57 protein-coding genes (1 of these 57 cut by a window edge) are annotated in these 56605 nt (G+C 56.5%); 16 read left to right on the top strand and 41 right to left on the bottom strand.

The features are described 5' to 3' along the window. Positions 1-420, top strand: partial view of a MurR/RpiR family transcriptional regulator gene (locus tag IM314_RS15085; protein WP_028014071.1) — the 3' portion only. Its footprint begins 351 nt before the window's first position; the window shows 420 of its 771 coding nt (coding positions 352-771); its start codon lies off the left edge, out of view; the stop codon is at positions 418-420. Between the two features lie 17 nt (positions 421-437). Here IM314_RS15085 and sseB read toward each other — a convergent pair whose 3' ends face one another. The 11 genes from sseB to trmJ all read right to left on the bottom strand — a co-directional run bounded on the left by sseB (position 438) and on the right by trmJ (position 9160). Next, positions 438-1214: an enhanced serine sensitivity protein SseB gene (gene sseB, locus IM314_RS15080; protein WP_032648693.1), complete on the bottom strand. Its 777-nt coding sequence runs from the start codon at positions 1212-1214 to the stop codon at positions 438-440. A gap of 96 nt (positions 1215-1310) precedes the next feature. Then, positions 1311-2597 carry an aminopeptidase PepB gene (pepB, locus tag IM314_RS15075; RefSeq protein WP_060572542.1) on the bottom strand — a complete coding sequence of 429 codons (1287 nt, stop codon included), beginning with the start codon at positions 2595-2597 and terminating at the stop codon, positions 1311-1313. 53 nt (positions 2598-2650) lie between these two features. Continuing rightward, complete coding sequence (iscX, locus tag IM314_RS15070; RefSeq protein ID WP_003860650.1) at positions 2651-2851, bottom strand: Fe-S cluster assembly protein IscX; 201 nt, start codon at positions 2849-2851, stop codon at positions 2651-2653. 1 nt (position 2852) lies between these two features. Beyond that, the gene (gene fdx, locus IM314_RS15065; protein ID WP_003860652.1) at positions 2853-3188 is read right to left on the bottom strand and encodes an ISC system 2Fe-2S type ferredoxin; all 336 of its coding nucleotides are present in this window, start codon (positions 3186-3188) and stop codon (positions 2853-2855) included. Position 3189: 1 nt separating this feature from the next. Next, positions 3190-5040 carry a Fe-S protein assembly chaperone HscA gene (hscA, locus tag IM314_RS15060; RefSeq protein WP_047364172.1) on the bottom strand — a complete coding sequence of 617 codons (1851 nt, stop codon included), beginning with the start codon at positions 5038-5040 and terminating at the stop codon, positions 3190-3192. Positions 5041-5054: 14 nt separating this feature from the next. After that, a complete protein-coding gene (hscB, locus tag IM314_RS15055; protein WP_045260178.1) occupies positions 5055-5570 on the bottom strand; it encodes a co-chaperone HscB in 516 nt (171 codons plus the stop codon). A gap of 76 nt (positions 5571-5646) precedes the next feature. After that, entirely contained in the window at positions 5647-5970 is a 324-nt protein-coding gene (iscA, locus tag IM314_RS15050; RefSeq protein ID WP_003860659.1) for an iron-sulfur cluster assembly protein IscA, read from the bottom strand. Positions 5971-5983: 13 nt separating this feature from the next. After that, positions 5984-6370 carry a Fe-S cluster assembly scaffold IscU gene (gene iscU / locus IM314_RS15045; protein ID WP_003860661.1) on the bottom strand — a complete coding sequence of 129 codons (387 nt, stop codon included), beginning with the start codon at positions 6368-6370 and terminating at the stop codon, positions 5984-5986. Between the two features lie 24 nt (positions 6371-6394). Then, positions 6395-7609 (bottom strand): cysteine desulfurase, encoded by a 1215-nt coding sequence (iscS, locus tag IM314_RS15040; protein ID WP_003860663.1) that lies wholly within the window; start codon positions 7607-7609, stop codon positions 6395-6397. 117 nt (positions 7610-7726) lie between these two features. Continuing rightward, positions 7727-8218, bottom strand: coding sequence for a Fe-S cluster assembly transcriptional regulator IscR (iscR, locus tag IM314_RS15035; protein WP_008502158.1), 492 nt, complete (start codon positions 8216-8218; stop codon positions 7727-7729). Positions 8219-8434: 216 nt separating this feature from the next. After that, positions 8435-9160 (bottom strand): tRNA (cytosine(32)/uridine(32)-2'-O)-methyltransferase TrmJ, encoded by a 726-nt coding sequence (trmJ, locus tag IM314_RS15030; protein ID WP_028014076.1) that lies wholly within the window; start codon positions 9158-9160, stop codon positions 8435-8437. 132 nt (positions 9161-9292) lie between these two features. On the opposite strand from trmJ, the gene suhB reads away from it, so the two are divergent. Further along, a complete protein-coding gene (gene suhB / locus IM314_RS15025) occupies positions 9293-10096 on the top strand; it encodes an inositol-1-monophosphatase (protein WP_028014077.1) in 804 nt (267 codons plus the stop codon). 5 nt (positions 10097-10101) lie between these two features. Here suhB and IM314_RS15020 read toward each other — a convergent pair whose 3' ends face one another. Together IM314_RS15020 and IM314_RS15015 are read right to left on the bottom strand one after the other, a co-directional pair. Beyond that, the gene (locus tag IM314_RS15020) at positions 10102-11094 is read right to left on the bottom strand and encodes a nickel/cobalt transporter (RefSeq protein WP_028014078.1); all 993 of its coding nucleotides are present in this window, start codon (positions 11092-11094) and stop codon (positions 10102-10104) included. Beyond that, entirely contained in the window at positions 11085-11723 is a 639-nt protein-coding gene (locus tag IM314_RS15015) for a DUF1007 family protein (RefSeq protein WP_028014079.1), read from the bottom strand. The genes IM314_RS15020 and IM314_RS15015 overlap by 10 nt, the downstream gene beginning before the upstream one ends. Positions 11724-11848: 125 nt before the next feature. Here IM314_RS15015 and csiE point away from each other — a divergent pair, with 125 nt between their 5' ends. Beyond that, positions 11849-13126 (top strand): stationary phase inducible protein CsiE, encoded by a 1278-nt coding sequence (gene csiE / locus IM314_RS15010; protein WP_193359150.1) that lies wholly within the window; start codon positions 11849-11851, stop codon positions 13124-13126. Here the strand turns inward: csiE and IM314_RS15005 are convergent, their stop codons facing one another. Beyond that, a complete protein-coding gene (locus IM314_RS15005; RefSeq protein WP_028014081.1) occupies positions 13127-14266 on the bottom strand; it encodes a 3-phenylpropionate MFS transporter in 1140 nt (379 codons plus the stop codon). A gap of 172 nt (positions 14267-14438) precedes the next feature. Between IM314_RS15005 and IM314_RS15000 the strand changes: the two genes are divergently transcribed. Beyond that, positions 14439-14861, top strand: a complete 423-nt coding sequence (locus IM314_RS15000; protein WP_028014082.1) for a DoxX family protein — start codon at positions 14439-14441, stop codon at positions 14859-14861. Between the two features lie 54 nt (positions 14862-14915). Here IM314_RS15000 and glyA read toward each other — a convergent pair whose 3' ends face one another. Then, positions 14916-16169, bottom strand: coding sequence for a serine hydroxymethyltransferase (gene glyA / locus IM314_RS14995; RefSeq protein ID WP_025757663.1), 1254 nt, complete (start codon positions 16167-16169; stop codon positions 14916-14918). Positions 16170-16472: 303 nt separating this feature from the next. Here glyA and hmpA point away from each other — a divergent pair, with 303 nt between their 5' ends. Continuing rightward, positions 16473-17663 (top strand): NO-inducible flavohemoprotein, encoded by a 1191-nt coding sequence (hmpA, locus tag IM314_RS14990; protein ID WP_047364177.1) that lies wholly within the window; start codon positions 16473-16475, stop codon positions 17661-17663. 51 nt (positions 17664-17714) lie between these two features. Here the strand turns inward: hmpA and glnB are convergent, their stop codons facing one another. The 5 genes from glnB to purL all read right to left on the bottom strand — a co-directional run bounded on the left by glnB (position 17715) and on the right by purL (position 26030). After that, a complete protein-coding gene (glnB, locus tag IM314_RS14985; protein ID WP_003860685.1) occupies positions 17715-18053 on the bottom strand; it encodes a nitrogen regulatory protein P-II in 339 nt (112 codons plus the stop codon). A 65-nt stretch (positions 18054-18118) separates the two neighbouring features. Then, positions 18119-19456 carry a two-component system response regulator GlrR gene (glrR, locus tag IM314_RS14980; RefSeq protein WP_028014084.1) on the bottom strand — a complete coding sequence of 446 codons (1338 nt, stop codon included), beginning with the start codon at positions 19454-19456 and terminating at the stop codon, positions 18119-18121. Further along, on the bottom strand, positions 19443-20180 hold the full coding sequence (gene qseG / locus IM314_RS14975; RefSeq protein ID WP_028014085.1) for a two-component system QseEF-associated lipoprotein QseG: 738 nt from the start codon (positions 20178-20180) through the stop codon (positions 19443-19445). The genes glrR and qseG overlap by 14 nt, the downstream gene beginning before the upstream one ends. Positions 20181-20184: 4 nt before the next feature. Beyond that, a complete protein-coding gene (qseE, locus tag IM314_RS14970; protein WP_120266918.1) occupies positions 20185-21609 on the bottom strand; it encodes a two component system sensor histidine kinase QseE/GlrK in 1425 nt (474 codons plus the stop codon). A gap of 533 nt (positions 21610-22142) precedes the next feature. Then, the gene (purL, locus tag IM314_RS14965; RefSeq protein ID WP_193359151.1) at positions 22143-26030 is read right to left on the bottom strand and encodes a phosphoribosylformylglycinamidine synthase; all 3888 of its coding nucleotides are present in this window, start codon (positions 26028-26030) and stop codon (positions 22143-22145) included. Positions 26031-26297: 267 nt separating this feature from the next. Here purL and mltF point away from each other — a divergent pair, with 267 nt between their 5' ends. Next, a complete protein-coding gene (mltF, locus tag IM314_RS14960; protein ID WP_028014088.1) occupies positions 26298-27848 on the top strand; it encodes a membrane-bound lytic murein transglycosylase MltF in 1551 nt (516 codons plus the stop codon). Here mltF and tadA read toward each other — a convergent pair. Genes tadA through murQ form a run of 4 tightly spaced genes read right to left on the bottom strand, consistent with a single transcriptional unit; the run spans position 27736 to position 31205 of the window. Beyond that, positions 27736-28275 (bottom strand): tRNA adenosine(34) deaminase TadA, encoded by a 540-nt coding sequence (tadA, locus tag IM314_RS14955; protein WP_193359152.1) that lies wholly within the window; start codon positions 28273-28275, stop codon positions 27736-27738. The genes mltF and tadA overlap by 113 nt on opposite strands. 24 nt (positions 28276-28299) lie before the next feature. Beyond that, entirely contained in the window at positions 28300-28935 is a 636-nt protein-coding gene (gene yfhb / locus IM314_RS14950) for a phosphatidylglycerophosphatase C (protein WP_028014089.1), read from the bottom strand. A gap of 3 nt (positions 28936-28938) precedes the next feature. Further along, positions 28939-30300 carry a PTS transporter subunit EIIC gene (locus IM314_RS14945; protein ID WP_193359153.1) on the bottom strand — a complete coding sequence of 454 codons (1362 nt, stop codon included), beginning with the start codon at positions 30298-30300 and terminating at the stop codon, positions 28939-28941. An 11-nt stretch (positions 30301-30311) separates the two neighbouring features. Further along, complete coding sequence (murQ, locus tag IM314_RS14940) at positions 30312-31205, bottom strand: N-acetylmuramic acid 6-phosphate etherase (protein ID WP_047364180.1); 894 nt, start codon at positions 31203-31205, stop codon at positions 30312-30314. A 118-nt stretch (positions 31206-31323) separates the two neighbouring features. Between murQ and IM314_RS14935 the strand changes: the two genes are divergently transcribed. Together IM314_RS14935 and IM314_RS14930 are read left to right on the top strand one after the other, a co-directional pair. Further along, entirely contained in the window at positions 31324-32172 is an 849-nt protein-coding gene (locus IM314_RS14935) for a MurR/RpiR family transcriptional regulator (RefSeq protein WP_028014092.1), read from the top strand. 46 nt (positions 32173-32218) lie between these two features. Beyond that, complete coding sequence (locus IM314_RS14930; RefSeq protein WP_028014093.1) at positions 32219-32479, top strand: YfhL family 4Fe-4S dicluster ferredoxin; 261 nt, start codon at positions 32219-32221, stop codon at positions 32477-32479. Here the strand turns inward: IM314_RS14930 and acpS are convergent. The 12 genes from acpS to rseD form a co-directional block, all read right to left on the bottom strand. Beyond that, positions 32476-32856, bottom strand: a complete 381-nt coding sequence (gene acpS / locus IM314_RS14925) for a holo-ACP synthase (RefSeq protein WP_028014094.1) — start codon at positions 32854-32856, stop codon at positions 32476-32478. The genes IM314_RS14930 and acpS overlap by 4 nt on opposite strands. Then, positions 32856-33587, bottom strand: coding sequence for a pyridoxine 5'-phosphate synthase (gene pdxJ / locus IM314_RS14920; protein WP_041908673.1), 732 nt, complete (start codon positions 33585-33587; stop codon positions 32856-32858). Before pdxJ ends, acpS begins: the two co-directional genes overlap by 1 nt. A 33-nt stretch (positions 33588-33620) precedes the next feature. Beyond that, the gene (recO, locus tag IM314_RS14915; RefSeq protein WP_028014096.1) at positions 33621-34328 is read right to left on the bottom strand and encodes a DNA repair protein RecO; all 708 of its coding nucleotides are present in this window, start codon (positions 34326-34328) and stop codon (positions 33621-33623) included. 18 nt (positions 34329-34346) lie between these two features. Further along, a complete protein-coding gene (era, locus tag IM314_RS14910) occupies positions 34347-35252 on the bottom strand; it encodes a GTPase Era (protein WP_028014097.1) in 906 nt (301 codons plus the stop codon). Beyond that, positions 35249-35929: a ribonuclease III gene (rnc, locus tag IM314_RS14905; protein ID WP_003860711.1), complete on the bottom strand. Its 681-nt coding sequence runs from the start codon at positions 35927-35929 to the stop codon at positions 35249-35251. The genes era and rnc overlap by 4 nt, the downstream gene beginning before the upstream one ends. Positions 35930-36151: 222 nt before the next feature. After that, positions 36152-37126, bottom strand: a complete 975-nt coding sequence (gene lepB, locus IM314_RS14900) for a signal peptidase I (RefSeq protein WP_047364182.1) — start codon at positions 37124-37126, stop codon at positions 36152-36154. A gap of 16 nt (positions 37127-37142) precedes the next feature. Continuing rightward, a complete protein-coding gene (lepA, locus tag IM314_RS14895; RefSeq protein WP_028014099.1) occupies positions 37143-38942 on the bottom strand; it encodes a translation elongation factor 4 in 1800 nt (599 codons plus the stop codon). A gap of 185 nt (positions 38943-39127) precedes the next feature. Then, entirely contained in the window at positions 39128-39604 is a 477-nt protein-coding gene (gene rseC, locus IM314_RS14890; RefSeq protein WP_045260167.1) for a SoxR-reducing system protein RseC, read from the bottom strand. Further along, the gene (rseB, locus tag IM314_RS14885; RefSeq protein ID WP_041908666.1) at positions 39601-40554 is read right to left on the bottom strand and encodes a sigma-E factor regulatory protein RseB; all 954 of its coding nucleotides are present in this window, start codon (positions 40552-40554) and stop codon (positions 39601-39603) included. Before rseB ends, rseC begins: the two co-directional genes overlap by 4 nt. Next, entirely contained in the window at positions 40554-41204 is a 651-nt protein-coding gene (gene rseA, locus IM314_RS14880; RefSeq protein ID WP_014832926.1) for an anti-sigma-E factor RseA, read from the bottom strand. Before rseA ends, rseB begins: the two co-directional genes overlap by 1 nt. 31 nt (positions 41205-41235) lie before the next feature. Beyond that, on the bottom strand, positions 41236-41811 hold the full coding sequence (gene rpoE, locus IM314_RS14875; RefSeq protein WP_028014102.1) for an RNA polymerase sigma factor RpoE: 576 nt from the start codon (positions 41809-41811) through the stop codon (positions 41236-41238). Next, a complete protein-coding gene (gene rseD / locus IM314_RS22140; protein WP_231940818.1) occupies positions 41808-41891 on the bottom strand; it encodes a rpoE leader peptide RseD in 84 nt (27 codons plus the stop codon). The genes rpoE and rseD overlap by 4 nt, the downstream gene beginning before the upstream one ends. A gap of 343 nt (positions 41892-42234) precedes the next feature. Here rseD and nadB point away from each other — a divergent pair, with 343 nt between their 5' ends. Beyond that, a complete protein-coding gene (nadB, locus tag IM314_RS14865) occupies positions 42235-43854 on the top strand; it encodes an L-aspartate oxidase (protein ID WP_045630975.1) in 1620 nt (539 codons plus the stop codon). On the opposite strand, the gene IM314_RS14860 is transcribed toward nadB, so the two are convergent. Beyond that, on the bottom strand, positions 43839-44576 hold the full coding sequence (locus tag IM314_RS14860; protein ID WP_028014104.1) for a tRNA1(Val) (adenine(37)-N6)-methyltransferase: 738 nt from the start codon (positions 44574-44576) through the stop codon (positions 43839-43841). The two genes, nadB and IM314_RS14860, sit on opposite strands and share 16 nt — an antisense overlap. 132 nt (positions 44577-44708) lie before the next feature. On the opposite strand from IM314_RS14860, the gene srmB reads away from it, so the two are divergent. Continuing rightward, positions 44709-46037, top strand: a complete 1329-nt coding sequence (srmB, locus tag IM314_RS14855) for an ATP-dependent RNA helicase SrmB (protein ID WP_041908660.1) — start codon at positions 44709-44711, stop codon at positions 46035-46037. Between the two features lie 52 nt (positions 46038-46089). Here the strand turns inward: srmB and grcA are convergent, their stop codons facing one another. Then, positions 46090-46473: an autonomous glycyl radical cofactor GrcA gene (grcA, locus tag IM314_RS14850; protein ID WP_006176733.1), complete on the bottom strand. Its 384-nt coding sequence runs from the start codon at positions 46471-46473 to the stop codon at positions 46090-46092. Positions 46474-46787: 314 nt separating this feature from the next. Between grcA and ung the strand changes: the two genes are divergently transcribed. Then, the gene (ung, locus tag IM314_RS14845) at positions 46788-47477 is read left to right on the top strand and encodes a uracil-DNA glycosylase (protein WP_193359154.1); all 690 of its coding nucleotides are present in this window, start codon (positions 46788-46790) and stop codon (positions 47475-47477) included. A 39-nt stretch (positions 47478-47516) separates the two neighbouring features. Here ung and IM314_RS14840 read toward each other — a convergent pair whose 3' ends face one another. Continuing rightward, positions 47517-48617, bottom strand: a complete 1101-nt coding sequence (locus IM314_RS14840; protein ID WP_041908658.1) for a tRNA/rRNA methyltransferase — start codon at positions 48615-48617, stop codon at positions 47517-47519. A gap of 204 nt (positions 48618-48821) precedes the next feature. Here IM314_RS14840 and trxC point away from each other — a divergent pair, with 204 nt between their 5' ends. The 5 genes from trxC (at position 48822) to IM314_RS14815 (ending at position 54543) form a co-directional block, all read left to right on the top strand. Beyond that, complete coding sequence (gene trxC / locus IM314_RS14835; protein WP_028014108.1) at positions 48822-49241, top strand: thioredoxin TrxC; 420 nt, start codon at positions 48822-48824, stop codon at positions 49239-49241. 69 nt (positions 49242-49310) lie between these two features. After that, positions 49311-50009, top strand: a complete 699-nt coding sequence (gene tapT / locus IM314_RS14830; protein ID WP_045260163.1) for a tRNA-uridine aminocarboxypropyltransferase — start codon at positions 49311-49313, stop codon at positions 50007-50009. A 35-nt stretch (positions 50010-50044) separates the two neighbouring features. Then, positions 50045-52708 carry a protein lysine acetyltransferase gene (gene pat / locus IM314_RS14825; protein ID WP_047364185.1) on the top strand — a complete coding sequence of 888 codons (2664 nt, stop codon included), beginning with the start codon at positions 50045-50047 and terminating at the stop codon, positions 52706-52708. Between the two features lie 110 nt (positions 52709-52818). Continuing rightward, positions 52819-54174: a CDP-diacylglycerol--serine O-phosphatidyltransferase gene (gene pssA, locus IM314_RS14820; RefSeq protein ID WP_023331103.1), complete on the top strand. Its 1356-nt coding sequence runs from the start codon at positions 52819-52821 to the stop codon at positions 54172-54174. A gap of 45 nt (positions 54175-54219) precedes the next feature. Then, on the top strand, positions 54220-54543 hold the full coding sequence (locus IM314_RS14815; RefSeq protein ID WP_045260160.1) for a YfiM family lipoprotein: 324 nt from the start codon (positions 54220-54222) through the stop codon (positions 54541-54543). On the opposite strand, the gene IM314_RS14810 is transcribed toward IM314_RS14815, so the two are convergent. Beyond that, entirely contained in the window at positions 54540-55847 is a 1308-nt protein-coding gene (locus IM314_RS14810; RefSeq protein ID WP_045630972.1) for an MFS transporter, read from the bottom strand. The genes IM314_RS14815 and IM314_RS14810 overlap by 4 nt on opposite strands. A 151-nt stretch (positions 55848-55998) precedes the next feature. Next, a complete protein-coding gene (locus IM314_RS14805) occupies positions 55999-56451 on the bottom strand; it encodes a DUF4385 domain-containing protein (RefSeq protein WP_193359155.1) in 453 nt (150 codons plus the stop codon). Positions 56452-56605 lie beyond the last annotated feature (154 nt).

The following is a 56605-nucleotide window of genomic DNA, read 5'->3' as shown; positions in this document are numbered from 1 at the left end:
GCCGACCTGCTGCGGCAGAAAGAGAGCTTTTTTCTCTACGGGGCCGGGTTTTCCTATCTCTTTGCCGAATACCTGACCAAGAAGCTGCAGGTGTTGGGCAAAACGGCGTTCATCTCCGGGCCGGGGGACAGCCGAAACATTTTTCTCAGCAACGCTGCGCGTTATCAGGTATTTATTGCCGTCTCCCGCAGCGGCGAAACGGAACAGGTGCTGGATAAGGCGCGGATTGCCAAAAACGTCGGCATGACGGTCGTCGCCTTTACCCGCGCCTCGGCCAATACGCTGGCGGGCATGGCGGACGTGCACTTTGCGCTGTATGACGAGGCGGTGCACTTCGCTGCCGAAGCCGCGGGCGTGACGTCCTTTGAGTCGAATCTGGTGCTGCTGATGGATTTACTGCTGCTGGAGGCAACGGGGTGACATTCACCCCGCCGTAATCAGATGATGCGGTTGGTCTTGAGATCGCGCAGGAAGCCGCCCCAGCGACGCTCATAGAACGGCGTGATGTGCTCGGTAATAAAATGGCTGATGCCCTTCTCACCGTTTTTCACCTGACAGATATCGATCGGCTCATCGCCCGGCAGCGTGTCGGTGGCCACGCTTCCCGCCGCCTGAACGATCTCGTCGAAATCGCCATCGGCTTCAATACCGATCAACAGCACCGGCTTTTCGTCCGCGCGCTCTTTAATGGAGCAGAGAAACGCGCGCCTGACGGGCTTGAGCGTTTTGAACAGCGTTGTCAGGGAATCGATCATCTGCGCAGGCGGCTCGGCCACCTCAGACAGTAGCAGCGTTTCGCCCCCTTCCAGCACTTCCTGCGTGCTGAGCGGATTGCCCTCTTCACCAATCAGGTGGCTGATCTCGCGCGGGGTGAACTCTTTCCCGGTTGGCAGCTTAGCGTTAAGGAACAGCGTCTGGCCCAGCGTCATTTCGAACAGCGTGCGCACCGGCATCACCACGAACGCCTGTTCATCTTCTACCGCTTCCTGCAACGCTTCCAATGAAGTGAAGAACGGGATAACCGACGTGCCGTCATCTTTCTCCCAGTGCAGCAGATCCAGCGCGCTGTCTTCGACAACCTGCTCACCTTCCGCCGCGGTGCCCGGTACCCAGACGGTGGATTCCAGTAGCGTGCGGAAAAATGCTGGACGGTGGGCGGGCTCGGTCGCCGCCTGTTCCAGCAGGGTTTCTAATTCGTTTTTGGTATCTGACATAGTTTGGCTACTTCAATAAACGCCGGGTGGCGCTTTGCTTACCCGGCCTACAAAACCACAGGCCCGTGCAAGCGCAGCGCCGCCGGGCAAAAAAGATCACTCAGCCGTCAGCAGGTTCGCCACGGTACGCACGCCCAGACCGGTCGCACCCGCGGACCACTGCTCAACTGCCGCCTTACGGTAGGTTGCGGAGCAGTCGATGTGCAGCCAGCCTTCGTGATAGTTCTCAACGAAGTGCGACAGGAAGCCTGCTGCGGTACTTGCACCCGCCGGGTACGCCGCGCTCGCGGTGTTATTCAGCTCGGCAAAGTTAGACGGCAGCTGGCTGCGGTGGAACTCGGCCAGCGGCAGACGCCAGAACGGTTCGTTTTCCGCAGCCGCGCTTGCCAGCAGGCGAGCGGCCAGCTTGTCGTCAAAGCTGAACAGCGCGTGGTAGTCGTTGCCCAGAGCGGTTTTCGCCGCGCCGGTCAGGGTCGCCATGTCGATAATCAGCTCTGGCTTCTGGGCAGAGGCGTCGATCAGGCCATCGGCCAGCACCAGACGGCCTTCGGCATCGGTGTTCATCACTTCGACATTTTTACCGTTGCGGTAGCGAATGATGTCGCCCAGCTTGAAGGCGTTGCCGCTCACCATGTTGTCCGCGCAGCACAGGTAGAGCTTCACGCGCTTGTTCAGACCGCGGGTGATGGCGAATGCCAGCGCGCCGGTGATGGTTGCCGCGCCGCCCATGTCGGACTTCATGGAATCCATGAATGCGCTCTGCTTCAGGCTGTAGCCGCCGGTGTCGAAGGTGATACCTTTACCGACCAGGCAGGCAAAGACAGGCGCTTCTTTATCGCCGGTTGGGTTGTAATCCAGCGCCAGCAGGACCGGAGGACGTTCGGAGCCACGGCCCACGGTATGAATGCCCATGTAGTTCTGCTCGCGCAGATCTTCACCTTTGGTGATGCGGTAGGACATGTTATCCCCCGCCACGCCGCACAGCAGGTCAACCGCACGCTGCGCCAGTTGCTCAGGGCCTAACTCCTCCGCCGGGGCGTTAATGGTGTCGCGCACCCAGTCGATAATTTTCAGGCGGCTTTCCAGCTCTTTTTGACCGGCTTCGTTGAGGTTCGCCCACTCAATTTTGCGGGTGCCTTTCGGGCCTTTGTAGCCCGCCCAGAACGCCCAGCTGCGGTCAGTATCCCAACCTTCGCCTTCCAGCGAGACATGCTTAATGCCCAGGCCGTCAATTTTACGCGCGGCGCGCTGGATCAGACCTAAATCATCTTTGCCCGTCAGGTGCAGGGTGATACCGTCGTTGTTGATGCTGTAGCTGGCTTTCTCGCCCCAGCGCGCGTCGGCGGGCTGCGTAGAGAGCGTAATCTTCATCGCTTCGGTCATTTTATTTATCCTTATTAGCAAACGGGCCGCCTGAAGGCAGCCCGTTAAGTGATTTACTCTGCTTCATCTAACCAGACTAACAGAATCGCCTCCAGAATTTTTTCATTGGATGCGTTTGGATCGTCGTCGAAATCCTCTAAATCGCAGATCCACTGGTGCATGTCGGTGAATCGTACGGTTTTGGGATCGAGATCCGGGTTCGCGTCGTAGAGCGCTTCGCCGATTTCACGGCTGTCTGTCCACTTCAGTCCCATATTAATGCTCGCGTGCGTGGTTGATGGTGTAGCGTGGGAATTCCACGACCAGATCTTCATCGGTCACCGCGGCCTGGCAGCTCAGGCGGCTGTCTGGCTCCAGACCCCATGCTTTATCCAGCATGTCGTCTTCGTCTTCGGTGCTCTCGGCGAGAGAGTCGAAACCTTCACGCACGATGCAGTGGCAGGTGGTGCAGGCACAGGATTTTTCACAGGCGTGTTCCACTTCGATACCTGCACGCAGGGCAACATCGAGAATGGTTTCACCGGTCTTCGCTTCCAGAACAGCACCATCCGGACAGAGGTCCGCATGAGGCAAAATAACAATCTTTGGCATATTAAACCTCGTCCACGGACTGGCCTTTCAGCGCGACGCGGACAGATTTGTCCATGCGGCGAGCGGCGAAGTCCTGGGTTTGTTTATCAACGTTTTTAATGGCTTCTTCTATTGCGTCAGCGTCATTGCCTTCGGCGACTGCGCGTAAGCGCGCGGCAGCCTCGTCAATCACCTGACGCTCGGCGGCGCTTAACAGCGCGGCATCGGCAGCGAGCGCCCCGTTCAGACTTTCCAGCACACGTGCGGCTTCAACTTTCTGTTCAGCCAGCATACGCGCCTTCACATCCTGCTCGGCGTAGCTCATTGAATCCTGGATCATGGAGGCGATTTCGCCATCGGTCAGGCCGTAGGACGGCTTCACCTGGATGGACGACTCCACGCCGGTCGATTTTTCCATCGCCGTGACGCTCAGCAGGCCGTCCGCATCTACCTGGAAGGTCACGCGGATATGCGCCCCGCCAGCTGGCAGCGCCGGGATGCCGCGCAGCGCAAAGCGCGCCAGAGAGCGGCAGTCCTGCACCAGTTCGCGCTCGCCCTGCATCACGTGGATGGACATCGCGGTCTGGCCGTCTTTGAAGGTGGTGAACTCCTGCGCACGCGCCACAGGAATGGTGGTGTTACGCGGGATCACTTTCTCCACCAGGCCGCCCATGGTTTCTAAACCGAGAGACAGCGGGATGACGTCCAGCAGCAGCATTTCACTGTCCGGCTTGTTGCCAACCAGAATATCGGCCTGGATAGCGGCGCCGACGGCAACCACTTTGTCCGGGTCGATGGAGGTCAGCGGCGTGCGGCCAAAGAATTCGCCCACGCGCTCGCGCACCAGCGGCACGCGTGTTGAGCCGCCCACCATGACCACTTCCAGCACCTCGTCAGCCTCCACGCCCGCATCCTTCAATGCGCGACGGCAGGCCAGCAGGGTGCGTTTAACCAGAGGCGCAATCAGCTCGCTGAACTGGTCGCGGGTGATTTCACCCTGCCAGCCTGCGACATTAACGCTGACCGACTGCGCATCGCTCAGCGCAATTTTGGCGTCGATGGCCGCATCCAGCAGTTCGCGCTGAACGCGCGCATCGCTGCGATCGCTGATGCCCGCCTGCTCGCGGAAGTAGTCCGCCAGCAGATGGTCGAAATCATCGCCGCCGAGCGCGGAATCCCCGCCGGTCGCCAGCACTTCAAACACGCCGCGGCTCAGGCGCAGGATAGAAATATCAAAGGTACCGCCGCCGAGGTCGTAAACCGCAATCACCCCTTCCTGACCGGAGTCGAGGCCGTAGGCAATCGCCGCCGCCGTCGGTTCGTTCAGCAGGCGCAGCACGTGCAGGCCCGCCAGACGCGCGGCGTCTTTGGTGCCCTGACGCTGTGCGTCGTCAAAATAGGCCGGAACGGTGATCACTACGCCGTCCAGATCGCCGCCGAGCGTCGCCGTCGCGCGCGCCGCCAGCGCTTTGAGGATGTCAGCAGACACGCGAATTGGGTTCAGCAGGCCGGCCGCCGTGGCAATCATCGGCAGACCGTTTTCACTGGCCTGCAGCTGATACGGCAGGTGCGGGTAGCGGGTCTGGATATCGGCCAGCGAGCGGCCCATCATGCGCTTTACGGAGCTGATGGTGTTGGCCGGATCGCGCGCGGCGTTGGCGCGGGCGTCATAGCCGACCGCGTGACCCTGCTGCTGGTAGTGGACCACGGAAGGCAGCAGATGGCGGCCCTGCTCGTCGGCCAGCGTTTCCGCCTGGCCGCTGCGCACGGTCGCCACGAGGGAATTGGTGGTGCCCAGGTCAATACCGACCGCCAGACGACGCTGGTGCGGTGCGGCGCTTAAGCCAGGCTCACTAATTTGTAATAAGGCCATAATTGCTTCCGAAATTAAAAATCGAGCAGCTTTTCTTCGAGTTGTTCAGCGCTGCTTCGCAGTTTATCGAGAAAACGGAGTTTGCGCACAGTGTCTGCCGCCACGTCCCAGGTCTCGTTGTTCAGTTGCTCCACCATCTGCTGATGGCGGGTATCGAACATGCCCTTCACGCGCGTGATAAAACGTTCCAGACGCGCTTCGTCTTTGGCCTGTTCAATCTCATCCAGCTCTTCGCGCAGCTCCAGCTGTTCCATCAGAAACGCGGTGTCGCGCACGGTGTGCTGTTCGCTCGCCAGATCGAAGCCGTGGAGCGAGAGCAGATATTCTGCACGCGCCAGCGGATGGCGCAGCGTCTGCCAGGCCTGGTTGATGGTCGCGGAGTGCGATACCGCAGCCAGCTGCTCTGCCTGCGTCCCGCTGGCGAATTTATCCGGATGATACTGACGCTGCAGATCCTGAAAACGGACCGTCAGCGCCTGAAGATCGATCGGGTATTGAGCGGGTAGTCCGAAGAGAGTGAAGTAATCCATAACAATCTCAGGGGTAGCCTGTTAGAACAAACCCCACGCGCAGCAAAGCCACGGTGGGGTTTCGGATGACGCGCGGTTAAACGTGGAAGCTTTCGCCGCAACCACACTCGTCTTTGACGTTCGGGTTCGTGAATTTGAACCCTTCGTTCAGGCCTTCTTTTACGAAGTCCAGCTGAGTGCCGTTGAGAAATTGCAGGCTTTTGCCATCGACCACCACCTTCACGCCCTTGTCTTCAAACACGGTGTCATCAGACGCCGGCTCGTCAACAAACTCCAGTACGTAAGCCATACCAGAACAGCCGGAGGTACGTACGCCCAGTCGCAGGCCAAAGCCTTTACCACGGTTCGCCAGAAAAGAGCTTACTCGCGCGGCAGCGCTGTCGCTAAGGGTAATCGACATACTCAAACCTCAATTATTTTGCTTCACGTTTGCTTTTGTAATCCGCAATGGCGGCTTTGATCGCGTCTTCTGCCAGAATTGAACAGTGAATTTTCACCGGCGGCAGTTCGAGTTCTTCAGCAATATCCGTGTTCTTAATTGCCTGTGCTTCGTCCAGAGACTTGCCCTTCACCCACTCGGTGACCAGGGAGCTGGACGCAATTGCAGAACCGCAGCCGTAGGTCTTGAAGCGCGCGTCTTCAATGATACCTTCATTGTTGACTTTAATCTGCAACTTCATTACGTCGCCACACGCCGGCGCACCAACCATGCCGCTACCGACAGATTCATCGCTGTTGTCAAAAGAGCCAACGTTGCGCGGGTTCTCGTAATGATCGATAACTTTTTCGCTGTATGCCATGATTGAATTCTCCTTATATACCGATTAGTGATGTGACCATTCAATGCTGTTCAGATCCACGCCCTGCTTGAACATTTCCCACAGTGGAGAAAGGTCGCGCAGACGGCCAATGGAGTTACGAACCAGCTTGATGGTGTAGTCAATCTCTTCTTCGGTAGTGAAACGACCTAAAGAGAAACGGATAGAGCTGTGTGCCAGCTCGTCAGTCATACCCAGCGCGCGCAGCACGTAGGATGGCTCCAGGCTTGCAGACGTACAGGCAGAACCGGAAGAAACGGCCAGGTCTTTCAGCGCCATGATCAGCGATTCGCCTTCAACATAGTTGAAGCTGACGTTGAGGATGTTCGGCGCGCCCTGCTCGAGATCGCCGTTCAGATACACTTCTTCCATATCTTTCACGCCGTCCCACAGACGGTTACGCAGCGTGCGCAGGCGCGCCATCTCGGTTTCCATCTCTTCTTTCGCAATGCGGTACGCTTCGCCCATGCCCACGATCTGGTGAACAGGCAGCGTACCGGAACGCATGCCGCGCTCGTGACCGCCGCCGTGCATCTGTGCTTCGATGCGGATACGTGGCTTACGACGAACGTACAGCGCGCCGATCCCTTTCGGGCCATAGATTTTGTGGCCGGAGAAGGACATCAGGTCTACTTTCAGCTGGCTCAGGTCGATAGGCAGTTTGCCCACGCTCTGGGTCGCGTCCACGTGGTAGATGATACCGCGCGCGCGGCACATTTCGCCGATGGTGGCGATGTCCTGAACGACGCCGATTTCGTTATTAACGTGCATGATGGAGACCAGGATGGTGTCGTCACGCATCGCCGCTTCGAGCTCTTTCAGGTCAATAATACCGTTGCTCTGCGGCGCCAGATAGGTCACTTCGAAACCTTCACGCTCCAGCTGGCGGCAGGTGTCCAGCACGGCTTTGTGTTCGGTTTTGCTGGTGATGATGTGCTTGCCTTTTTTCTGATAAAAGTTGGCTGCACCTTTGATCGCCAGGTTGTCGGATTCGGTCGCACCGGAGGTGAAAACAATCTCACGCGGGTCGGCACCCACCAGGTCAGCAATCTGATTACGGGCGATATCCACCGCCTCTTCAGCATGCCAGCCAAAACGGTGTGAACGGGAAGCTGGGTTACCAAAGTTTCCGTCCAGGGTCAGACACTGCATCATTTTCTCGGCAACACGCGGGTCCACCGGCGTGGTTGCGGAGTAGTCGAGATAAATCGGTAATTTCATTGCTCTATAAACTCCGTACATCGCTTCAATGCAAGGAATCAGGCAACCGGCTGGATGTACGACCGAGTACGCGGGGTGTGACCACCCCGGCCTGATTCTGAAATACTTATCGTTTTATTACGCGCGTAATTTGACGTCGATAGCGTCCTGCGCGCGGGTGCTGCGTTGTGAATCATGGCTGTGCTGACGACCTGATACGTCCAGAACTTCCTGGTTATTGACCAGTTCACCGAGGGTGATGTTGTTCAGGAAGCCGGTCAGACGGTCGCTCAGATCGCGCCACAGCGCGTGGGTCAGGCACTTATCGCCGCCCTGGCAGCCGCCTTTACCCTGGCAACGGGTTGCGTCAACGGATTCATCCACCGCGCTAATCACTTCGCCAACCGCAATACTGCCCGCGTCTTTACCCAGCAGATAACCGCCGCCCGGGCCACGAACGCTGGACACCAGTCCATTTTTACGCAGTCTGGAGAACAGCTGTTCCAGGTAAGAGAGGGAGATCCCTTGTCGTTCAGAAATATCAGCCAACGGAACCGGGCCCGCTTCGGAGTTGAGCGCAACGTCCAGCATCGCGGTCACGGCATAACGCCCTTTAGATGTCAGTCTCATGTCTTACTTAACCTCAAACTCGCCCCTGCCCGGGGTTTTTTATTGTAAAATGGGGGTATTGCATAGCAGGGCCAAGTCTGACATTCCTGACTAAAATGGTCAACTATTTACTTGACTGTTTTAGTCAGGTATTTAACCTTCTGTGCCTTCATAATATAGGTGCGGCCTGACGCCCTCACCCCAACCCTCTCCCACGGGGAGAGGGGGAAATCGGCACTACTCTTTATTCTTCTGCTCAATCGACGCCAGAATTCCGCGCAGGATGTTCAGCTCCTGGCTTTCCGGACGCGCGCGGGTAAACATGCGGCGCAGCTTATTCATCACCTGGCCAGGGTGGCCTTCACGGATGAAGCCGGTAGCGAGCAGCGTCTGCTCCAGGTGACCGTAGAAACGCTCAAGGTCGTCCACCAGCGGGTAGGCCGTCTCTTCTTTCGGTTCTGCCTGCTTCTCCTGCGTCGCCAGCCAGGCCATGCGCACTTCGTAGGCGATTACCTGCACCGCCATTGCCAGGTTCAGCGAGCTGTATTCCGGGTTGGCGGCAATTGCCACGTGGTAGTGGCACTTCTGCAGTTCGTCGTTGGTCAGGCCAACGCGCTCGCGGCCAAACACCAGCGCAACCGGCGCCTGCTCTGCTTCTGAGACGCTTTTCAGGCCGCATTCGCGCGGATCCAGCATCGGCCACGGCAGCGTGCGTGAACGCGCGCTGGTGCCGACAACGAGGCTGCAGCCGGCCAGCGCTTCGTCGAGGGTATCAACGATCTGCGCGTTGCCGATCACGTCGCTGGCCCCGGCCGCCAGGGCGATAGCCTGAGAGTCTGGTTTCACCAGCGGATTAACCAGCCACAGGTTCGTTAAGCCCATGGTTTTCATAGCGCGGGCAACGGAGCCCATGTTGCCGGTGTGCGATGTTTCGACCAGCACGATTCGAATGTTTTGCAGCATAATTTTTAGATGTCTGGGTCCAGTGTCTGAAGAATATTCGGGCATATTATCATAAACGGGAGACATAATCCGATCCCGCTGCTATACTCTGCGCCGATTTTCCTGTTCTTTAACATCCAGTGAGAGAGACCGATGCATCCGATGCTGACCATCGCCGTGCGCGCAGCGCGCAAGGCGGGTAATGTAATTGCCAAACACTACGAAACGCCAGACTCCGTAGAAACCAGCCAGAAAGGCAGCAATGATTTCGTGACTAACGTCGATAAAGCCGCAGAAGCGATTATTATCGAAACGATCCGCAAATCTTACCCGCAGCACACCATCATCACCGAAGAAAGCGGTGAACATGAAGGTACCGATCAGGATGTTCAATGGGTTATCGATCCACTGGATGGCACCACCAACTTCGTTAAACGCCTGCCACACTTCTCTGTGTCAATCGCAGTACGCATTAAAGGCCGTACTGAAGTCGCCGTTGTTTACGATCCAATGCGTAACGAACTGTTCACCGCGACCCGCGGTCAGGGCGCACAGCTGAACGGCTACCGTCTGCGCTGCAGCAACGCACGCGACCTGGACGGCACCATCCTGGCGACCGGCTTCCCGTTCAAGGCGAAGCAGCACGCAACCACCTATATGAATATCCTGGGCAAGCTGTTCACCGAATGCGCGGACTTCCGTCGCACCGGCTCTGCTGCGCTGGATCTGGCCTACGTGGCAACCGGCCGCGTTGACGGTTACTTCGAACTGTCACTGAAGCCGTGGGACTTCGCTGCGGGCGAGCTGATCGCACGTGAAGCAGGCGCGATTGTTTGCGACTTCACCGGCGGCCACAACTACATGACCACCGGCAACATCGTTGCGGGTAACCCACGCGTTGTTAAAGCCATGCTGGCCAATATGCGTGACGAGCTGAGCGATGCGCTGAAGCGTTAATCTCCTCATCTCAGCCCTCTCCCCAAAGGGGAGAGGGTGCTAAACGGCGCCGCGCTCATCCACATCGTTACCGCCGCCACCAGCAGAATCACTCCCCCCGCCAGCGCGAGCGTTGTCCATCCTACCTGTCGCCACAGTACCGGCGTTTTATTGCCGCTGAGTTTTACCGCAAGCTGACGGAAGCTGTGAACCAGCAACGCCAAAGACGAAATGGTGAGAGAGGTTCCTGCCGCCATTGCCAGCGCCGAGAGCATGCCCCAGCCGAACACGCCAATCACTTTACTGAACAGCAGCACCATGATTGCCCCCGAGCACGGGCGCATCCCCATAGAGAGAACTATCATCAGCCGCGCGCGCCAGTCGTCACCGCTCTGTAATTGTTCCTGCGTCGGCAGATGCTGATGCCCGCAGCCGCAGTGTTCATCATGAACGTGGTGCGGCGTAAAGGTTTTGAATTTGGGCTTTTGCAGCAGCGCGCGCAGCTTTTTCAGCGCCCGCCAGCAGAGGATCAGCCCCAGCACGCCGACCAGCGCATAGCTGCCCTTCTCCAGCCAGAAGCTGCTCAGGTGCAGCTGGCGCGCGGGAAGCTGTAATAGCGAAAGCACAACCACCACCAGCGCAATCGCCACGCCCCCCTGAAGCAGCGAAGAGGCCAGCGTCAGGCCAATGCTTGATTTCAGCTTCGACGGATGGGTGGCAAGCCAGGTGGTGATGACGATTTTGCCGTGCCCCGGCCCCAGCGCGTGCAGCACGCCATAGATAAAGCTGAACGCCAGCAGAGAACCGCCCGCTTTGGTCGGGTTCTCCGCCACCGCCTTCAGCAGCCCGCTCATCTGCTGGTTGACCTCACGCTGCCAGATGATGCTTTTCATCATCACCTGCGGCCAGGCCTGCCACAGCCAGAGCGAACCGCAAACGGCGAGCAGTAGAAAAAGCGCCAGCGGCCAGAGGTGCAGCCAGCGGCGCGGCTTTCGTACCGGAGAGGAGATCACTGACATTGTAACGTTACCTTCTGCGCAAACTGTTTACCAAGTTCCATGTCCTCCGGTGGGGCATCCTCTTTATCAAGAGAGACAGCAAAATTCAGCGTCTCTTCGCTGGGCTTCGGGGTGTGAACCGTAATGTTGCAGGTTTTTTGCAACGACGCAGGAAGCTGCACGTCGCTGTCCTCGGCGTAGCTCATATCGACGTAGTACGTTGGATCAAAGGTAGAAAACGTATAGGTTTGTCCTGCCAGCGGCTGCGGATGCGCCAGTGGAAGCACGAACGTCAGCACCGCCTGATGTCCGTCGCGGGACATGCCGTATTCTGTCGGGCGATTGAGGAACTTCACCTTTTGTCCGTTATGCCAGAACTCGGTGAAGTAGTGCTGCCCGAGCACGTTGGCCATCACTTCTGCCGCCAGCTTTTTCCAGATTTCGTCGCCGGGCTTCGCGTTACCCGCATCATAAAGCAGATCCGCCGAGGTGATTTCATCCATCGTCCAGCGCATTTTCAGGCCGCTCAGCTGCGTGCCGTCGGTGACCAGCTCGGTTTTCAGGCTGATAAAACTGTGAGGATGTGCGCTGGCGGTAAAGGTGATAACCGCCAAAAATAACGCCATCGCATTTTGTTTAACTGTCTGCATCAATTCCTCACGTCAAAAATTCTGTGATGTTCCCCAGCAATCCTGAGTGAAAGGCCTGCCGGCGCGCTTTTCAGCGCCCATCCTTTAGCTATTCTTATCAAACATTCACACTGGATACCCGACAGATGATGACGACGCTTGAAATTCCATCTGTGCTTTCCAGTTCGCAGCGCCGCTGCCAGGTGCTTTTGATGCTTTACCTGCCCGATGCTGCCGTCACCGCACAGAGCATAATCGCTGCCAACGGCGTGGACGAGGTCATGGCACGGCAAGATATAGCCGAGACGCGCGATGAAATCCAGCGCTATCACCGGCTGGATATCGTCACGCACCATGACGGTAGCTACCGAATTGAAGGCACTGCTCTGAATCAGCGTTTATGTCTGCTGCACTGGCTGCGCAGGGCGCTCCGCCTTTGTCCGCAGTTTGTCTCGCACCAGTTTACCCCAGCCTTAAAAACCGCGCTTAAACAGCACGGCATCGCGCGGCCGCTCTACGACGATGCTAATCTGCGGGCGCTGATCGGCTTCTGCTCACGCAAGCTGCAGCGTCAGTTTGAATGCCGGGACGTCCAGTTCTTACAGCTCTACTTGCAATACTGCCTCATCCAGCACCACTTAGGGAATACGCCGCAGTTTTCCCACGCGCAGCGCAGCTGGACCCAGTCGCGGGGAGAGTATTTTACGGCGCAGGAGATTGTTCGTCACTGGAAGCGGCGCGTGCCGCAGGGCGCGCACGTGGACGAGCAGCTGTTTCTGGCGCTGCTGTTTATGATGCTCCGCACGCCCGATCCGGTGCTTGATAAACACCAGCAGGATCAGCGCCTCCGCCGCGCCATTGTGCGCATGGTGGCCCGTTTCCGCTCCCAGACCGGGATGAACTTCAGCGATGAGCAGGGGCTGACCGATCAGCTGTATATCCATCTGGCTCAGGCGCTGGACCGCTCGCTGTTTGAGATCGGCATCGACAATAGCCTGCCTGAGGAAATTCACCGTCTCTATCCCCGGCTGTTACGCACCACGAAAGAGGCACTCTTTGAGCTGGAAGCCGAATTTGGGCTGCGGTTCTCCGATGAAGAGATGGCGCTGGTAGCGGTTATTTTCGGCGCCTGGCTGATGCAGGAGACCGATCTGCATGAAAAACAGGTAGTGCTGCTGACCGGGGAGGATAAATCCTGTGAGGAGGTGATTGAACAGCAGCTGCGCGAATTAACCCTGCTGCCGCTCAACATTCGCTATCTGACGCTGCAGGTGTTCCAGAAAGAGGGGGCACCGCGCGAAGCCGCGCTGGTTGTCACCCCCTATCCTACCGTGCTGCCGCTGTTCTCGCCGCCGCTGATCCACGCGGTTGAATCACTTAACGCGCAGCAGCAGGAACATATTCGCGCCATGCTGGAATCGTGATCAGGCGCGCGCGGCCACTTTCGGTCGAACAAACATCGCCGGGAGCGCCACCAGCGCCATGACCCAGAACACGCCGTGTCCCAGATGCTGATACAGAAAGCCCGCAAAGACCGTCATCACCGCAATGCTGCCGCCCATCGCCACCGCAGAGTAGACCGCCTGCAGACGGATCACATCCCCGCCCTCGCGCGCCGCGATATAGCGCATCGCCGCCAGGTGGCACACGGTGAAGGTGCCGCAGTGAAGGATCTGCGCCATAATCAGCCACGGCAGTTCGGTCGTCCAGCCCATAATCCCCCAGCGCGCCACGCCGCAGACCGCGGAAAGCAGCAGCAGATCGCGCGCGCCGAAGCGGCGGAACAGCTTTTTGCTGAGGGCGAAAATAATGACTTCTGCCACCACCCCCAGCGACCACAGGTAACCGACCGCTGAGGCCGAGTAGCCCGCCCCCTGCCAGTAGATGGCGCTGAAGCCATAGTACGCCGCATGCGCCCCCTGAAGCAGACAGACGCACGCCAGAAAACGCCAGCTCTGGGCCACCAGGCTCCGCCAGGCGGGCCAGCCGGCGCTCTCCTGATGGCGACTCTCCCCTTGCGGCATCACCGACGGGCGCAGCAGCATGCCCAGCAGCATCGAGGCAATACCGATACTCAGCAGCGCCAGAATCGCGCGGTAGTCGTAAAGGCTGACCAGTTTCCCCACCAGCGCAGAGCCGATCACGAAGGCAATCGATCCCCAGAGGCGCACACGGCCATAATCCATGGTGATCTGCTTTTGCCAGGTGTTCGCCAGCGCATCCGTCAGCGGCACCAGCGGGGAGAAGAACAGATTAAAGCCAACCATCACCACCATCAGCCAGGCAAACTGGTGGCTGACCCAGAAGCAGGCCGCGAAGACCAGCGTCAGCAGGGCCAGAATGCGCACCGCTTTAATCAATAAGGAGGGATCGCTGACGCGGGGGGCAATCAGCAGGCTTCCGAGGAAACGCGCCACCAGCCCCGCGCCCAGCAGAATGCCGATGGTTTCTGGCGTCAAACCAATTCCCTTGAGCCAGACGCTCCAGAAAGGCAGAAAAATACCGTAGCTAAAGAAGTAGGTGAAGTAGCTGAGCGCCAGCCAGCGCGTGGAATGCAAGACCATGAATCCCTCCCGAAATGGAGGCGATAGTCTGGCGTTTATCCTGCACTTTAGCAAGTCGTTAGCGCGCTATAAATTAACGATAAATTAACGTCATGGACAGCCGGTCGGCGTATGGCGTGAGCGGCAAAATTGTATTACGTTTAAAAGACATCGCCTGAAGAGGTCGTTTGCCATGAACAGCTTACGTTATTTCGATTTCGGCTCCTCACGCTCCTTCCTGCTATTGATTGCCCGAATTGCCATCGTTGTCCTGTTTATTATTTTTGGCTATCCCAAGCTGACGGGTTTTAGCGGCACCGTTCAGTATATGACGTCGCTCGGCGCCCCCATGCCGATGCTGGCGGCCATTATCGCCGTAGTAATGGAGGTTCCCGCCGCTATCCTGATCGTGCTCGGCTTTTTCACCCGCCCCCTCGCGGTGCTCTTTGTCTTCTATACGCTGGGCACGGCGATTATCGGTCACCACTACTGGGATATGACCGGAGATGCGGTTGTGCCGAATATGATTAATTTCTACAAGAACGTCAGTATTGCTGGCGCGTTTATTTTGCTGGCGATTGTGGGACCGGGGGCCATTTCCCTGGACCGACGTTAAGCCATAAAAAAAGGCCGCAAGCGCGGCCTTTTTTATTTCTGCAAAGCAGAGGAATTATGCGTATACCGGGAAGCGTGCGCAGATATCCAGAACTTTACCTTTGACGCGCTCGATAACCGCTTCGTCATTGATGTTGTCCAGAACGTCACACATCCAGCCAGCCAGCTCTTTCACTTCCGCTTCTTTAAAGCCGCGACGCGTCACGGCCGGAGAACCGATACGGATACCGGAGGTCACGAACGGGCTCTTCGGATCGTTTGGCACGCTGTTTTTGTTCACGGTGATGTTGGCGCGGCCCAGGGCAGCGTCAGCTTCTTTACCGGTCAGGTTCTTATCAACCAGGTCCAGCAGGAACAGGTGGTTTTCAGTCCCGCCGGATACCACTTTGTAGCCACGGTTCAGGAACACTTCCACCATCGCTTTGGCGTTCTTAGCAACCTGCTGCTGATACACCTTGAACTCTGGCTCCATCGCTTCTTTCAGCGCGACCGCTTTTGCGGCGATAACGTGCATCAGCGGGCCGCCCTGCGCGCTTGGGAACACGGCAGAGTTCAGTTTTTTGTACAGCTCTTCGTCACCGCCTTTCGCCAGGATCAGGCCACCGCGTGGACCCGCCAGGGTTTTATGAGTAGTGGTGGTCACAACGTGAGCGTGAGGAACCGGGTTCGGGTAAACGCCTGCGGCGATAAGGCCCGCAACGTGCGCCATGTCAACGAACAGGTACGCGCCGATGCTGTCTGCGATTTCACGCATTTTTGCCCAGTCAACGATACCGGAGTAAGCAGAGAAGCCACCGATGATCATCTTCGGCTTGTGCTCTTTGGCCTGCTTAGCCATGTCTTCGTAGTCAATTTTACCGGACTCATCAATACCGTAAGGAATGATGTTGTACAGTTTGCCGGAGAAGTTAACCGGGGAGCCGTGAGTCAGGTGGCCGCCCTGCGCCAGGTTCATACCCAGAACGGTATCGCCCGGCTGCAGCAGCGCGGTGTAAACAGCGAAGTTAGCCTGAGAGCCGGAGTGCGGCTGAACGTTCGCGTAGTCAGCGCCGAAGAGTGCTTTCGCACGGTCGATAGCCAGCTGCTCAACGATATCAACGTACTCGCAACCGCCGTAGTAGCGCTTGCCCGGGTAACCTTCAGCGTATTTGTTGGTCAGCTGAGAGCCCTGCGCCTGCATCACGCGCGGGCTGGTGTAGTTTTCGGAGGCGATCAGTTCGATGTGCTCTTCCTGACGTACTTTTTCCTGCTCCATAGCCTGCCACAGTTCGGCATCATAATCGGCAATGTTCATTTCACGCTTTAACATCCGCATCTCCTGACTCAGCTAACAAGTAAATTTTGGCCTGAAAAGGCAGTCCTGTTGGACGACGGGCAACAGTATAACTGAATAGTTCTGTGATAACAGGTCTTGACAAACGATTTTACGCAAACGTTTTCCTTCACGCCACGCAAGGGTTTGAGGAATAAAGATCTCACTATTTCCAGCGGATTTCTTTTCAGGTTTGTGATGCGTATTTTTCATCTTGCAAAGAACCATTTACAAAGCATGGGTATTTTTTATAAGATGCATTTAAAATACATCATTAGGTAATATCAGAAGGAAGCTGCCATGCTCGACGCTCAAACCATCGCTACCGTTAAAGCCACCATTCCCCTGCTGGTGGAAACCGGTCCTAAACTTACCGCCCATTTCTACGATCGCATGTTCACGCACAATCCGGAGCTCAAAGAGATTTTCAATATGAGCAACCAGCGTAACGGCGATCAGCGTGAAGCGCTTTTCAACGCCATCGCGGCCTACGCCAGCAATATCGAAAACCTGGCGGCGTTGCTGCCTGCGGTGGAAAAAATCGCGCAGAAGCACACCAGCTTCCAGATCCAACCCGAGCAGTACAACATCGTCGGCACTCACCTGCTGGCAACGCTGGACGAAATGTTCAGCCCGGGCCAGGAGGTGCTGGACGCCTGGGGTAAAGCCTACGGCGTGCTGGCAAACGTGTTTATCAACCGTGAAGCGCAGATCTACAGCGAAAACGCCAGCAAGAACGGCGGCTGGGAAGGAACGCGCGCCTTCCGTATCGTCGAGAAAACGCCGCGCAGCGCGCTTATCACCAGTTTTGAATTTGAGCCGGTTGACGGCCAGCCGGTGGCCGATTACCAGCCGGGCCAGTATCTGGGCGTATGGCTGAAGCCTGAAGGCTTCCCGCATCAGGAGATCCGCCAGTACTCTCTGACCCGCAAACCAAACGGCAAAGGCTACCGCATTGCGGTGAAGCGCGAGGACGGCGGTCAGGTATCCAACTGGCTGCATAACGAAGCGAGCGTGGGCGACGTGGTCCATCTGGCCGCGCCGGCGGGCGACTTCTTTATGGCCATTGAAACCAATATCCCGGTCACGCTGATCTCCGCGGGCGTGGGCCAAACGCCAATGCTGGCGATGCTGGATACGCTGGCGAAAGCCAACCACAGCGCGCAGGTTAACTGGTTCCACGCAGCGGAGAACGGCGACGTGCACGCCTTTGCGGATGAAGTGAAAGCGCTGGGAGCGACCCTGCCGCGTTTCATCGCGCATACCTGGTATCGCCTGCCGACGGAGGCAGACCGCACTGCCGCACGCTTTGACAGCGAAGGACTGATGAATTTAAGCCAGATGGAAGGGGCGTTTAGCGCGCCGGAAATGCAGTTCTACGTCTGTGGACCCGTGGCGTTTATGCAGTATGCCGCGAAGCAGCTGGTTGAGCTGGGCGTGAATAAAGACAACATTCATTACGAATGTTTCGGGCCGCATAAGGTGCTGTAACGCAAAAAGCCCCTCGTTTGAGGGGCTTTTTTTTCGCCGGGTGGCGAATGGTTAAATCGCGGCGTCGTCTTCTTCGCCGGTACGGATACGGATCACGCGCGCCACGTCAAAGACGAAGATTTTGCCGTCGCCAATTTTGCCCGTCTGCGCCGTGCGGATAATGGTATCCACGCAGGTATCGACGATATCGTCGCTGACCACGATTTCAATTTTCACTTTCGGCAGAAAGTCGACCATGTACTCTGCGCCACGATAAAGCTCGGTGTGGCCCTTCTGACGACCAAAACCTTTCACTTCCGTCACGGTCATCCCGGTGATGCCTACTTCCGCCAGCGCTTCACGTACATCATCCAGTTTGAAAGGTTTAATAATCGCATCAATCTTTTTCATGGTGGGTCCTTAAACTCTTGCCTGTAAGCTGCCTCGTAATCGATTGCTCACAGTACCATACGGCATTACTCTTTAAAATCGTTTGCTTCCAGCTCGTGGCGTGAGAGCAGCTTATAGAACTCGGTGCGGTTGCGTCCGGCCATCCGCGCCGCGTGGGTCACGTTGCCTTTGGTTATCTGCAGCAGCTTGCGCAGATAGTTCAGCTCGAACTGGTTACGCGCTTCCGCAAACGTCGGCAAGGCCGTGTTCTCCCCTTCCAGCGCCTGTTCAACCAGCGCGTCGCTGATAACGGGCGAGGACGTCAGCGCCACGCACTGCTCAATCACGTTCACCAGCTGGCGCACGTTACCCGGCCAGCTGGCGGCCATCAGCCGTTTCATCGCATCAGTCGAAAAGGCGCGCACGAACGGTTTATGCCGATCTGCCGCCTGGCGCAGGAGGTGATTCGCCAGCAGCGGAATATCTTCCGCACGCTCCGCCAGCGCCGGGATCTTCAGGTTCACCACGTTCAGACGGTAGTAGAGATCTTCACGGAACTCGTTGCGGGCCATCACTTTGGGCAAGTCGCGGTGGGTAGCGGAAATGATTCGCACGTTAATATCAATATCGCGGTTGCTGCCCAACGGGCGCACTTTGCGCTCCTGAAGTACGCGCAACAGTTTGACCTGCAGCGGCGCAGGCATGTCGCCAATTTCGTCGAGGAACAGCGTGCCGCCTTCCGCGGCCTGGAACAGCCCTTCCCGGCTGCTTACCGCGCCGGTAAATGCGCCGCGGGCATGGCCAAAAAGTTCAGACTCAAGAAGCTGCTCTGGCAGGGCACCGCAGTTAATGGCGATAAAAGCATTTTTACTGCGCGGGCTGGCGTTGTGGATCGCCTGCGCCAGGATCTCTTTCCCGGTTCCGCTCTGGCCGTTAATCAACACGCTGACGTCTGACTGTGCGACCATTCGCGCCTGCTCAAGCAGACGCAGCATTATCGGGCTGCGGGTGACGATAGATTCACGCCATGCGTCGTCTCCGGAGGGCGCGGCGTGCTCCAGCGCGCTGTCGATAGCTTTGTAGAGCGCGTCTTTATCTACCGGCTTGGTGAGGAAGCTGAACACGCCCTGCTGGGTTGCGGCGACGGCATCCGGGATTGACCCGTGCGCCGTCAGGATAATGACCGGCATGCCAGGCTGCTGCTTCTGGATTTCGGCGAACAGCTGCATGCCATCCATTTCGTCCATCCGCAGGTCGCTGATCACCAGGTCAATCTTTTCGCGGCTGAGGACTTTAAGCCCCTCCTGCCCGCTTTCCGCGGTCACCACGGTGTAACCTTCACTCACCAGACGCATCCCCAGCAGCTTTAACAGGCCGGGATCGTCATCCACCAGTAAGAGATGGGCTGGTTTACGGCTCGTCATGCTTCACATCCTCTTGTTTCGGCATATCGCTGTCCGGTGCAGCAGATGAACTACCAGGCTGGTATTTACGCGACGAGAGCTGTCTTTCGATATCGGTCAGGTTTTCCAGCTTTCGCGTCGTGGTATCCAGCTGAGTACGTAAATGCTGTTGCTGTTGGCGCAGCGTATCCAGCTCGCTGTCGGTTGACTGCTGTAGCTTGCTGTAGCGGGAGCGCTCTTCAGACAGCTGCAGCTGTAACGTCTGCCCATCCCGCCAGAGCTGGTATACCGGGCGCACCTGTGCGGGAAGATTGATCACAAACGTGTCCAGACGGGTCACGTTGGCCCGACGTTCAACGGGGGTAATTTTCGCATCGGCCAGTAAAATCCCACGCTTGAAAGCGTCCTGCCAGGTGTCTTCATCCAGCATCGCCGCCTTCATGCGGGCGTCTACCGGCGCAAGCCGCTGGGCGCAGTCTATTCCGCGCAGCCAGAACAGCGGGTTATTTTCGACATCATGCCCTGACAGATTCCAGATATCCTCACAGCGGGTAGAGAGGAAATCCGCCAGCTGGTTATCGGGCCATTTGTCTTCCTGTTTACCGCTTATCGCACTTTGCGGCGCATGGGAAACGCACCCCGCCAGAACTAAACAGGGTAGACTCAGGCGACCCGCTTTGCTGGAAAACACCGCGCGTATGGCGCGGAAAAAGACGTGTGACATACTCACCAGATATAGATTCATTTTATTAATTTTTCCGGCTCAGGGGCAGTTCAATACGGAAGCAAACATCTGAACGTTCGTCCGTGGCAATGTTTAGCTCACCCTGCATGCGTCGTATGCAGTCCCGGGCAATGCTTAATCCCAGACCGCTTCCTTTTACCGCGCCTTTCCGCTGATGACTCCCCTGGAAAAAGGGTTCGAAGATCATGGTTTTTTCGTCATCGGGGATCGGGGTGCCGGTGTTTGCGACGTCAATAAACACCCGGGAGCCCTTCGTATAACTTCGGATATAAATGTTACCGGATTCAGTACCATAGTGCACCGCATTGGAGTAAAGATTATCCAGAACGCTCATTAATAGCATGGGTTCAGCCAGGCAGGTCGGCGCCTTCAGCTCCACCCCGGTATGCATCATTTTAGCTCTTGCCGGCAAGCTATGGGCGGAGATCACCATATCCACCAGTGGCTCAATCTCCACCTCTTCCAGTACCACCGTCCCGTCAGCCAGCTTGCGGTTGTAATCCAGAAGCTGCTCGATCAGCTTTTGCAGGTTGCGGCTGCTGGCGTCCAGAATTTCGACAATCTCTTTCTGCTCCGGCGTAAGCGGCCCTGCCACCTCGTCCGCCAGCAGTTCCGTTCCTTCACGCATGCTGGCCAGTGGGGTTTTCAGCTCATGGGAAATATGGCGCAGGAACTGATGACGCTGGGATTCCAGCCACGCCAGGCGCTCGGATAGCCAGATAATGCGCTGACCGACGGATCGCAGCTCGCGCGGGCCTTTAAAGGCAACCGTATCCCCGAGCGATTTCCCCTCCCCCAGGCGGTTGATCATACGCTGAATACCCTTCACCGGGCCGATGATCATGCGGGTAAAGAGCAGCACCAGCCCGAGGCTCACGAGGAACAGCACCAGCGCCTGCCAGCCGAAGAACTGGCCGCGCTCGGCAATCTCCTGCTGCAGCTGCTGGCCGCGAGAGAAAATGACCGTGCGCGTTGACTGCACCATTTCGGTATTGGCGGCGGCGAATGCCTCAAGGCGCGCGGCGGCAGCCGCATCCGGGCCGCTGTTCTGGCACTGCAGCTGCGCGAGATCGTTCAGATCCTGACGTAACGCCTGATACAGCCTGTCGTCCGGCAGCACGCCCGCGTGGGCATCCAGCATTTCGCTGTAGCGCTTGCGCTGGCTCTGGTACACCTTCTCCAGCGTCCGATCGTCGAGCACGCAGTACTGACGATAGCTACGCTCCATCTCCAGCGCAGCGTTGGTCATCGCTTCACTGCGTCTGGCATCGATAAGCGTGGTGCGGTTCGTCAGCGCCGCCTGGGCACTCAGCGCATTGAGGCTCTGCCATGCCTGCCAGGCGAGGATCAGCAGCGGCAGCAGGATCAGCAGAAAGGCCATCATCACGAGCTGTCGCAGGGAGCGGGGAAAAACGGGCCAGCGTTTCAACGCATTACTCTCTTCATGGGGGTTTACGGAGAGCGTAACTGAGTCTGCCCTTCAGATACAACAAAGCCGGGTAAAAACCCGGCTTTGTTATGGAATAAGGCGGTGCCTAACTCGACGTTTCGCCCTGGCCTGATAAAGCATCGCTATGATCAGTAGTTGGACGGCAGGCACCTTTTTGTGCGTCATTCGAAGTTTATGTAGCACGTCCCGAAGGGGCTGACATAAGAAGGTGAATGAGCCACTGGTTAATATTATGCAACACCCATGCCAGAATGCAAAACAAAATATTAACACATTGAAATATATATCTTTTATTGGTTTAATCTATTTGTTGTGCGCTGAATGATTTCCATGCTAAGTGTCGCTATTAAGCAACACCTTAACGGGAACCTGTCCTGCCATATATAAATCAATAAGTTAAATGTCTCCATTTGGAGACACCCATATACCATCTTTGTCGCAATTTTGCGACACGCATAAAAAAACCCGGTGGCGCTACGCTCACCGGGTCTACAAAGTACCTGCTTTACATCTTAACCCAGCTGTTTACGCGCGTTGCGGAAGATACGCATCCACGGGCTGTCCTCGCCCCAGTTTTCCGGGTGCCAGGAGTTGCTCACGGTACGGAACACGCGTTCAGGGTGCGGCATCATGATGGTCGCGCGACCGCTTTCGCTGGTCACCGCCGTAATACCATTGACGGAGCCGTTCGGGTTCGCCGGATAGGTTTCCGTGACCTTGCCGAAGTTATCGACAAAGCGCAGCGCCACCAGGCCTTTGCTCTCGAGCTGCGCCAGATGGGCCGCATCGCGCACTTCTACCTGACCTTCGCCGTGGGAAACGGCGATTGGCATCTGAGAGCCAACCATCCCCTGCAGCAGCAGAGACGGGCTCTGAGTCACTTCAACCAGACTGAAGCGCGCTTCGAAGCGGTCGGACTGGTTGCGCACAAAGCGTGGCCAGGCTTCGCTGCCCGGGATCAGCTCGCGCAGGTTAGACATCATCTGGCAGCCGTTGCACACGCCCAGCGCCAGGGTTTGCGGACGATGGAAGAAGGTCTCGAACTCGTCGCGCACGCGGCTGTTAAACAGAATGGACTTCGCCCAGCCTTCGCCTGCGCCCAGCACGTCACCGTAGGAGAAACCGCCGCACGCCACCAGCGCATGGAAATCTTCCAGACCGGTACGCCCGGCCAGCAGGTCGCTCATGTGGACGTCGATAGCGTCAAAGCCCGCGCGGTGGAAGGCTGCCGCCATCTCAACGTGGGAGTTAACGCCCTGCTCGCGCAGCACGGCCACTTTCGGACGCGCGCCGGTCGCAATGTACGGCGCAGCGATATCTTCGTTGATGTCGAAGGAAAGCTTCACGTTCAGGCCAGGATCCTGGTCATTCGCTTTCGCGTTATGCTCCTGATCGGCGCATTCCGGGTTATCGCGCAGGCGCTGCATCTGCCAGGTGGTTTCTGCCCACCACATGCGAAGCCGTGAGCGGCTTTCGCTGAACACGGCGTGACCGTCTGCTTCAATGACGAAGCGGTCGCCCTGAACGGCTTTCCCCAGATAGTGGACGCAGTCTGCCAGACCGTGCTTCGCCAGAATCGCTTCCACCGCCTCGCGGTCTGTGGCGCGAACCTGAATCACCGCACCCAGCTCTTCGTTAAACAGCGCCGCCAGGCGGTCTTCGCCAAGCGTTGCAATGTTCGCTTCAACGCCGCAGTGGCCGGTGAAGGCCATCTCTGCCAGGGTCACCAGCAGGCCGCCGTCGGAACGGTCGTGGTAGGCCAGCAGCTTGCGCTGTGCCACCAGCGCCTGAATTGCGTCGTAGAAGCCTTTTAGCTGCGCCACGTCGCGCACGTCGGCTGGCTTGTCGCCAAGTTGACGGTAAACCTGCGCCAGTGCGGTGGCGCCCAGCGCGTTGTGGCCCTTACCCAGGTCAATCAACAGCAGGGCGTTATCTTCGGTCGCCAGCTGCGGCGTAACGGTATGGCGCACGTCTTCCACGCGGGCAAACGCGGTGATCACCAGCGACAGCGGAGACGTCATCTCGCGCTGCTCATTACCCTCCTGCCAGCGGGTTTTCATCGACATGGAGTCTTTACCCACCGGAATGGTCAGGCCGAGGGCTGGACACAGCTCCTCACCCACCGCTTTCACGGCTTCATACAGGCCAGCGTCTTCACCAGGGTGACCGGCTGCCGCCATCCAGTTCGCGGAAAGTTTGATACGTTTGATGTCGCCAATCTGCGTCGCCGCGATATTGGTCAGCGCTTCACCGACCGCCAGTCGTGCAGAGGCGGCGAAGTCCAGCAGCGCCACCGGGGTGCGTTCGCCCAGCGCCATCGCTTCGCCGTAGTAGCTGTCGAGGCTCGCGGTGGTCACGGCGCAGTTCGCCACCGGGATCTGCCACGGGCCAACCATCTGATCGCGCGACACCATACCGGTAACGGTACGGTCGCCAATGGTCACCAGGAAGGTTTTCTCTGCCACAGCAGGCAGGTGCAGCACGCGGTTGACCGCTTCCGCCACGGTAATGCCCTGGCGATCCAGCGCTTTGCCCGCCGCTTTACGGGTTGTTACGTCGCGGGTCATCTTCGGCGTTTTACCGAGCAGCACGTCCAGCGGCAGATCGATAGGCTGGTTGTCGAAATGGGTGTCGCTGAGAGTCAGGTGCTGCTCTTCGGTCGCTTCACCGATGACGGCATACGGCGCGCGTTCGCGGCGGCACAGCTCGTCAAACAGCGGCAGCTGGTCGGCCGCAACCGCCAGCACGTAGCGCTCCTGGGATTCGTTACACCAGATTTCGAGCGGGCTCATGCCCGGCTCATCGCTCAGGATATCGCGCAGGTTGAAACGGCCACCGCGACCGCCGTCGCTCACCAGCTCCGGCATAGCGTTGGACAGGCCGCCCGCGCCCACGTCGTGGATGAACAGAATCGGGTTGGCCTCGCCCAGCTGCCAGCAGCGGTCGATCACTTCCTGGCAGCGACGCTCCATCTCAGGGTTGTCACGCTGCACGGACGCGAAGTCGAGATCCGCATCAGACTGGCCGGAGGCCATAGAGGAGGCCGCGCCGCCGCCCAGACCGATGTTCATCGCCGGGCCGCCCAGCACGATCAGCTTCGCGCCGACGACGATCTCGCCTTTCTGCACATGATCGGCACGGATGTTGCCGATCCCGCCTGCCAGCATGATCGGTTTGTGGTAGCCGCGCAGCTCTTCGCCGTTGTGGCTGTCCACCTTCTCTTCGTAGGTACGGAAGTAACCGTTCAGCGCCGGACGACCAAATTCGTTGTTAAACGCCGCGCCGCCCAGCGGGCCTTCGGTCATGATATCCAGCGCGGTCACGATGCGCTCTGGCTTGCCGAAATCTTCTTCCCACGGCTGTTCAAAGCCAGGGATGCGCAGGTTAGAAACGGAAAAGCCGACCAGACCCGCTTTTGGTTTCGCCCCACGACCGGTCGCCCCTTCGTCACGGATTTCGCCGCCGGAGCCGGTCGCCGCACCCGGCCACGGAGAAATGGCCGTCGGGTGGTTGTGGGTTTCCACTTTCATCAGAATATGCGCAGGCTCCTGATGGAAGTCATAGCGCCCTGCTTCGCGATCGGCGAAGAAGCGGCCCACCTCGGAACCTTCCATCACCGCAGCGTTGTCTTTATAGGCAGACAGCACGTGGTCAGGGGTTTGTTCCATGGTGTTTTTGATCATTTTGAACAGCGACTTCGGCTGCTGTTCGCCGTCGATAATCCAGTCGGCATTGAAAATCTTATGGCGGCAGTGCTCAGAGTTGGCCTGCGCGAACATGTAGAGTTCGATGTCGTTCGGGTTGCGGTTGAGCTTAACGAACGCGTCCTGCAGGTAGTCAATTTCGTCTTCTGCCAGCGCCAGGCCGAGACGCAGGTTGGCGTCAATCAGCGCCTGACGGCCCTGCCCCAGCAGGTCCACGCTCTGTACCGGTGCAGGCTGATGATGGGAGAAAAGCTTCTGTGCGTCATCAAGAGAGGCAAACACGCTCTCCATCATGCGGTCGTGCAATTCAGCCGCAACCGCCTGCCACTGCGCGTCGCTCAGGGTAGAGGCTTCGACGTAGTACGCTACGCCGCGCTCCAGACGGTTAATCTGGCTCAGGCCGCAGTTGTGGGCAATGTCGGTGGCTTTGGAAGACCAGGGGGAGATGGTGCCCGGACGCGGCGTCGCAAGGATCAGTTTGCCGGTTGGCGTATGGCTGCTCAGATTTGGGCCATACTTGAGCAGGCGTTCCAGCTGTACGCGCTCCTCTGCATTCAGGGGGGCATTCAGGTCAGCAAAATGGACATACTCAGCGTAAATATTGCTTACCGGAAGGTCGGCCGCCTGAAAACGTGCCAGCAGTTTGGTAATACGGAAGGCAGACAGTGCAGGCGAACCACGCAGAATTTCCATCATAAGTCTCTCGTCTTCGAAGCGCCGGGGCGCTTACAGTGTGCGCAAGGGGGGAAAACGGGCGTCATTATAGAGAATCCTGAGCGCCGACGAAACCGTTTGCGTCGAAATAAAATCGACTTCAGCGTTTAACAATAGATGTGACCTGTCTCTCTAATTGGTTGCCAAGTGGCGCAAGTTTACGCAAAATGCCGCTCATTCAATGACAAACCTTATGATTAACATGGCTACAGCAGACTGAGGCAACCGGCGTCGCAGAGAATTAACTAATTGAAAAAATTAAAGATTAATTATCTGCTCATCGGCATTGTAACGTTGCTGCTGGCAGTGGCCCTCTGGCCTTCCATCCCCTGGTTCGGCAAAGCCGAAAATCGTATCGCCGCCATTCAGGAGCGGGGGGAACTGCGCGTCAGTACCCTCAACTCTCCGCTGATTTACAGCGACATCAACGGCAAAATTATTGGTCTGGATTATGAGCTGGCGCAGCAGTTTGCCGATTATCTGGGCGTGAAGCTTAAAATTACCGTCCGCCAGAACATCAACCAGCTGTTTGACGACCTGGACAACAACAACGCCGATATCCTCGCTGCCGGGCTGGTCTATAACAGCGAGCGCAGCAAGAACTACCAGCCGGGCCCGACCTACTACTCCGTTTCCCAGCAGCTGGTTTATCGCGTCGGGAGCCTGCGCCCGCGTACGCTTGCCTCGATCAACGCGCAACAGCTGACGATTGCTCCCGGCCACGTAGTGATTGACGACCTGCGTGAGTTAAAGGAGAAAAAATACCCGGATCTGAGCTGGACGGTTGACCCTAAACTCGGCACAACGGAGCTGCTGGAGCAGGTCAAAGATCAGAAACTGCCCTACACCATCGCCGATTCGGTGGCGATCAGCCTGTTCCAGCGGGTGCATCCTGAAATCGCCGTGGCGCTGGACGTGACGGACGAACAGCCGGTGACCTGGTTTACCCATCTGGATGATGACCAGACCCTCTCGGCGGCCATGCTGGATTTTTATAACACCATCAATGAAGACGGCACGCTGGCGCGACTTGAGGAGAAGTACCTCGGCCACGGGGATGACTTTGACTACGTTGACACCCGCAGCTTCCTGCGCGCGGTTGACAGCGTCCTGCCTGACCTGCAGCCGCTTTTCGAAAAATATGCTCAGGAGATTGACTGGAAACTGCTGGCGGCTATCTCGTACCAGGAGTCCCACTGGGACACCCAGGCCACGTCGCCAACGGGCGTACGCGGACTGATGATGTTAACCAAAAATACCGCGCTGAGCCTGGGCGTTAACGACCGTACCGATGCGGAACAGAGCATCAGCGGCGGGGCGCGCTACCTGCAGGATATGATGGCTAAAGTCCCGGAAACCGTGCCGGAAGAGGAACGGATCTGGTTTGCGCTGGCGGCCTACAACATGGGCTACGCGCACATGCTTGACGCGCGGGCTCTGACGGCGAAAACGAAGGGAAACCCGGACAGCTGGTCAGACGTAAAACAGCGCCTGCCGCTGCTGAGCCAGAAGCCATGGTACAACAAGCTGACGTATGGCTACGCGCGCGGACATGAAGCCTACGCCTACGTGGAAAATATACGTAAGTATCAGATTAGCCTGGTCGGCTATCTGCTGGAGAAAGAGAAAGAGGCAACAGAGGCAAAACAGCTGGCGGAAAGTTATCCGGTTGTGGCGCCGGACGAGCTTAATCATCCGACAACTTCAATTCTGCCTTTTGTTGCTTTTTCTGCTGACGGCGCATTCGAAAGAAATCGCTTAATAGCCCCGAACACTCTGGTGCAAGTACCCCACCGATAGTCTGCACCTGATGATTCATTCCTGGATGACCCAGCACGTCCATTAGTGAACCGGCCGCACCGGTTTTTTCATCCCGCGCGCCATACACCAGCGTACCGATTCGGCTGTGCACCATCGCCCCGGAGCACATCACGCACGGTTCAAGGGTGACATACAGGGTGGTATCAAGCAGACGATAGTTTTGCAGCACCAGTCCGCCCTGTCGCAGCGCCATAATTTCAGCATGCGCGGTAGGATCGTGGCGGCCAATAGGACGGTTCCACCCTTCCCCAATCACCCGGTTGTTATGAACCAGCACCGCGCCCACGGGCACTTCGCCCTCGTCCCAGGCCCGTTGAGCCAGCGCCAGCGCGTGGCGCATCCAGTATTCATGATTGTGTTCTGAGGTGGACAAGGGCTGATACTCCAGTCGAAAAGCGGGCGGCATTATACACAGCCCTTACAGATAAGACTATTCGAGTTGCTGAAGTTCACCGAGGGGAGTAACGCGCCAGCGGTGCTGGCAAAAATAGAGCAGCGGGTTGTCCTGCTTGCTGTCGCTGTAGCCGCTGTAAAGACGCAGCGGCGTGCCGATGCGTTTTTCCAGCTGGACCACTTTTTCATGCCCCAGACAGCGCATCGTCAGGACCCAGCCGCCGTAGCCGCGGGAAATTTGCGTGGCGATAAGATTTACGCGCGGCAGCCAGGGGGTATCAAAGTAGACCTGCTCCACCAGCGTCTGCGGGGAGCCGGTAATCAGCCAGATATCGGCATCGTTGGCGTCAAGATAGCTGGTCAGGCGCGCCTGCACCACGGGAAACGCGGCAACGTGGCCGCGGAACCAGAGAGCGAACTCCTTTTCGAGCTGTTTGAGCCGCGCTTCGCTGTGGCCAAACGTACATCCCCACAGCAGCAGGCTCATCGGCCAGCGCGCCGCCCGGCCTTTTACCAGCAGCGCGATGCCAATGAGGGGTAAGAGCGGTAAGACGAGCAGCGCGTTCAGAGGCTGACGCCGCAGCAGGTAGCGCATAAACGTACCAAACATATCCTGCTGATGCAGCGTTCCATCCAGATCGAAAAAGACAACGCGACGCTCGTGATTGGCCAAACCTTACTCCTCTGGGTCGTTGAATCCTAACAGCCAGGTAAACAGGAACCCGGCGATCACCGCTACTAAATAGCCTAACAGATAGAGCATGACTTTTCCGGTCACGATGGTTAATGCCAGCGGTAAACCGGAGAGACCAAAGGTGATAACGGTGGCGACTTTCCAGTAGCTGATGAGTGCCCCGCCTACCGCGCCCCCCAGACAGGCCGCAAGGAACGGTTTACCCAGCGGCAGCGTGACGCCGAATATCAGCGGCTCGCCAATGCCGAGCAGCCCGACCGGCAGCGCCCCTTTAATCACTTTTTTCAGGCGCGCGTTGCGGGTTTTCATCAGGACGGCAATCGCTGCCCCCACCTGCCCGACGCCCGCCATCGAGAGAATAGGCAGCAGCGCGTTATAACCGTGCGCCTGCACCAGCTCGACGTGGATCGGCACCAGCCCCTGATGCAGGCCGGTCAGCACCAGCGGCAGGAAGGTACCTGACAGCACCGCCCCCACCAGCAGGCCGCCGCGGTCTATAGCCAGAGACGCGCCGTGGGCGATGGCGTCAGAGATCCACCCGCCGAGTGGCTGAAGGACCACAATCGCGACGCTACCGGTAATTAACGTGGTTAGCAGCGGGTTGAGGATAAGCTCAATCGAGCCAGCCAGAACCGCGCGTAGCTTTTTCTCGATCCAGCACATAAGAATAACCACCAGCAGCACGGCAATCACCCCGCCGCGACCAGGCTGGAGCGCCTCGCCAAACAGCGTGATTTGCGCCAGCTGCGGGCTGGACAAGATCCCTGCCATTACGCCGCCCATGGCCAGCGAGCCGCCAAACACCTTCGCGGTATTGACCCCGACCAGAATGTTCATAATGGCAAACACCGCGCTGCCGAAGATCCCGAGAATGCCCAGCAGGTTCGGATACTGCGTGGCAAAATCCCCGACGATATCCGGGCGCTTGAGGATGTTGATGATCCCGGTGATCAAGCCGGAAGCTATAAACGCCGGGATCAGCGGGATAAAGACGTTTGCCAGCTGTCGCAGCGCATCGCTCATGGGAGCTTTGTATTTGGCCTTCGCCTGCGCTTTGGTGCGTTCAGCGTCGTCAACCGTCACGCTTGCACCGCCGACCATCAGCGCGCGCATGGCATCGACAACCTGCGCCGCCTTGCCCGGCCCGACGATCAGCTGGTGTTGCTGCCCCTGTTTTACGTAGCCGCTGACGCCGGACAGCTTCTTCAGGCCCGGCACGTCAAGCTGGTCGTCGTTATGCACCTCGACGCGCACGCGCGTCATGCAGTTTTCCAGACGCTGAATATTTTTCTCCCCGCCTATCCCCTGCAGGATATCGCTGGCGAGCGCTGCTGTTTTGTCCATAAACGCCTCTGCTAGTTTTCTAATGCCGCCCGTAAGAAGCCGTTATGCGCGTCGAGTTTGGCTCGCGCAGCCGCCGCGTCCAGCCCGCTTAAGATCATCAAAATGGCTGGTTTTACGTCGTGATCGGTCTGCCTGAGCACCGCTTCTGCCTCTTCACGGCCCGCGCCTGTCGCCTCCATCACCATGCGGCAGGCTCTGTCCACCAGCTTGACGTTGGTGGCCTGCATATCGACCATCAGGTTCTGGTAGACCTTGCCGAACTTCACCATCGCACCGGTGGAGATCATATTGAGCACCAGCTTTTGCGCGGTCCCGGATTTCAGGCGCGTGGAGCCGGTGAGCGCTTCCGGCCCAACGACCGGAGAGATGGCGATAGCGGCCACCTGCGCAATCGGCGAGCCGGGGTTGCAGGAGATGGCGACCGTCGTGCAGCCGGTCCGGTTGGCGTATTCCAGGCCGCCAATGACGTACGGCGTGCGCCCGGATGCCGCCAGGCCGACCACCAGATCGTTCGCCGTCAGGTTCAGATCCTTCAGGTCATCCTCACCCAGCTGTTTGTTGTCCTCCGCCCCTTCAACGGCCTTCAGCAGCGCGCCGGGACCACCTGCAATCAGGCCAACCACCAGGCCGTGCGGAACGCCAAAGGTGGGCGGACATTCCGAGGCATCCAGCACCCCGAGACGCCCGCTGGTACCGGCCCCCATATAGATAATGCGACCACCGGCCTTAAGAGCTTCCGCCGCCGCATCGACCGCTTTCGCCACCTCTGGCAATGTCTCTTTCACTGCCTGCGCGACCAGCGTATCCTGTTGATTAAAGCGGTTAACCAGCTCCAGGGTGGAGAGCGCATCCAGATCCATGGTTTGCGGGTTACGCGTTTCAGAAACAAGTGAGCCAAGATTCATTTTTTGTACCTTAAGAATTTTTAATTCATAATAATCACACTATAATGGAATATAAAATTCATTCAGGCGAGCAGAATTCGTTTTTGCGCAGACAATCACATTTCCGCCGGGAGTACTCATGAACTGTTTAATTCGCATTCGCCAGCGCTACGCCGGCTTTGCTCAAAGCGACAAAAAGCTGGCGGATTTTCTGCTTTCTCAGCCCGATCGCGCCCGCCACCTCAGCTCACAGCAGCTGGCAAGCGAAGCTGGAGTGAGCCAGTCAAGCGTGGTGAAATTTGCCCAGAAGATCGGGTTTAAGGGTTTTCCCGCTCTTAAGCTGGCAATCAGCGAAGCGCTGGTGAGTAACCCGAATCCGCAGTCCATGCCGGTGCATAACCAGATCCGCGGCGATGACCCGATGCGTCTGGTTGGGGAAAAGCTGATCAAGGAGAATGTGGCGGCCATGCACGCCACGCTGGACGTGAATACCGAAGAGAAATTACTGGAAAGCGTGGCGATGCTGCGGGCGGCGCGGCGAATTATTTTAACCGGTATTGGCGCGTCCGGTCTGGTGGCGCGTAATTTTGGCTGGAAGCTGACTAAAATCGGTTTTAACGCCATCGTCGAGCAGGATATGCACGCCCTGCTGGCGACCGTGCAGGCGATGGATCCTGACGATCTGCTGCTGGCCATCTCCTACTCCGGCGAGCGCCGCGAGATCAACATGGCGACCGACGAAGCCCTGCGCGTCGGCGGCAAAATTCTGGCGATCACCGGCTTTACGCCTAATGCGCTGCAGCAGCGGGCAACGCGCTGTTTGTATACCATTGCCGAAGAGCAGGCCACGCGCAGCGCGGCAATTTCGTCCACCAGCGCACAAATGATGCTGACGGACCTGCTGTTTATGGCGCTGGTACAGCAGGATCTGGAGCGCGCGCCTGAGCGCATTCGTCACAGCGAAGAACTGGTAAAGAAACTGGTTTGACGCGTATAATGCCCGCCCAGTTTGTGTTGTTTCTGAGAATTTCCTGATGGCGCTGTTAATTACCAAAAAATGCATCAATTGCGATATGTGCGAACCCGAATGCCCGAACCAGGCGATTTCGATGGGCGACAGCATTTACGAGATTAACAGCGACCGCTGCACGGAATGCGTCGGCCACTATGAGACGCCGACCTGCCAGAAGGTGTGCCCGATCCCCAACACTATTCTGAAGGATCCGACACACGTCGAGAGCGAAGAGCAGTTGTGGGATAAATTTGTCCTGATGCACCACGCGGACAAAATTTAGCTTTCGATAATCACCGTCGCGCTGGCATAGTGGCGTTCATCTGCGATCGTCACGTGCATATGATTCACCCCCAGCTTCTCCGCCAGCTTTTGCGCTTCACCCCACAGACGCAGGCGCGGTTTGCCCAGCTCATCATTAAAAACTTCGAACTGGTTAAATGCCAGGCCGTTACGAATGCCGGTCCCGAACGCTTTGGCTGCCGCCTCTTTTACCGCAAAGCGCTTTGCCAGAAAACGCACCGGCTGCTGGTGCGCCTCCCAGATGGCCCATTCGTTATCGCTCAGCACGCGCCTTGCGAGGCGATCGCCGCTCCGGGCGATCACCGCTTCGATGCGGGCTATTTCGACGATATCGGTGCCTAAGCCCAAAATGGCCATTACTGACGCGCTTCCAGCATCAGGCGTTTCATCTCTGATACCGCCTCTTTCAGGCCGCTCATCACCGCGCGGCCAATAATGGCGTGGCCGATGTTCAGCTCGTGCATTTCCGGCAGGGCGGCAATGGCCTTCACGTTGTGGTAGGTCAGGCCGTGACCGGCATTAACCTTCAGTCCCAGGCTCGCGGCGTAGGTGGCCGCTTTGGCGATACGCTCCAGCTCTTTGGCCTGCTCGGCATCGTTTTTAGCATCGGCATAGCAGCCGGTGTGAATTTCGATATACGGCGCGCCCACGTCGGCTGCCGCTTTAATCTGCGCGAAATCGGCGTCGATAAACAGAGAAACCAGGATACCGGCATCCGCCAGGCGCTTGCAGGCATCGCGCATTTTGTCCTGCTGCCCCGCCACGTCCAGCCCGCCTTCGGTGGTCACTTCCTGGCGTTTTTCCGGCACCAGGCAGCAGAAGTGCGGTTTGGTCTCGCAGGCAATGGTCAGCATCTCTTCGGTGACCGCCATCTCCAGATTCATACGGGTGTCCAGCGTCTGACGAAGAATGCGCACGTCGCGGTCGGTAATGTGGCGGCGGTCTTCACGCAGGTGAACGGTAATGCCGTCTGCACCAGCCTGTTCAGCGATAAACGCCGCCTGAACCGGATCGGGATACGCCGTGCCGCGCGCGTTGCGCAGGGTGGCGATGTGGTCGATGTTAACGCCTAACAGTAATTCAGCCATGACAATCCTCGGTTTTCTTTCTGATGCTGTGGTCTAACGTTTGGGCATAAACTGCCTGAATAATTCGCGGCTCTTTAAGGGCTTGCCGCCAAGATACGGCTTGAGGGCAATCCGGGTAAAGCGTTTTGCTGCGCGCAGGGTATCGGCGTCCGGAAACTCGCGTTCATAAAGTGCTCTGAGCTGGCGTCCAGTAAAAGTACTGTTATCAACGACGACGCTGGCAATAAAGCCTTTTTCTTCGCGGTAGCGGTAGGTCATGGTGTCTTCCACCTCATCACCGCTGCCTGCGCAGTGCAGAAAATCCACGCCGTACCCGAGGTGGCCCAGCAGCGCCAGTTCGAAACGACGCAGGGCGGGTTCGGGCGTGCCGGTCGCACCCGCCAGAGCCTGGATACAGTGCAGATAATCGAAGAAAAGTTCCGAGAAGCGAGTCTCATGTTCAAGGACGCGGGAGATGAGCTCGTTGACATACAGACCGCTGTAGAGCGTGATGCCAGAAAGGGGAAGCGCCAGAGAGACGGCTTCAGCGCTGCGCAAGGTTTTGACTTCCCCTCGCCCGCCAAAGCGAACCAGCAGCGGCGTAAAAGGCTGTAGGGCACCCTTCAAATTAGAACGTTTGGAACGTGCGCCTTTCGCAACAAGGCGCACGCGGCCCGACTCTTCCGTGAAGACGTCCAGCATCAGGCTGGTTTCGCTCCAGGGACGACTATGGAGAACGAAGGCGCGCTGCCAACCTTCCATTATACTCGTCGTCTTGAGTTACTGATCTTCGCCGTAACCGAGGCTGCGCAGAGCACGCTCATCATCGGCCCAGCCAGATTTCACCTTCACCCACAGTTCCAGATGAACTGGCGCTTCGAACATCTCCTGCATGTCCTTACGGGCTTCGATACCGATGGTTTTGATCTTGGCGCCTTTGTTGCCGATCACCATCTTCTTCTGCCCTTCACGCTCGACGAGGATCAGGCCGTTAATGTCGTAGCCACCGCGCTCGTTGCTCTGGAAACGCTCGATCTCCACCGTCACAGAGTAAGGCAGCTCGGCGCCCAGGAAACGCATCAGCTTTTCACGGATGATTTCAGACGCCATAAAGCGCTGAGAGCGATCGGTGATGTAATCTTCCGGGAAGTGGTGAATCGCTTCCGGCAGATGCTTGCGTACGATGCCCGCGATGGTATCAACGTTCAGGCCGGTCTCAGCAGACAGCGGAACGATATCCAGGAAGTTCATCTGGCTGCCCAGCCACTGCAGGTGCGGCAGCAGGTCTGCTTTTTCCTGCACGTTGTCAACTTTGTTGACCGCGAGGATCACCGGCGTTTTGCCGTCACGCAGCTTGTTCAGTACCATTTCGTCGTCCGGCGTCCAGCGGGTGCCTTCCACTACGAAAATCACCAGCTCTACGTCGCCGATGGAGCTGCTCGCCGCCTTGTTCATCAGACGGTTAATGGCACGCTTCTCTTCCATGTGCAGGCCAGGAGTATCGACGTAGATTGCCTGATACGCGCCTTCAGTATGGATGCCGACGATGCGGTGACGCGTGGTTTGCGCCTTACGCGAGGTGATAGAAATCTTCTGCCCAAGCAGATTATTCAGCAGGGTGGATTTGCCGACGTTCGGACGTCCGACGATGGCAATAAATCCGCAATAGGTTTTTTCTTCGCTCATTCCAGCTCCAGCATTTTTAACGCCTGTTCGGCGGCAGCCTGTTCAGCCTTACGGCGGCTTGAACCTGTGCCCACCACCGGTTCACTCAGGCCACTGACCTGGCAATGGATGGTAAATTCCTGATCGTGCGCTTCGCCACGAACCTGCACCACCAGATAGGATGGCAGCGGCAGATGACGGCCCTGCAAATATTCCTGCAGGCGCGTTTTCGGATCTTTTTGTTTATCGCCCGGGCTAATTTCGTCCAGACGGGTCTGATACCAGTTAAGGATCAGCTTTTCTACGGTCTGGATATCGCTGTCCAGGAACACGCCACCAATTAATGCTTCGACCGTATCGGCAAGAATAGATTCACGACGGAAGCCGCCGCTTTTCAGTTCACCCGGCCCAAGACGCAGACATTCGCCCAGTTCAAATTCGCGCGCGATTTCAGCGAGGGTGTTGCCGCGCACCAGCGTGGCGCGCATGCGGCTCATATCACCTTCGTCCACGCGCGGGAAACGATGATAAAGCGCATTCGCAATCACGAAACTTAAAATAGAGTCACCCAGAAACTCGAGACGCTCATTATGTTTGCTGCTGGCACTGCGATGGGTTAATGCCTGTTGCAACAACTCCTGATGATGAAAAGTGTAGCCCAGCTTCCGTTGAAGCCGATTAATTACGATGGGGTTCATGCGATACCAATAAATGAATGCGTCAAAAATGCAGCACACGAAACCGACCTGAGAAAACCAACGCGGTTTCGTGTGCCGTGGCACCCTTGCAGGGCCAACCTTAAACTTCGGGGGAATATTCTATACACAACGACAGGGGATGTCGTTAGTTCAAAGAGATTTATCGAGGAAATAATTCACGTAGCCGCGAAATAACGCGGCTACGTGTTCTTTTCCTGAGAATTAATGGATTCCGCCAATACGATTCAGGCGCACGCCGGTCGGCCACTCGCCTTCCTGCTTCTCAAAACTCATCCAGATCGCGGTTGCTTTACCCACCAGATTCGCTTCCGGCACAAAGCCCCAGTAACGGCTGTCCGCGGAGTTATCGCGGTTATCGCCCATCATGAAGTAGTGTCCCGGCGGTACGATCCAGCTGGCCAGCTGCTGACCCGGCTGTTTGTAATACATCCCCACCTGGTCCTGCGCGATTGGCACGGTCAGAATGCGGTGAGTGACATCGCCCAGCGTCTCTTTGCGCTCAACCAGACGAATGCCGTTCTCTTTGGTTTCACCTTTTGGCACCTGGAAGAACCCGCTGGTCGCTTCACCGCCGTTACGACGGGCGAAAGTCTGCACGAAATCACTTGGCTCAACGTTTGAGTAGGTGATTGGCAGCGCGTTTTCACACGCGGTACCGGAGCTGCAGCCCGGCTGAACGGTGACTTCCTTCGCAACCGGATCGTAGGTCACTTTATCACCCGGCAGACCCACCGCGCGCTTAATGTAATCCAGACGCGGATCGTCCGGATATTTAAACACCACGATGTCGCCACGTTTCGGATGCCCCGTTTCGATCAGCGTTTTCTGGTAAATCGGATCTTTAATGCCGTAGGCAAACTTCTCAACCAGAATAAAATCACCGATCAGCAGCGTTGGCATCATTGATCCCGATGGGATCTGGAACGGCTCATAAATAAACGAACGTACCACCAGCACAATCGCCAGCACCGGAAACACCGACGCGCCCGTTTCCAGCCAGCCCGGTTTCGGGCCAACTTTCTTCAGGGTTTTCGCGTCAAGCGCATCGCCAGTCGCTGCCTGCGCGGCAGCCTGACGTTCACGGCGTTTTGGGGCGAAGATAAACTTATCCAGGCACCACAGCAGGCCTGTCACCAGCGTAGCGATGACCAGGATCAGGGCAAACATGTTCGCCATGCCAACTCCTTAAAGGTTATTTGCCGTCTTTACCGACATGAAGAATGGCAAGGAATGCTTCCTGCGGCAGCTCAACGTTACCGACCTGCTTCATACGCTTCTTACCTTCTTTCTGCTTCTGCAGCAGCTTTTTCTTACGGCTGACGTCACCGCCATAGCACTTCGCCAGAACGTTTTTACGTAGCTGCTTCACGGTTGAGCGGGCAATGATGTGGTTACCGATGGCCGCCTGAATCGCAATGTCAAACTGCTGACGTGGGATCAGATCTTTCATCTTCTCAACCAGCTCGCGGCCACGGTACGGCGCATTGTCGTTGTGGGTGATCAGCGCCAGCGCATCCACACGCTCGCCGTTGATCAGCACGTCCACGCGCACCATGTTGGAGGCCTGGAAACGCTTGAAGTTGTAATCCAGTGACGCATAGCCACGGGAGGTAGACTTCAGACGGTCGAAGAAGTCGAGTACCACTTCCGCCATAGGGATTTCATAGGTCAGCGCCACCTGGTTACCGTGGTAAACCATGTTAGTCTGCACGCCACGCTTCTCAATACAGAGCGTAATAACGTTCCCCAGGAACTCCTGCGGCAGCAGCATGTGACATTCTGCAATAGGCTCGCGCAGCTCGTGAATGTTGTTCAGCGGCGGCAGCTTGGACGGGCTGTCGACGTAGATCACTTCTTTCGAGGTGGTTTCCACTTCGTAGACTACCGTTGGTGCGGTGGTGATCAGATCCAGATCGTATTCACGCTCCAGACGTTCCTGAATGATCTCCATGTGCAGCAGGCCGAGGAAGCCGCAGCGGAAGCCGAAGCCCAGCGCCGTTGAACTTTCTGGCTCGTAGAACAGGGAGGCATCGTTCAGGCTCAGCTTGCCGAGCGCATCGCGGAAGTTTTCGTAGTCGTCAGAGCTGACCGGGAACAGACCCGCGTAAACCTGCGGTTTCACCTTTTTGAAGCCAGGCAGCGCTTTGTCTGCCGGGTTACGCGCGCCGGTCAGGGTATCACCTACTGGCGCGCCGAGGATGTCTTTAATCGCGCAGACCAGCCAGCCTACCTCGCCGCATTTCAGCTCGGTACGGTCAACCTGTTTTGGCGTGAAGATACCCAGACGGTCTGCGTTGTAGACCTGTCCGGTACTCATAACCTTGATTTTGTCGCCTTTACGCATGGTGCCGTTTTTGATACGCACCAGAGAGACCACGCCCAGGTAGTTATCGAACCATGAGTCGATGATCAGCGCCTGCAATGGACCATCCGGGTCGCCTTCCGGGGCCGGAATATCACGTACCAGGCGTTCCAGCACGTCGGTCACACCCACACCGGTTTTCGCGGAGCAGCGTACGGCGTCGGTCGCGTCAATGCCGACAATGTCTTCAATCTCTTCCGCCACGCGCTCAGGATCGGCGGCGGGCAGGTCGATTTTGTTCAGAACCGGCACAACCTCGAGATCCATTTCCATCGCGGTGTAGCAGTTCGCCAGGGTCTGGGCTTCTACGCCCTGCCCGGCATCGACCACCAGCAGCGCACCTTCACAGGCCGCCAGCGAGCGTGATACTTCATAGGAGAAGTCAACGTGGCCTGGGGTGTCGATAAAGTTCAGTTGATAGGTTTCGCCATCAGAAGCTTTATAGTCGAGCGTCACGCTCTGCGCTTTGATGGTGATACCGCGTTCGCGTTCCAGGTCCATGGAGTCCAGTACCTGGGCTGCCATTTCACGATCAGACAGGCCACCGCAAATCTGGATAATACGGTCAGACAGCGTCGACTTACCGTGGTCAATGTGAGCAATGATCGAAAAGTTACGTATGTTCTTCATATAGTTAAATAATTATGCCTTACGAATTCCTGGAGGCCGCTGTTCTTAGCCTGACGTTTTTCAGTGCGAAAACGCAGCATTCTACACTACATACCCGCAACCTGGAAATGCACTTAGAGCCAAGCATAGCGCGAAGAAATGGCGTTTTCTTTTTTGAGATGTAAATAATGATAAAGCCCGGTGGATCACCGGGCCTCAGAAGAGAGCGTCTCGACGCGAAGTTGGTCAGGCGCCAGCGCAACGCTCAGAATAACGGGCTGCCACTCATCGCGCGCGGCGAGCTTCGGTGAGATGCCTTTGGCAAGCCAGAATCCCCCTACGCCACCCAAAGCTGCGCCGCACATGGCGGCCACGTCGGTACCAAACAGCATCTGAAAAAGGCCGCCCATGACAAACAGCCCCACCAGCGGGGAGAGATAGACCAGCATAGCGGAACTCAGCAGACTGCCTTCCGTAATGCCCAGTTCCACCTTCTGACCCGCCACCAGCGGCTGTTCGCTCGGCACGGAGATTGTATGCGATGTCTGTGGCCCTAACTTATTTAGCACGCGACTGCCACAACCGGCTCGGGATGCGCAGCTATTGCATGAGGCTTTAACATCACAGCTGACCAGCGCAATACCATTCTGCCACGAGACGACGGTCGCCCACTCTTTAATCATTGTGCGGCCCTGAATTTAATGCTGTCTGAAATGCGCTTCGCCGTCTGCGGAGGTAATTCCCCCACAATCGTGATTTCTGCGTTATCGCGAACCGTGGTGCTGACCGTACGACGCCCGGTACGAAGCATTTGTTCAGCGCTGTTTGCCGTTGCGCGGTTGATATTCACCGAGAAGCTGAACAAGCCATCGGAATAGAGGCGTGATTCAACCGGCGTATCAATGGTGGGCAACTGACGACGGCTGCTGGACACTTCGCTAAAGCCTTGCGGTATCCAGGAAGGAACCCAGTTGAAATTAGCGGAGTCCCCTGCAGGAACAGAAAGCAGCGGCGGCAGGCTGGCCTTCGCCAGATTCTGCATGCTGTTGCCAACCTGATTGTTCACGCTGAAGGAGATGACGCGGAACTGTTCAAGCGTCTCGCCGTCGCGGTCGAGCAGGTCCACGCGCATCGGCAGCTTGGTTTCCGCATCAATCCAGACGATATAGCTGTAGCGTGTGCCATCGCGCGCAACCACGCGGATCACTTCACACAGCCTGTCTGCAATACGGGTACGCCCTACCGAAATAAAATCATAGTAAGGGGCAAGTCGTTTGAAGTCGGTATAGATAAGCGACGGTAGAGAATCAACGATATAGTCGCCATTCAGCGTGAAAGGCTCCAGACCGGGCTCGAAATAGCTGATTTCGTTGCCACGCTGGACAACTTCCCGACGCGGGCCATCCATCTGTAAAAGCTGGGCGAGCGGCTGGTTATCAAGACGGGCATGGCGATAGCGTAACGACTCGACGCCCTGCTTGTTGATGCTGATAAATGCCAACTCGTAATTGAGTGACTGGCTGGCCAGATTCATTTGCTGCAACAACGCCCCGGATGAAACATCAGCCGAGGCGTTAGCAGAGAAGAACAGGCTACCCGCCATCAGAGACATGGCGAACCAAAGTTGCTTCATTACTGCGATTGCGTTCCTAAAGTTTGGTTTCCGGGCACCTGCACAGCAGCTTGCTGAGTTTGGGCCTGCTCAAACTGAAGCTGTTCAGAGTGCAGACGACGCTGCAACTCATAATCCTGCAACATCGCATTAATGCGACGGCGCTGCTCCTGAACCTGCTGTTGCTGACCGCCGCTGGCGGAGGCATCAGCCGGTACGCCCAGACTTACCGGGCTGGCTTTGCCCATCATCGGCAGTGTGTTAAACACTGGCGCTTCTGGCTGCTGATTAGTTTCAGACTGAGTATTATAGTGCTGGACGCCAACGATAACTGCAAGCGATACGCATGCAGCCACCCCCATTTGGGTGAGCTGGCTGGCCCACGGACGCACTTTTTGCCAGAACGGCATTTTCTGCCACTGGTGCGGTGCGGGTTGCGCTTCAGGAATCAGCGGAGTGGTCTGATGAACAGGCTCATTCTCGATGGCCGCCATCACGCGGGCTGAGATATCGAAATGGAGAACCTCTCCGGTATCACCGCGCAGCGTGTCACGGATGAGATGGTAACTCTCCCAGGTCTCTTGCATTTCGGGAGAATGAGACAGCTCGTTGAGCAGCTCACTATCCAGCGTCTCACCATCCATTAAAGCGGAAAGTTTTTCTTTCTGCATGCCTAATACCTTTTCCAGTATCCCGCTATCGTCAACGCCTGATAAGCGGTTGAACTTTATTATCAATAGCTTCTCGCGCACGGAAAATTCGTGAACGAACCGTGCCGACCGGACAATCCATGATAGCGGCTATCTCTTCATAGCTCAGACCATCAAGCTCCCGTAACGTAATTGCCATGCGTAAATCTTCCGGGAGTGACTCGATCGTGCGAAAAACAATTTGTCTCAGTTCTTCTGACAACATTAAGTTCTCAGGGTTCGAAATTTCTTTCAGCGCACCGCCACTTTCGAAGTTTTCGGCGTCGATAGCGTCTACATCACTGGACGGCGGACGACGACCCTGAGCAACCAGGTAATTCTTTGCCGTATTGACAGCAATACGGTACAGCCAGGTATAAAAAGCACTATCTCCCCGGAAAGATTCCAGCGCGCGATAGGCCTTAATAAAAGACTCTTGCACCACATCAGGTACATCACCTGACGGTACATAGCGGGAAACCAGACTCGCCACCTTATGCTGGTAGCGCACCACCAGTAGGTTAAAGGCTTTCTGATCTCCCTTCTGGACCCGTTCAACCAGGACCTGGTCCGTTAACTGCTCGCTCATCCGAGGTAATGTCTCCCCAAACCTAAATTCCACGCGTTATCGAAACGCCACTCTATAACTACCGCACTTTGAGCAAGCACCAGCTTAGAGTGTCTGATCTTCAATAAGTTCCGTAACGCCTTTGTTTTTGTTCATCGCGCCGCAGACCGTTCATTTTCTCTCATTATAAGTCTGTTCACGATACGCACCACTTTCTGACAAGAAACATCTTTTTCCCGCCAGAAGAGTAACGCAACACAGGCTTTATTTCACCACAAAATCTGACGCTAACGATCTGCTTCGCAAAATAATTTCATTTATTTACCCTTCGTTTACCCCTGTCAGTGCGTTTAGTCATTGCAACTTCCATTAAAAAAAACGTGCAATATCTCGCATTCAGGTGCTATTCTGCCCCAACGCTGTTTAGTAAATTAAACAACAATCATGAATACAACACCTGAACTTCATTGTGATGTACTGATCATCGGCAGCGGCGCTGCCGGTCTCTCTTTGGCGCTGCGTCTGGCTGAACATCAGAACGTTATCGTTCTGAGCAAAGGCCCGATAAGTGAAGGCTCCACATTTTATGCTCAGGGCGGCATTGCCGCGGTATTTGACGAGACCGACAGCATTGCGTCACATGTGGAAGATACGCTGATTGCCGGGGCCGGGATCGTGGATGCGCACGCGGCAGAGTTTGTCGCCAGCAATGCCCGCCATTGCGTTCAGTGGCTTATCGATCAGGGTGTTTTATTCGATACTCAGGTTCAGCCCAACGGTGAAGAGAGCTACCACTTAACGCGTGAAGGCGGCCATAGCCACCGCCGCATCCTGCACGCCGCGGATGCTACCGGAAAAGAAGTGGAAACCACGCTGGTCAGCAAAGCGCTGAACCATCCTAACATCCGGGTCCTTGAGCGGAGCAACGCGGTTGATCTGATCATTTCCGACAAGATAGGCCTGCCCGGCACGCGTCGCGTGGTGGGAGCGTGGGTCTGGAACCGTAATAAAGAGAAGGTGGAAACCTGTCAGGCGAAGGCTGTGGTGTTGGCTACAGGTGGCGCCTCTAAGGTGTATCAGTACACCACAAATCCCGATATTGCTTCCGGGGACGGTATCGCTATGGCCTGGCGCGCCGGCTGCCGCGTGGCGAATCTCGAATTTAATCAGTTTCACCCCACCGCCCTGTTCCACCCTCAGGCGCGAAATTTCCTGCTGACGGAAGCCCTGCGCGGCGAAGGGGCTTATCTGAAACGCCCTGACGGTACCCGCTTTATGCCGGACTTTGACGCCCGCGGTGAACTGGCGCCGCGTGATATTGTTGCCCGCGCCATCGACCACGAAATGAAGCGCCTTGGCGTGGACTGCATGTATCTCGATATCAGCCATAAGCCGGCAGAATTCATTCGCCAGCACTTCCCGATGATTTACGAAAAACTGCTCAATCTTGGCATTGATTTAACACGCGATCCGGTGCCCATTGTGCCAGCCGCCCACTATACCTGCGGCGGCGTGATGGTTGACGATCACGGACGCACTGATGTAGACGGTCTGTATGCTATTGGTGAGGTCAGCTATACCGGGCTACACGGCGCAAACCGTATGGCGTCTAACTCGCTGCTTGAATGTCTGGTGTACGGCTGGTCAGCGGCGGAGGACATCACGAAGCGCATGCCTTACGCCCGTGAAACAGAGCGTTTACCGGCCTGGGATGAAAGCCGCGTGGAGAACCCGGACGAGCTTGTGGTGATCCAGCACAACTGGCATGAGCTGCGGCTGTTTATGTGGGACTACGTTGGGATTGTGCGCACCACGAAACGTCTGGAACGCGCGTTGCGCCGCATTACGATGCTGCAGCAGGAAATTGATGAATATTATGCCCATTTCCGCGTCTCCAATAATCTGCTGGAGCTGCGCAATCTGGTGCAGGTTGCCGAGCTGATTGTTCGCTGCGCGATGATGCGTAAAGAGAGCCGCGGTTTGCACTATACACTCGACTACCCGGATCGGCTTGCTGAGTCCGGCCCGTCGATACTCGCCCCGCAGGTTTACATAAACAAATAAAACGCCTGGGTCAGAGCCGTGTAATCTTCGGAGTAACGCTGGTCTGGCCCACGGATCACCATACGGTCATTAAAACACTCACCCTCTTTTGGCGAAAGCGCCAGCAGCACGCGGTGCGGCAATCGGCCTTCTGTATCAGAGATGTCAGTTCGCAAACGTAACGTCCAGCCGATCTCCTGCGCGGTAGCGATAAACGTGTTGCCCGTACTTTCTGGCAGCACCACGCAGAAAAAGCCCTCTTCTGAGATAAGCTCAGCCGCGTTGACGAGCAGCGCTTTGTGATCGAGTGAACCGGTATAGCGCGCCTGTTCACGCTCCGGTGTACCGCACTCCACGCCGGGCTCGTAGTAAGGGGGGTTGCTGACAATCAGATCGTAACGCGCCGTCTGCTCTGGCGCCCAGGCCAGCACGTCCGCACACTTAACGGTTATCCGGTCAGCCCAGGGTGACTCGGCCGCGTTTTCACCCGCCTGCCCTGCGGCCTGCGCATCCAGCTCCACGGCATCAATAGTGACATGCTCTTCAGTACGCTGCGCCAGCATCAAGGCCACCAGCCCGCTGCCGGTACCGATATCAAGAATACGCTTAACACCTGCGACAGGTGCCCATGCTCCCAATAAAATGCCGTCTGTACCGACTTTCATGGCACAGCGATCGTGAGCGACAAAAAATTGTTTAAACGTAAAACCATCGCGGCGCAGCTGCGCTTTGAGTTGAGACATGTCAGGGCAACCTTCTAAGTGAAACTGGAGTAGCATAGGGGAAAGCGAAGTGGCCGCAAAGCGATATCCATACAAACAGATGAAGATTACAGCCGTAACGTCTATAATCAGCGCCCCACACAGAGGTAGAACATGACTGTAACGACTTTTTCCGAACTTGAACTCGATGAAAGCCTGCTCAATGCTCTTGAGAGCAAAGGCTTTACACGCCCGACCGCCATTCAGGCAGCGGCCATTCCGCCTGCGCTTGAGGGCCGCGATGTGCTCGGTTCTGCGCCAACCGGCACGGGGAAGACAGCAGCCTATTTGCTGCCTGTGTTGCAGCACCTGCTCGACTTTCCACGTAAAAAATCTGGCCCGCCGCGTATTTTGATCCTGACGCCTACGCGCGAGCTGGCCATGCAGGTTGCCGATCACGCGCGTGAACTCGCGGCGAATACGCATCTGGATATCGCCACCATCACCGGCGGCGTTGCGTATATGAACCACGCCGAAGTGTTCAGCGAAAACCAGGACATCGTCGTCGCGACGACGGGCCGCCTGCTGCAGTATATTAAAGAAGAAAACTTCGACTGCCGCGCGGTAGAAACGCTGATCCTCGACGAAGCGGACCGCATGCTGGACATGGGCTTTGCGCAGGATATCGAGCATATTGCAGGTGAAACGCGCTGGCGTAACCAGACGATGCTGTTCTCTGCCACCCTTGAAGGGGATGCGATTAAAGACTTCGCAGAGCGTCTGCTGGAAGATCCGGTGGAAGTCTCTGCGACGCCATCCACGCGAGAGCGTAAAAAAATCCATCAGTGGTATTACCGTGCGGACAACCTTGAGCATAAGGTTGAGCTGCTCAAGCACCTGCTGAAGCAGGAAGACGCAACCCGCACTATCGTGTTTGTGCGTAAGCGCGAGCGCGTGCACGAGCTGGCTGAAATGCTGCGCAACGCCGGGATCAACAACTGCTATCTTGAAGGTGAGATGGCGCAGATCAAGCGTACCGAAGGCATTAAGCGCCTGACCGATGGCCGCGTTAACGTGCTGGTCGCAACAGACGTTGCCGCCCGCGGGATCGACATCCCTGACGTGAGCCATGTCATTAACTTCGATATGCCGCGCAGCGGAGATACCTACCTGCACCGCATTGGCCGTACCGGTCGCGCGGGCCGCAAAGGGATTGCAATTTCACTGGTTGAAGCCCATGACTACCTGCTGCTGCAGAAAATTGGCCGCTATGTTGACGAGCCGCTGAAAGCGCGCGTTATTGATGGCTTGCGCCCAACCACACGTGCGCCGAGTGAAAAAATGACGGGTAAACCGTCCAAGAAAGCGCTCGCGAAACGTGCTGAGAGAAAAGAGAAAGAAAAAGAGAAGCCGCGCGTGAAGCAGCGCCACCGCGATACCAAAAACATTGGTAAGCGTCGTAAGCCAAGCGCTGCCGCGCAGGAAACGAAGACTGAAGAGTAAGAAAAAGCCGGGGTAATCCCCGGCTTTTTTGTTCCCCCCCGTGGCTGAGGCCTTACAGGCTTTCAGTAAAGGTACGGGCGATAACGTCGCGCTGCTGTTCTGGAGTCAGTGAGTTAAAGCGAACCGCATAACCAGACACGCGGATAGTCAGCTGTGGGTATTTTTCCGGGTGCTCAACGGCATCCATCAGCGTTTCGCGGCGCAGCACGTTAACGTTCAGGTGCTGACCCCCTTCAACGCGCACTTCCGGCTGCACTTCCATTGGGATTTCACGGTATTCGATTTCGCCCAGTTTATTCACCGGTACGATTTCATCTTCAGCAAAACCCGCTTTCGCAACCACACAGCGCGCTTCATTTTTCTCGCTGTCCAGCAGCCAGAAAGAGTTGAGCAGATCGTCATTTGCCGCTTTGGTAATCTGGATACCTGTAATCATGTGTTGCCTCCCTTAGGCTACATTAACTGATGCTGGCCTTACGCGGCCAATTGGTAAAACCATTGTTTCTTGTGTGTATATATATCATTCACACCACGGCGATTTATTGATTTAAATCAACAAAAACACCAACCACATGAAGAGTGTGGTTTGAATTTATTGCTTTAGATCAATTTCATACCCCCATCAACTCAACTTAACCTGCATCATTTCAAAATAAATTTAACGACTTAGCACGCATTTCAGCGCGTAATTTTGCTCACAAGCGTTAAACAGGTAAGCTAGTGACAGATTGAGATTCGCAGGAGAGCGACATGACGACACCTTTAACCTGGCATGACGTGCTGGCAGAAGAAAAGCAGCAGCCTTATTTTATCAATACGCTCAGTACCGTTGCCGCTGAGCGTCAGTCCGGGCAAACGATTTATCCGCCGCAAAAAGATGTATTCAACGCGTTTCGCTATACCGAGTTGAGCGATGTGAAAGTCGTCATTCTGGGCCAGGATCCCTATCACGGCCCTGGGCAGGCGCACGGGCTGGCATTTTCCGTACGCCCAGGCGTGGCGATCCCCCCTTCTCTGCTCAACATGTATAAAGAGCTTGAGGGAACCGTGTCCGGGTTTACCCGCCCCAACCACGGTTATCTGGAAAGCTGGGCGCGCCAGGGCGTGCTGTTATTGAACACGGTGCTCACCGTACGGGCGGGCCAGGCGCACTCGCACGCCAGCCTTGGGTGGGAAACCTTTACCGATAAAGTTATCAGCCTTATCAACGAGCATCGTGAAGGGGTCGTGTTTTTACTCTGGGGTTCTCACGCGCAGAAGAAAGGGGCAATTATCGATCGTCAGCGTCATCACGTGTTGAAGGCACCGCACCCGTCACCGTTGTCTGCCCATCGCGGTTTCTTTGGCAGTAATCATTTTGTTCTGGCAAATGAATGGCTGGAAAAACGTGGCGAAACGCCAATTGACTGGATGCCTGTGTTACCGGCAGAGAGCGAGTAGGGTTTGAATGTGCCGGGTCAGGCCCGGCACATAAGAGGCTTATGCCTTATTCTGACGCCACCACTCGGCCAGCAGCACGCCGGTCGCAACGGATACGTTCAGACTTTCCACATTGCCCGTCCCGTCGATGGAGACGCTCAGATCCGAACTGGAGAGCGCCGCATCAGACAGACCATCGCGTTCCTGACCCAACACCAGCACCATCTTGCGCGGCAGCGTCGCTTTAAACAGCGGCGTACCGGCATGGCTGGATGTGGTCACGATGGAATAGCCCGCTTTACGGAACTGCTCGAGGGCATCCAGAACGCTGTCGCCGGTGATCGGCTGTACGTGCTCGGCTCCGCCTTCCGCAGTACGGATCGCGGCGCCGGATTCCAGCAGCGCGGCATCCTGCAGCAGCACGCCCTTCACGCCAAAATGCGCGCAGCTGCGCATCATTGCGCCCAGGTTGTGCGGGTTGCCCACGTCTTCCAGCGCCAGCACGCAGTCATCGGCATCTGCCTGGCTGACCCACTGCTGAACTGTCGTGCCGTTACGTTTTTTAATCAGGAAGCAGACGCCGCCGTGGTGCTCGGTACCGGACGCTTTTGTCAGTTCAGCATCATCAACCACGTGGTAAGCTTTGCGGTTCGCGGCCATCCAGCGCAGCGCTTCTTTAAAGCGCGGGGTCACGCTCTGGATAAACCAGGCGCGGACGATACACTCAGGACGGCTCTGGAACAGCGCCTGGCAGGCGTTCTCGCCATATACGCGGGTCTCTTCCGCGCGCTGACGACGCAGCACTTCCGGGTCGATAAAGCTTTTACCGCTGATACCGCCGTGATCGGCTTTTTCCGGCGTCTCATCGCCAGGGGCGCGAGAAACGGTGCGCCACGGAGAGGCGTTATCACGTGAGAAGTCATCACGCGGACGGTCATCGCGCTTGCGATCGTCACGCTTGCGGTCATCACGTTTGCGGTCATCACCGCGGTTATTTCTGTCATCGCGGGCGGGGCGACGGCCACCGTCTGCACGAGAGGACGCTGGACGCCCGCCACCTTTTCCGGTACGCGGATTTTGGGTGCGTTTATCAGAGTCATCATCACTGCGGACATACATCACTTTGACCTTGCCGCTTTTGTTTTTCATTTCGTCGTTCATGCTTTTCTCCACCAGCGCTGCGCGAAGCGCGCAGATTACCCGATGTGCCAGCGCATAGCCATAATTTCGTACAAAAGCCTGTGACTATTGTTCCCATTGAATAAAACGCATTGTCGTTTCATACAGGCTCACTGATAATATGTAACATATCAGAAACATTATCGGCGTTCTGCCGCTGTCCCACGGCTCTATCAGAGGTTAGTTATGAATACCGTATGTGCCAACTGTCAGGCTTTAAACCGCATTCCGGACGATCGGATGGATGACGGTGCGAAATGCGGACGTTGTGGCCATGAATTGTTTGATGGCGATGTCATTAACGCGACGGGTGCTACGCTGGACAAACTCCTCAAGGACGATCTCCCGGTGGTGGTCGATTTCTGGGCGCCATGGTGCGGTCCGTGCCGCAGCTTCGCGCCAATCTTCGAAGATGTGGCCGAAGAGCGCAGCGGAAAAATGCGGTTCGTTAAGGTTAATACCGAGGCCGAACGCGAGCTAAGCGCACGTTTTCGTATTCGCAGTATCCCGACCATCATGATTTTCAAAAATGGTGAAGTGATCGATATGCTCAACGGTGCGGTTCCAAAAGCACCTTTTGATAGCTGGTTAAACGAATCGCTGTAACATTCCCGGGGCACACCTTGTGCCCCGTTCCCGCCTCTGCGAAAATAGGGTTTTTCCTCCATTTCGCCCATGACTGATAACGCTGTCCTTAAATTACGCGCCGAACGCCTTGCGCGCGCTACTCGCCCCTTTCTTGCTCGTGGCAATCGCATACGTCGCTGTCAGCGCTGCCTGCTGCCGCTGAAGGTGTGTCTGTGCGAGACGCTGGCCCCAAGTACTGCGGAGAGCCGCTTTTGTCTGGTCATGTTCGATACCGAGCCGATGAAGCCCAGTAATACGGGGCGTCTTATTGCCGATATTCTGCCGGATACCGCCGCGTTTCAGTGGTCGCGCACTGAGCCACCTCAGGCTCTGCTCGACCTGGTGGCAAGCCCGGACTACCAGCCGATGGTGGTTTTCCCGGCATCTTATGCGGGTGAACAGCGTCAGGTCCTTACCGCGCCGCCATCTGGCAAACCACCGCTGTTTATTATGCTGGACGGTACCTGGACCGAAGCGCGGAAAATGTTTCGCAAAAGCCCTTACCTCGACGCTCTGCCGGTTATTTCTGTCGATCTTTCCCGCGTCTCGGCCTACCGCCTGCGCGAAGCGCATGCTGACGGGCAATACTGCACTGCCGAAGTCGCCATTGCGCTACTGGATTTAGCAGGAGATACCGCTGCAGCTGGCGCCCTGGGCAACCATTTCTCATGCTTCCGGGAGCGCTATCTGGCGGGAAAAACCGTTCATAAGGGCAGCATCACAGCAACGGAGACAGAAAGCGTTTAAAATCATCAGGTCGCTTGCATTCACAGGAGGCCTGCATGAGCCAGAGAGGGTTAGAAGCGCTACTCCGTCCTAAATCCATTGCCGTCATCGGCGCATCAATGAAACCGGATCGTGCAGGCTATCTGATGATGCGCAACCTGCTGGCCGGAGGATTTAACGGTCCCGTTATGCCCGTCACGCCGTCTTATAAGGCCGTTCAGGGCGTGCTTGCCTGGCCGGACGTGGAGAGCCTGCCTTTCGTACCGGATCTCGCCGTTCTGTGTACAAACGCCAAACGCAATCCGGAACTGCTGGAGTCACTCGGCAAGAAAGGATGTAAAACCTGCATTATTCTCTCGTCTCCGCCTGAACAGCAGCCCGAACTGCTGGCCTGTGCCAGCCGCTATCAGATGCGCATTCTCGGGCCGAACAGCCTGGGTCTGCTCGCGCCCTGGCAGGGGCTGAACGCCAGCTTCTCCCCGGTGCCGATCCGTAAAGGCAAGCTGGCGTTTATCTCGCAGTCGGCTGCGGTCTCAAACACCATCCTTGACTGGGCGCAGCAGCGTGAAATGGGATTCTCCTACTTCATTGCTCTGGGCGACAGCCTGGATATTGACGTTGACGAACTGCTGGATTTCCTGGCGCGAGACAGCAAAACCAGCGCAATCCTCCTTTATCTTGAGCACCTGAGCGACGCCCGTCGTTTTGTTTCCGCTTCGCGTAGCGCATCGCGCAATAAACCGATCCTCGTTATCAAAAGCGGTCGCAGCCCTGCGGCACAGCGTCTGCTGCAGTCTCATTCCGGTATGGATCCGGCCTGGGATGCTGCCATTCAGCGCGCGGGGTTGCTGCGGGTGCAGGATACACACGAGCTTTTTTCCGCCGTTGAGACGTTGAGCCACATGCGTCCGCTGCGCGGCGAGAAGTTAATGATTGTCAGCAATGGCGCGGCCCCTGCCGCGCTGGCGCTGGATGAGCTTTGGCTGCGTAACGGCAAGCTGGCCACGCTGGGTGAAGAGACGCTGCAACGCCTCAGAGAGGCGCTTCCGGCAAGCGTGACGCCCGGCAATCCGCTTGATTTGCGCGATGATGCCAGCAGCGATCGCTATATCAGGGCAATCTCCATTTTGCTGGACAGCCAGGATTTCGATGCGCTGATGATTATCCACTCCCCCAGCGCGGCCGCGCCGGGCAGTGAAAGCGCGCGGGCGCTGATTGAGGCGGTACGAAATCATCCGCGCGGCAAATATGTCACCCTGCTGACCAACTGGTGCGGTGAGTTTTCCTCTCAGGAGGCGCGACGCTTGTTCAGTGAAGCCGGACTGCCAACCTACCGCACGCCGGAAGGCACCATCACGGCATTTATGCATATGGTGGAATATCGCCGCAACCAGAAACAGCTGCGTGAGACACCTGCCTTGCCCGGAAACCTGACGGCGAACACCGTCGACGTTCATCGGCTGTTACAGCAGGCCATTGAAGAAGGCGCGACCTCGCTTGATACGCATGAAGTGCAGCCCATACTGGGCAGCTACGGGATGCAAACTCTGCCAACCTGGATCGCCAGCGACAGCGCTGAGGCCGTACATATAGCCGAACAGATTGGCTACCCGGTCGCCCTTAAGCTTCGTTCCCCCGATATCCCGCATAAGTCTGACGTTCAGGGGGTCATGTTGTACCTGCGTACGGCAACGGAGGTGCAGCAGGCAGCCGATGCCATTTTCGATCGCGTCAAAATGGCCTGGCCGCAGGCCCGGATCCACGGACTGCTGGTGCAAAGCATGGCTCACCGCGCGGGCGCCCAGGAACTGCGGGTGGTGGTTGAACACGATCCTGTCTTCGGCCCGCTCATTATGTTGGGGGAAGGCGGCGTTGAGTGGCGTCCAGAGGAACAGGCCGCGGTGGCGCTACCGCCGCTGAACATGAATCTGGCGCGCTATCTGATCATTCAGGCGATTAAAAGCAAAAAGATCCGTGGCCGCAGCGCCCTGCGTCCGCTCGATATTGCCGGGTTGAGTCAATTCCTGGTGCAGGTGTCTAACCTGGTTGTAGATTGTGCGGAGATCCAGCGGCTGGATATCCATCCGCTGCTCGCCTCCGGCACTGAGTTTACGGCGCTGGACGTAACGCTGGATATCGCGCCATTTGAAGGGGACAGAGAGAGCCGCCTGGCGATCCGTCCGTATCCTCTGCAGCTGGAGGAGTGGGTCGAGATGAAGAATGGGGAACGCGCCCTGTTCCGCCCTATTCTGCCGGAAGATGAACCGCAGCTGCGTGCCTTTATTTCTCAGGTTACGAAAGAAGATCTCTATTATCGCTACTTTAGCGAAATCAACGAATTTACCCACGATGATTTAGCCAATATGACCCAGATCGACTACGATCGAGAGATGGCGTTTGTCGCCGTTCGACGTTCCGATCGGGGCGATGAGATCCTCGGCGTGACGCGCGCAATTTCCGATCCGGATAACATTGACGCGGAATTTGCTGTGCTGGTGCGCTCCGATCTTAAAGGCCTGGGTCTGGGCAGACGACTGCTGGAAAAACTCATCAGTTATACGCGAGATCACGGATTGTTACGCCTGAATGGCATTACTATGCCGAACAATCGCGGTATGGTGACCCTGGCGCGAAAACTCGGATTTGACGTTGATATTCAGCTGGACGAAGGTATTGTCGCCTTATCCCTCGGCCTGACACCAGCAGACAAACCCGAGTAAGCTACTGGAAATGTTACCCACTTTGGACGGGACTGGTGGTATCATTGTCCGCTTATGTTGTTTGCATGGTACAGACAACCCTTCAATGAACAGAGAAGAAACGCACTGTGATGTTGTCAAAATTTAAGCGTAATAAACATCAACAACACCTTGCTCAACTACCGAAGATTTCTCAGTCAGTTGATGATGTAGAGTTCTTTTACGCTCCCGCTCATTTTCGGGAGACGCTTCTGGAAAAGATTGCCAGTGCCACGCGACGCATTTGCATTGTGGCCCTGTATCTTGAACAAGATGAAGGCGGGCGTGCGATCCTGAACGCGCTCTATGAAGCCAAGCGTCAGCGTCCGGAGCTGGATGTTCGCGTGCTGGTTGACTGGCATCGCGCCCAGCGTGGCCGTATTGGCGCGGCCGCTTCAAACACCAATGCAGACTGGTATTGCCGCACGGCGCAGGAAAATCCTGGCGTCGATGTACCTGTTTATGGCGTCCCGGTGAATACCCGCGAAGCGCTCGGCGTCCTTCATTTTAAAGGATTCATCATCGATGACAGCGTGCTTTACAGCGGCGCAAGCCTCAATGATGTCTATCTTCATCAGCTCGATAAATATCGCTATGACCGCTACCATCTGATCCGTAATCCTCAGATGGCCGATATCATGTTTAACTGGGTTGATAAAAACCTGGTACATGGCCGTGGCGTTAATCGCCTTGACGATCCCGAGCGCCCTAAGAGCCCGGAAATCAAAAACGATGTTCGCGCCTTCCGCCAGGAGCTCCGCGATGCTGTTTACCATTTTCAGGGCGACGCAAACAACGAAGAGTTATCCGTTACTCCGCTGGTTGGGCTTGGCAAATCAAGCCTGCTGAATAAAACGATCTTCCATCTGATGCCGTGCGCGGAGCAAAAGCTCACCATCTGCACGCCGTACTTTAACCTTCCTGCCGTACTGGTGCGTAATATCATTCAGCTGCTGCGCGATGGTAAAAAAGTAGAAATTATCGTCGGGGATAAAACGGCGAACGACTTCTTCATTCCTGAAGATCAGCCGTTCAAAATCATCGGTGCGCTGCCTTATCTTTATGAAATTAACCTGCGCCGCTTCCTCAGCCGTTTACAGTATTACGTAAACACTGACCAGCTGGTTGTGCGTCTGTGGAAAGATGAAGACAACAGTTACCATCTGAAAGGTATGTGGGTCGACGATGAGTGGATGCTGCTGACCGGTAACAACCTGAACCCGCGCGCGTGGAGACTGGATCTGGAAAACGCGATCCTGATCCATGACCCGCAGCATGAGTTAGCCGCACAGCGTGAGCGTGAACTGGAGTTGATTCGCACGCACACCACGGTGGTTAATCATTACCGCGAGCTGCAGAGCATTGCCGATTATCCTGTGAAAGTTCGCAAGCTGATTCGCCGCTTGCGTCGTATCCGTATTGACCGACTTATCAGCCGAATTCTGTAATGTCCAGGCCCTGTTACCCGCAGGGCTTTTTTATGGAGCCCGTTGATGCGTATTCCTCTGTTACTGAGCGCTTTCTTTCTGACTGGCTGCAGTCATATGGCCAATGATAGCTGGTCCGGTCAGGACAAAGCACAACACTTCCTCGCTTCCGCTATGCTGTCTGCAGCCGGTAATGAGTACGCGCAGCATCAGGGATACAGCCGGGACCGTAGCGCGGCGATAGGGTTGATGTTCTCAGTGGGCCTTGGGGCATCAAAAGAACTATGGGATAGCCGCCCCGCAGGGAGCGGCTGGAGCTGGAAAGATTTCGCCTGGGACGTAGCCGGCGCAACAACCGGCTACGCCGTCTGGCAGATGGCACATTATTAAAGGCGGATACCTTTTCCTTTGCGATGCAGCATCAGCGAGACAATAAACGCCAGCGCTCCCATTACGGTGACATACCAGAAGAAGGTCGTTTCACTGCCCCACGACTTAAGCGATAGCGCGACATACTCTGCCGAACCGCCAAACAGGGCATTCGCTACCGCATAAGAGAGGCCAACACCCAGCGCCCTCACCTGTGCGGGAAACATTTCCGCTTTCAAAATGCCACTTATTGCCGTGTAAAAACTGATAATAATGAGTGCCACCATGATCAGCGCGAAAGCGGCATACGGCGACGTTGTCTGCTGTAGCGCAGTCAAAAGCGGCACGGTACCCAGGGTGAGCATGCCGCCAAAGATCAGCATGGAGGTGCGGCGACCTATTTTGTCCGACAGCGCGCCGACAATCGGCTGGATAAGCATAAAGACGAGTAACGCCACCGTCATGACGACACTCGCAACTTTTGCATGCATGCCCGTGGTGTTAACCAGATATTTTTGCATGTAGGTGGTAAAGGTATAGAAACTTAGCGAGCCCGCGGCGGTAAAACCTAACACCATCAAAAATGCTTTGCGGTTTCGCCAGAGCCCCTTCATCGAGCCCGCCTCTTTCAGCGCCCTGACCTCCTGTTGAGAGGTTTCATCAAGCTGACGGCGTAGCCACAGGGCGACAACCGCCAGGGCAGCGCCCATAGCAAACGGGATGCGCCAGCCCCAGGCGTGCAAATCTTCATCGCTAAGGATTTGTTGCAGGATCACCACAACCAGTAACGCCAGCAGCTGTCCGCCAATGAGGGTCACATACTGGAATGATGCATAGAAACCTTTTCGGCCTTCAACCGCCACTTCGCTCATGTATGTCGCACTGGTGCCGTATTCCCCACCGACCGACAGCCCCTGGAACAGACGTGCCAGCAGCAGCAACGCGGGTGCCCATGTTCCGATAGTGTCATATCCGGGCAGGCAGGCAATCACCAGCGAGCCGACGCACATCATGCATACGGAGATGAGCATGGAGGTCTTGCGCCCTTTTCTGTCTGCGATCCTGCCGAACAGCCATCCACCGATCGGGCGCATCAGGAACCCGGCGGCAAAAACGCCTGCGGTTTGCAGAAGCTGAGTGGTGGTATTCCCGGACGGGAAAAAGATATGCGCAAAGTAGAGTGAACAGAATGAATAGACGTAAAAGTCAAACCACTCTACGAGGTTCCCCGAGGAGGCCCCAACGATTGCCCAAACCCGACGACGGGTATCCTTACCTGCCAAATTGGTGTTATCCGTATCTGCACTGGCTACGGTTTCTGTCATTTTAAAATCCTCTGTCTCACATTGCGGGCCATTGCCCACAAACAGTAAAACCGGATTTAAAATGAATCGTTAGGTAAATAAAATGTTTCCAATATGTTTCATTACGTTTTGTGAACTCGATCAGGTATCGAATTATTAGCGGACGTAGTAATTATCCCCACTTCTGCTGATGCGCCTTTTTTCGCTGCAAATAATCTTCATCTGCACGAATTTTATCCCACCACTTTTTGAAGACCGCGGCGGCTTCGGCTTTTACGGGATCGCAATCCAGCGGTTTTACCTGGCGCTTCTCATCGTACTTTTTACCGTCTTTATGATTGGCGTATCGCCTGGCGCGCGTATAGCCCATCTGAATGAATTTACGCGCCATATCCATACCCACAAAGTCGTTTTGCTGACGATATTCTTCAAACAGGGCGTAAATTTCTTTTGCCGATCGCGCTGCAACTTCAGCATCTTTGTATCGCCAGTGCGGAAGGATCTCGCTTTTGTAAGGCTCCACCATGAGCACACCCTGCTCTCCCCGCCCCACCTGATACAGCTCTGCATGGTCACGGAAATTAATGTTGGCAAAATCTTGTTGGTAATTAAAGGGACGTGTCAAAGCGGCACCATTGTTAAAATCGTTTTAACAATTGTAGGTACGGTCAGTCGGTGCCGCCACTTGGTATTTTCCGGCGCACAAAGCAAAAAACCCCGCACCTTACGGTACGGGGTTCTTCTTGATTGATGCCTGGCAGTTCCCTACTCTCACATGG

It is taken from the genome of Enterobacter cloacae complex sp. P42RS (assembly GCF_014930595.1).
In the GTDB taxonomy this organism is placed as follows: domain Bacteria; phylum Pseudomonadota; class Gammaproteobacteria; order Enterobacterales; family Enterobacteriaceae; genus Enterobacter; species Enterobacter bugandensis.
The sequence above is the reverse complement of the archived record's forward strand: the minus strand, read 5'-3'. Positions and strand labels throughout refer to the sequence as shown.

Excerpts from the sequence above, each read along its gene's own strand:
- sseB (WP_032648693.1), bottom strand. The coding sequence starts at position 1,214 with ATGTCAGATACCAAAAACGAATTAGAAACCCTGCTGGAACAGGCGGCG.
- pepB (WP_060572542.1), bottom strand. The coding sequence starts at position 2,597 with ATGACCGAAGCGATGAAGATTACGCTCTCTACGCAGCCCGCCGACGCG.
- iscX (WP_003860650.1), bottom strand. The coding sequence starts at position 2,851 with ATGGGACTGAAGTGGACAGACAGCCGTGAAATCGGCGAAGCGCTCTAC.
- fdx (WP_003860652.1), bottom strand. The coding sequence starts at position 3,188 with ATGCCAAAGATTGTTATTTTGCCTCATGCGGACCTCTGTCCGGATGGT.
- hscA (WP_047364172.1), bottom strand. The coding sequence starts at position 5,040 with ATGGCCTTATTACAAATTAGTGAGCCTGGCTTAAGCGCCGCACCGCAC.
- hscB (WP_045260178.1), bottom strand. The coding sequence starts at position 5,570 with ATGGATTACTTCACTCTCTTCGGACTACCCGCTCAATACCCGATCGAT.
- iscA (WP_003860659.1), bottom strand. The coding sequence starts at position 5,970 with ATGTCGATTACCCTTAGCGACAGCGCTGCCGCGCGAGTAAGCTCTTTT.
- iscU (WP_003860661.1), bottom strand. The coding sequence starts at position 6,370 with ATGGCATACAGCGAAAAAGTTATCGATCATTACGAGAACCCGCGCAAC.
- iscS (WP_003860663.1), bottom strand. The coding sequence starts at position 7,609 with ATGAAATTACCGATTTATCTCGACTACTCCGCAACCACGCCGGTGGAC.
- iscR (WP_008502158.1), bottom strand. The coding sequence starts at position 8,218 with ATGAGACTGACATCTAAAGGGCGTTATGCCGTGACCGCGATGCTGGAC.
- trmJ (WP_028014076.1), bottom strand. The coding sequence starts at position 9,160 with ATGCTGCAAAACATTCGAATCGTGCTGGTCGAAACATCGCACACCGGC.
- suhB (WP_028014077.1), top strand. The coding sequence starts at position 9,293 with ATGCATCCGATGCTGACCATCGCCGTGCGCGCAGCGCGCAAGGCGGGT.
- IM314_RS15020 (WP_028014078.1), bottom strand. The coding sequence starts at position 11,094 with ATGTCAGTGATCTCCTCTCCGGTACGAAAGCCGCGCCGCTGGCTGCAC.
- IM314_RS15015 (WP_028014079.1), bottom strand. The coding sequence starts at position 11,723 with ATGCAGACAGTTAAACAAAATGCGATGGCGTTATTTTTGGCGGTTATC.
- csiE (WP_193359150.1), top strand. The coding sequence starts at position 11,849 with ATGATGACGACGCTTGAAATTCCATCTGTGCTTTCCAGTTCGCAGCGC.
- IM314_RS15005 (WP_028014081.1), bottom strand. The coding sequence starts at position 14,266 with ATGGTCTTGCATTCCACGCGCTGGCTGGCGCTCAGCTACTTCACCTAC.
- IM314_RS15000 (WP_028014082.1), top strand. The coding sequence starts at position 14,439 with ATGAACAGCTTACGTTATTTCGATTTCGGCTCCTCACGCTCCTTCCTG.
- glyA (WP_025757663.1), bottom strand. The coding sequence starts at position 16,169 with ATGTTAAAGCGTGAAATGAACATTGCCGATTATGATGCCGAACTGTGG.
- hmpA (WP_047364177.1), top strand. The coding sequence starts at position 16,473 with ATGCTCGACGCTCAAACCATCGCTACCGTTAAAGCCACCATTCCCCTG.
- glnB (WP_003860685.1), bottom strand. The coding sequence starts at position 18,053 with ATGAAAAAGATTGATGCGATTATTAAACCTTTCAAACTGGATGATGTA.
- glrR (WP_028014084.1), bottom strand. The coding sequence starts at position 19,456 with ATGACGAGCCGTAAACCAGCCCATCTCTTACTGGTGGATGACGATCCC.
- qseG (WP_028014085.1), bottom strand. The coding sequence starts at position 20,180 with ATGAATCTATATCTGGTGAGTATGTCACACGTCTTTTTCCGCGCCATA.
- purL (WP_193359151.1), bottom strand. The coding sequence starts at position 26,030 with ATGATGGAAATTCTGCGTGGTTCGCCTGCACTGTCTGCCTTCCGTATT.
- tadA (WP_193359152.1), bottom strand. The coding sequence starts at position 28,275 with ATGCCGCCCGCTTTTCGACTGGAGTATCAGCCCTTGTCCACCTCAGAA.
- IM314_RS14945 (WP_193359153.1), bottom strand. The coding sequence starts at position 30,300 with ATGGACAAAACAGCAGCGCTCGCCAGCGATATCCTGCAGGGGATAGGC.
- murQ (WP_047364180.1), bottom strand. The coding sequence starts at position 31,205 with ATGAATCTTGGCTCACTTGTTTCTGAAACGCGTAACCCGCAAACCATG.
- IM314_RS14935 (WP_028014092.1), top strand. The coding sequence starts at position 31,324 with ATGAACTGTTTAATTCGCATTCGCCAGCGCTACGCCGGCTTTGCTCAA.
- IM314_RS14930 (WP_028014093.1), top strand. The coding sequence starts at position 32,219 with ATGGCGCTGTTAATTACCAAAAAATGCATCAATTGCGATATGTGCGAA.
- acpS (WP_028014094.1), bottom strand. The coding sequence starts at position 32,856 with ATGGCCATTTTGGGCTTAGGCACCGATATCGTCGAAATAGCCCGCATC.
- pdxJ (WP_041908673.1), bottom strand. The coding sequence starts at position 33,587 with ATGGCTGAATTACTGTTAGGCGTTAACATCGACCACATCGCCACCCTG.
- recO (WP_028014096.1), bottom strand. The coding sequence starts at position 34,328 with ATGGAAGGTTGGCAGCGCGCCTTCGTTCTCCATAGTCGTCCCTGGAGC.
- era (WP_028014097.1), bottom strand. The coding sequence starts at position 35,252 with ATGAGCGAAGAAAAAACCTATTGCGGATTTATTGCCATCGTCGGACGT.
- rnc (WP_003860711.1), bottom strand. The coding sequence starts at position 35,929 with ATGAACCCCATCGTAATTAATCGGCTTCAACGGAAGCTGGGCTACACT.
- lepB (WP_047364182.1), bottom strand. The coding sequence starts at position 37,126 with ATGGCGAACATGTTTGCCCTGATCCTGGTCATCGCTACGCTGGTGACA.
- lepA (WP_028014099.1), bottom strand. The coding sequence starts at position 38,942 with ATGAAGAACATACGTAACTTTTCGATCATTGCTCACATTGACCACGGT.
- rseC (WP_045260167.1), bottom strand. The coding sequence starts at position 39,604 with ATGATTAAAGAGTGGGCGACCGTCGTCTCGTGGCAGAATGGTATTGCG.
- rseB (WP_041908666.1), bottom strand. The coding sequence starts at position 40,554 with ATGAAGCAACTTTGGTTCGCCATGTCTCTGATGGCGGGTAGCCTGTTC.
- rseA (WP_014832926.1), bottom strand. The coding sequence starts at position 41,204 with ATGCAGAAAGAAAAACTTTCCGCTTTAATGGATGGTGAGACGCTGGAT.
- rpoE (WP_028014102.1), bottom strand. The coding sequence starts at position 41,811 with ATGAGCGAGCAGTTAACGGACCAGGTCCTGGTTGAACGGGTCCAGAAG.
- nadB (WP_045630975.1), top strand. The coding sequence starts at position 42,235 with ATGAATACAACACCTGAACTTCATTGTGATGTACTGATCATCGGCAGC.
- IM314_RS14860 (WP_028014104.1), bottom strand. The coding sequence starts at position 44,576 with ATGTCTCAACTCAAAGCGCAGCTGCGCCGCGATGGTTTTACGTTTAAA.
- srmB (WP_041908660.1), top strand. The coding sequence starts at position 44,709 with ATGACTGTAACGACTTTTTCCGAACTTGAACTCGATGAAAGCCTGCTC.
- grcA (WP_006176733.1), bottom strand. The coding sequence starts at position 46,473 with ATGATTACAGGTATCCAGATTACCAAAGCGGCAAATGACGATCTGCTC.
- ung (WP_193359154.1), top strand. The coding sequence starts at position 46,788 with ATGACGACACCTTTAACCTGGCATGACGTGCTGGCAGAAGAAAAGCAG.
- IM314_RS14840 (WP_041908658.1), bottom strand. The coding sequence starts at position 48,617 with ATGAACGACGAAATGAAAAACAAAAGCGGCAAGGTCAAAGTGATGTAT.
- trxC (WP_028014108.1), top strand. The coding sequence starts at position 48,822 with ATGAATACCGTATGTGCCAACTGTCAGGCTTTAAACCGCATTCCGGAC.
- tapT (WP_045260163.1), top strand. The coding sequence starts at position 49,311 with ATGACTGATAACGCTGTCCTTAAATTACGCGCCGAACGCCTTGCGCGC.
- pat (WP_047364185.1), top strand. The coding sequence starts at position 50,045 with ATGAGCCAGAGAGGGTTAGAAGCGCTACTCCGTCCTAAATCCATTGCC.
- pssA (WP_023331103.1), top strand. The coding sequence starts at position 52,819 with ATGTTGTCAAAATTTAAGCGTAATAAACATCAACAACACCTTGCTCAA.
- IM314_RS14815 (WP_045260160.1), top strand. The coding sequence starts at position 54,220 with ATGCGTATTCCTCTGTTACTGAGCGCTTTCTTTCTGACTGGCTGCAGT.
- IM314_RS14810 (WP_045630972.1), bottom strand. The coding sequence starts at position 55,847 with ATGACAGAAACCGTAGCCAGTGCAGATACGGATAACACCAATTTGGCA.